This is a genomic window from Dehalobacter restrictus DSM 9455 (assembly GCF_000512895.1).
Classification (GTDB): Bacteria; Bacillota; Desulfitobacteriia; order Desulfitobacteriales; family Syntrophobotulaceae; genus Dehalobacter; species Dehalobacter restrictus.
On sequence record NZ_CP007033.1, the window covers coordinates 1,165,001 to 1,222,671 of the forward strand.

At 44.3% G+C, this 57,671-nt stretch carries 54 protein-coding genes and 2 rRNA genes (1 of these 56 cut by a window edge); 37 read left to right on the top strand and 19 right to left on the bottom strand.

Annotation, left to right across the window (positions count from 1 at the left end; all coding sequences use genetic code 11):
* The 3 genes from DEHRE_RS05595 to DEHRE_RS05605 all read left to right on the top strand — a co-directional run.
* A 23S ribosomal RNA gene (locus DEHRE_RS05595) occupies positions 1 to 1,627 on the top strand; it begins 1,704 nt to the left of the window's first position.
* 154 nt (positions 1,628 to 1,781) lie between these two features.
* Positions 1,782 to 1,886 (top strand): 5S ribosomal RNA (gene rrf, locus DEHRE_RS05600).
* 325 nt (positions 1,887 to 2,211) lie between these two features.
* Positions 2,212 to 3,501 carry a methyl-accepting chemotaxis protein gene (locus DEHRE_RS05605; RefSeq protein ID WP_019226776.1) on the top strand — a complete coding sequence of 430 codons (1,290 nt, stop codon included), beginning with the start codon at positions 2,212 to 2,214 and terminating at the stop codon, positions 3,499 to 3,501.
* A 115-nt stretch (positions 3,502 to 3,616) separates the two neighbouring features.
* Here the strand turns inward: DEHRE_RS05605 and DEHRE_RS05610 are convergent, their stop codons facing one another.
* From DEHRE_RS05610 to DEHRE_RS05655, 11 genes are all read right to left on the bottom strand, one after another.
* The gene (locus tag DEHRE_RS05610; protein WP_019226775.1) at positions 3,617 to 4,381 is read right to left on the bottom strand and encodes a hypothetical protein; all 765 of its coding nucleotides are present in this window, start codon (positions 4,379 to 4,381) and stop codon (positions 3,617 to 3,619) included.
* A 277-nt stretch (positions 4,382 to 4,658) separates the two neighbouring features.
* The gene (locus tag DEHRE_RS05615) at positions 4,659 to 5,009 is read right to left on the bottom strand and encodes a DUF192 domain-containing protein (protein ID WP_019226774.1); all 351 of its coding nucleotides are present in this window, start codon (positions 5,007 to 5,009) and stop codon (positions 4,659 to 4,661) included.
* Between the two features lie 74 nt (positions 5,010 to 5,083).
* Positions 5,084 to 5,422 (bottom strand): type II secretion system F family protein, encoded by a 339-nt coding sequence (locus DEHRE_RS15220; protein ID WP_345787670.1) that lies wholly within the window; start codon positions 5,420 to 5,422, stop codon positions 5,084 to 5,086.
* The gene (locus tag DEHRE_RS05620) at positions 5,353 to 6,024 is read right to left on the bottom strand and encodes a hypothetical protein (protein ID WP_242837047.1); all 672 of its coding nucleotides are present in this window, start codon (positions 6,022 to 6,024) and stop codon (positions 5,353 to 5,355) included. Before DEHRE_RS05620 ends, DEHRE_RS15220 begins: the two co-directional genes overlap by 70 nt.
* 11 nt (positions 6,025 to 6,035) lie before the next feature.
* Positions 6,036 to 6,983 (bottom strand): type II secretion system F family protein, encoded by a 948-nt coding sequence (locus tag DEHRE_RS05625; protein ID WP_025205431.1) that lies wholly within the window; start codon positions 6,981 to 6,983, stop codon positions 6,036 to 6,038.
* 31 nt (positions 6,984 to 7,014) lie between these two features.
* Positions 7,015 to 8,385 (bottom strand): TadA family conjugal transfer-associated ATPase, encoded by a 1,371-nt coding sequence (locus DEHRE_RS05630; protein ID WP_019226772.1) that lies wholly within the window; start codon positions 8,383 to 8,385, stop codon positions 7,015 to 7,017.
* Positions 8,386 to 8,389: 4 nt separating this feature from the next.
* The gene (locus DEHRE_RS05635) at positions 8,390 to 9,610 is read right to left on the bottom strand and encodes a CpaE/TadZ family protein (protein WP_019226771.1); all 1,221 of its coding nucleotides are present in this window, start codon (positions 9,608 to 9,610) and stop codon (positions 8,390 to 8,392) included.
* Between the two features lie 16 nt (positions 9,611 to 9,626).
* The gene (gene cpaB, locus DEHRE_RS05640; protein ID WP_019226770.1) at positions 9,627 to 10,373 is read right to left on the bottom strand and encodes a Flp pilus assembly protein CpaB; all 747 of its coding nucleotides are present in this window, start codon (positions 10,371 to 10,373) and stop codon (positions 9,627 to 9,629) included.
* A 10-nt stretch (positions 10,374 to 10,383) separates the two neighbouring features.
* The gene (locus DEHRE_RS05645) at positions 10,384 to 11,328 is read right to left on the bottom strand and encodes a pilus assembly protein TadG-related protein (protein ID WP_019226769.1); all 945 of its coding nucleotides are present in this window, start codon (positions 11,326 to 11,328) and stop codon (positions 10,384 to 10,386) included.
* A gap of 11 nt (positions 11,329 to 11,339) precedes the next feature.
* Positions 11,340 to 11,735 carry a TadE/TadG family type IV pilus assembly protein gene (locus tag DEHRE_RS05650; RefSeq protein ID WP_019226768.1) on the bottom strand — a complete coding sequence of 132 codons (396 nt, stop codon included), beginning with the start codon at positions 11,733 to 11,735 and terminating at the stop codon, positions 11,340 to 11,342.
* 188 nt (positions 11,736 to 11,923) lie between these two features.
* On the bottom strand, positions 11,924 to 12,109 hold the full coding sequence (locus DEHRE_RS05655) for a Flp family type IVb pilin (protein ID WP_019226767.1): 186 nt from the start codon (positions 12,107 to 12,109) through the stop codon (positions 11,924 to 11,926).
* Positions 12,110 to 12,455: 346 nt separating this feature from the next.
* Between DEHRE_RS05655 and DEHRE_RS05660 the strand changes: the two genes are divergently transcribed.
* The 17 genes from DEHRE_RS05660 (at position 12,456) to DEHRE_RS05740 (ending at position 31,777) form a co-directional block, all read left to right on the top strand.
* A complete protein-coding gene (locus DEHRE_RS05660) occupies positions 12,456 to 14,873 on the top strand; it encodes a DNA translocase FtsK (protein WP_051408095.1) in 2,418 nt (805 codons plus the stop codon).
* 87 nt (positions 14,874 to 14,960) lie between these two features.
* Entirely contained in the window at positions 14,961 to 16,004 is a 1,044-nt protein-coding gene (gene mnmH, locus DEHRE_RS05665) for a tRNA 2-selenouridine(34) synthase MnmH (RefSeq protein WP_019226766.1), read from the top strand.
* Positions 16,005 to 16,036: 32 nt separating this feature from the next.
* Positions 16,037 to 16,834 carry a helix-turn-helix domain-containing protein gene (locus tag DEHRE_RS05670; RefSeq protein ID WP_019226765.1) on the top strand — a complete coding sequence of 266 codons (798 nt, stop codon included), beginning with the start codon at positions 16,037 to 16,039 and terminating at the stop codon, positions 16,832 to 16,834.
* Positions 16,835 to 17,099: 265 nt separating this feature from the next.
* Positions 17,100 to 19,235 carry a YgiQ family radical SAM protein gene (locus DEHRE_RS05675; protein ID WP_345787671.1) on the top strand — a complete coding sequence of 712 codons (2,136 nt, stop codon included), beginning with the start codon at positions 17,100 to 17,102 and terminating at the stop codon, positions 19,233 to 19,235.
* Between the two features lie 60 nt (positions 19,236 to 19,295).
* Positions 19,296 to 20,621, top strand: coding sequence for a 30S ribosomal protein S12 methylthiotransferase RimO (rimO, locus tag DEHRE_RS05680; RefSeq protein WP_019226763.1), 1,326 nt, complete (start codon positions 19,296 to 19,298; stop codon positions 20,619 to 20,621).
* Positions 20,618 to 21,181, top strand: a complete 564-nt coding sequence (pgsA, locus tag DEHRE_RS05685) for a CDP-diacylglycerol--glycerol-3-phosphate 3-phosphatidyltransferase (protein ID WP_019226762.1) — start codon at positions 20,618 to 20,620, stop codon at positions 21,179 to 21,181. Before rimO ends, pgsA begins: the two co-directional genes overlap by 4 nt.
* 329 nt (positions 21,182 to 21,510) lie before the next feature.
* Positions 21,511 to 22,755, top strand: coding sequence for a competence/damage-inducible protein A (locus DEHRE_RS05690; protein WP_019226693.1), 1,245 nt, complete (start codon positions 21,511 to 21,513; stop codon positions 22,753 to 22,755).
* A 133-nt stretch (positions 22,756 to 22,888) separates the two neighbouring features.
* On the top strand, positions 22,889 to 23,929 hold the full coding sequence (gene recA, locus DEHRE_RS05695) for a recombinase RecA (protein WP_019226692.1): 1,041 nt from the start codon (positions 22,889 to 22,891) through the stop codon (positions 23,927 to 23,929).
* A complete protein-coding gene (locus DEHRE_RS05700; RefSeq protein WP_019226691.1) occupies positions 23,919 to 24,449 on the top strand; it encodes a regulatory protein RecX in 531 nt (176 codons plus the stop codon). Before recA ends, DEHRE_RS05700 begins: the two co-directional genes overlap by 11 nt.
* Positions 24,450 to 24,698: 249 nt before the next feature.
* On the top strand, positions 24,699 to 26,267 hold the full coding sequence (rny, locus tag DEHRE_RS05705) for a ribonuclease Y (RefSeq protein ID WP_176714405.1): 1,569 nt from the start codon (positions 24,699 to 24,701) through the stop codon (positions 26,265 to 26,267).
* Positions 26,268 to 26,553: 286 nt separating this feature from the next.
* Positions 26,554 to 27,066 carry a hypothetical protein gene (locus DEHRE_RS05710; protein WP_019226690.1) on the top strand — a complete coding sequence of 171 codons (513 nt, stop codon included), beginning with the start codon at positions 26,554 to 26,556 and terminating at the stop codon, positions 27,064 to 27,066.
* 33 nt (positions 27,067 to 27,099) lie between these two features.
* Complete coding sequence (locus tag DEHRE_RS05715) at positions 27,100 to 27,870, top strand: TIGR00282 family metallophosphoesterase (protein ID WP_019226689.1); 771 nt, start codon at positions 27,100 to 27,102, stop codon at positions 27,868 to 27,870.
* A gap of 152 nt (positions 27,871 to 28,022) precedes the next feature.
* Positions 28,023 to 28,283: a stage V sporulation protein S gene (locus tag DEHRE_RS05720; RefSeq protein ID WP_015042391.1), complete on the top strand. Its 261-nt coding sequence runs from the start codon at positions 28,023 to 28,025 to the stop codon at positions 28,281 to 28,283.
* Positions 28,284 to 28,473: 190 nt separating this feature from the next.
* Positions 28,474 to 29,427, top strand: coding sequence for a dipeptidase (locus tag DEHRE_RS05725; RefSeq protein ID WP_019226688.1), 954 nt, complete (start codon positions 28,474 to 28,476; stop codon positions 29,425 to 29,427).
* Positions 29,428 to 29,450: 23 nt separating this feature from the next.
* On the top strand, positions 29,451 to 30,293 hold the full coding sequence (locus DEHRE_RS05730) for a PHP domain-containing protein (RefSeq protein WP_019226687.1): 843 nt from the start codon (positions 29,451 to 29,453) through the stop codon (positions 30,291 to 30,293).
* Positions 30,290 to 31,459, top strand: a complete 1,170-nt coding sequence (locus DEHRE_RS05735) for an aminotransferase class I/II-fold pyridoxal phosphate-dependent enzyme (RefSeq protein ID WP_019226686.1) — start codon at positions 30,290 to 30,292, stop codon at positions 31,457 to 31,459. The genes DEHRE_RS05730 and DEHRE_RS05735 overlap by 4 nt, the downstream gene beginning before the upstream one ends.
* Before the next feature lie 63 nt (positions 31,460 to 31,522).
* Positions 31,523 to 31,777 (top strand): hypothetical protein, encoded by a 255-nt coding sequence (locus DEHRE_RS05740; protein WP_015042395.1) that lies wholly within the window; start codon positions 31,523 to 31,525, stop codon positions 31,775 to 31,777.
* A 132-nt stretch (positions 31,778 to 31,909) separates the two neighbouring features.
* On the opposite strand, the gene DEHRE_RS05745 is transcribed toward DEHRE_RS05740, so the two are convergent.
* Positions 31,910 to 32,425, bottom strand: coding sequence for an HDOD domain-containing protein (locus tag DEHRE_RS05745; RefSeq protein WP_242837048.1), 516 nt, complete (start codon positions 32,423 to 32,425; stop codon positions 31,910 to 31,912).
* 217 nt (positions 32,426 to 32,642) lie between these two features.
* On the opposite strand from DEHRE_RS05745, the gene phoU reads away from it, so the two are divergent.
* The 10 genes from phoU (at position 32,643) to DEHRE_RS05795 (ending at position 41,665) form a co-directional block, all read left to right on the top strand.
* Positions 32,643 to 33,296 (top strand): phosphate signaling complex protein PhoU, encoded by a 654-nt coding sequence (gene phoU / locus DEHRE_RS05750; RefSeq protein WP_019226684.1) that lies wholly within the window; start codon positions 32,643 to 32,645, stop codon positions 33,294 to 33,296.
* A gap of 168 nt (positions 33,297 to 33,464) precedes the next feature.
* Positions 33,465 to 34,688, top strand: coding sequence for a hypothetical protein (locus tag DEHRE_RS05755; protein WP_019226683.1), 1,224 nt, complete (start codon positions 33,465 to 33,467; stop codon positions 34,686 to 34,688).
* A 48-nt stretch (positions 34,689 to 34,736) separates the two neighbouring features.
* Positions 34,737 to 35,276 carry an RNA 2',3'-cyclic phosphodiesterase gene (gene thpR, locus DEHRE_RS05760; protein WP_019226682.1) on the top strand — a complete coding sequence of 180 codons (540 nt, stop codon included), beginning with the start codon at positions 34,737 to 34,739 and terminating at the stop codon, positions 35,274 to 35,276.
* Positions 35,277 to 35,322: 46 nt separating this feature from the next.
* Positions 35,323 to 35,781 carry an N-acetyltransferase gene (locus DEHRE_RS05765; RefSeq protein ID WP_019226681.1) on the top strand — a complete coding sequence of 153 codons (459 nt, stop codon included), beginning with the start codon at positions 35,323 to 35,325 and terminating at the stop codon, positions 35,779 to 35,781.
* 8 nt (positions 35,782 to 35,789) lie between these two features.
* Complete coding sequence (gene rnhA, locus DEHRE_RS05770; RefSeq protein WP_019226680.1) at positions 35,790 to 36,236, top strand: ribonuclease HI; 447 nt, start codon at positions 35,790 to 35,792, stop codon at positions 36,234 to 36,236.
* A gap of 239 nt (positions 36,237 to 36,475) precedes the next feature.
* Positions 36,476 to 37,750, top strand: a complete 1,275-nt coding sequence (locus DEHRE_RS05775; RefSeq protein WP_019226679.1) for an ATP-grasp domain-containing protein — start codon at positions 36,476 to 36,478, stop codon at positions 37,748 to 37,750.
* Positions 37,751 to 37,759: 9 nt separating this feature from the next.
* The gene (locus DEHRE_RS05780) at positions 37,760 to 38,050 is read left to right on the top strand and encodes a hypothetical protein (RefSeq protein WP_019226678.1); all 291 of its coding nucleotides are present in this window, start codon (positions 37,760 to 37,762) and stop codon (positions 38,048 to 38,050) included.
* Positions 38,051 to 38,155: 105 nt separating this feature from the next.
* Positions 38,156 to 39,052, top strand: coding sequence for a succinate--CoA ligase subunit alpha (locus DEHRE_RS05785; protein WP_019226677.1), 897 nt, complete (start codon positions 38,156 to 38,158; stop codon positions 39,050 to 39,052).
* A 128-nt stretch (positions 39,053 to 39,180) separates the two neighbouring features.
* Positions 39,181 to 40,062 (top strand): HpcH/HpaI aldolase/citrate lyase family protein, encoded by an 882-nt coding sequence (locus tag DEHRE_RS05790; RefSeq protein ID WP_019226676.1) that lies wholly within the window; start codon positions 39,181 to 39,183, stop codon positions 40,060 to 40,062.
* 346 nt (positions 40,063 to 40,408) lie between these two features.
* Complete coding sequence (locus tag DEHRE_RS05795; protein ID WP_019226675.1) at positions 40,409 to 41,665, top strand: NAD(P)-dependent malic enzyme; 1,257 nt, start codon at positions 40,409 to 40,411, stop codon at positions 41,663 to 41,665.
* A gap of 356 nt (positions 41,666 to 42,021) precedes the next feature.
* Here the strand turns inward: DEHRE_RS05795 and DEHRE_RS05800 are convergent, their stop codons facing one another.
* On the bottom strand, positions 42,022 to 43,578 hold the full coding sequence (locus DEHRE_RS05800; protein ID WP_019226674.1) for a PucR family transcriptional regulator: 1,557 nt from the start codon (positions 43,576 to 43,578) through the stop codon (positions 42,022 to 42,024).
* Positions 43,579 to 44,124: 546 nt separating this feature from the next.
* Here DEHRE_RS05800 and DEHRE_RS05805 point away from each other — a divergent pair.
* From DEHRE_RS05805 to DEHRE_RS05825, 5 genes are all read left to right on the top strand, one after another.
* Positions 44,125 to 44,409, top strand: a complete 285-nt coding sequence (locus tag DEHRE_RS05805) for a helix-turn-helix domain-containing protein (protein WP_025205444.1) — start codon at positions 44,125 to 44,127, stop codon at positions 44,407 to 44,409.
* 2 nt (positions 44,410 to 44,411) lie between these two features.
* On the top strand, positions 44,412 to 45,002 hold the full coding sequence (locus DEHRE_RS05810) for a LysR family transcriptional regulator substrate-binding protein (RefSeq protein ID WP_025205446.1): 591 nt from the start codon (positions 44,412 to 44,414) through the stop codon (positions 45,000 to 45,002).
* A 314-nt stretch (positions 45,003 to 45,316) separates the two neighbouring features.
* Positions 45,317 to 46,690, top strand: a complete 1,374-nt coding sequence (locus DEHRE_RS05815; protein ID WP_019226671.1) for an aminomethyltransferase family protein — start codon at positions 45,317 to 45,319, stop codon at positions 46,688 to 46,690.
* Positions 46,691 to 47,047: 357 nt separating this feature from the next.
* Positions 47,048 to 48,496 carry an aminomethyltransferase family protein gene (locus tag DEHRE_RS05820; protein WP_025205448.1) on the top strand — a complete coding sequence of 483 codons (1,449 nt, stop codon included), beginning with the start codon at positions 47,048 to 47,050 and terminating at the stop codon, positions 48,494 to 48,496.
* A gap of 597 nt (positions 48,497 to 49,093) precedes the next feature.
* A complete protein-coding gene (locus tag DEHRE_RS05825; RefSeq protein ID WP_144284041.1) occupies positions 49,094 to 50,014 on the top strand; it encodes a DUF3102 domain-containing protein in 921 nt (306 codons plus the stop codon).
* 52 nt (positions 50,015 to 50,066) lie between these two features.
* On the opposite strand, the gene DEHRE_RS05830 is transcribed toward DEHRE_RS05825, so the two are convergent.
* Both DEHRE_RS05830 and DEHRE_RS05835 read right to left on the bottom strand, forming a co-directional pair.
* The gene (locus DEHRE_RS05830) at positions 50,067 to 50,306 is read right to left on the bottom strand and encodes a DUF2922 domain-containing protein (protein ID WP_025205449.1); all 240 of its coding nucleotides are present in this window, start codon (positions 50,304 to 50,306) and stop codon (positions 50,067 to 50,069) included.
* 38 nt (positions 50,307 to 50,344) lie between these two features.
* Positions 50,345 to 50,569, bottom strand: coding sequence for a DUF1659 domain-containing protein (locus DEHRE_RS05835; protein WP_025205451.1), 225 nt, complete (start codon positions 50,567 to 50,569; stop codon positions 50,345 to 50,347).
* Between the two features lie 25 nt (positions 50,570 to 50,594).
* Between DEHRE_RS05835 and DEHRE_RS14775 the strand changes: the two genes are divergently transcribed.
* Together DEHRE_RS14775 and DEHRE_RS05845 are read left to right on the top strand one after the other, a co-directional pair.
* Complete coding sequence (locus DEHRE_RS14775; protein WP_158407239.1) at positions 50,595 to 50,762, top strand: hypothetical protein; 168 nt, start codon at positions 50,595 to 50,597, stop codon at positions 50,760 to 50,762.
* A 610-nt stretch (positions 50,763 to 51,372) separates the two neighbouring features.
* The gene (locus DEHRE_RS05845; protein ID WP_025205295.1) at positions 51,373 to 52,842 is read left to right on the top strand and encodes an IS1182 family transposase; all 1,470 of its coding nucleotides are present in this window, start codon (positions 51,373 to 51,375) and stop codon (positions 52,840 to 52,842) included.
* Between the two features lie 172 nt (positions 52,843 to 53,014).
* Here DEHRE_RS05845 and DEHRE_RS05850 read toward each other — a convergent pair whose 3' ends face one another.
* The 4 genes from DEHRE_RS05850 to DEHRE_RS05865 form a co-directional block, all read right to left on the bottom strand.
* Positions 53,015 to 55,270: a DEAD/DEAH box helicase gene (locus DEHRE_RS05850; protein WP_019225746.1), complete on the bottom strand. Its 2,256-nt coding sequence runs from the start codon at positions 55,268 to 55,270 to the stop codon at positions 53,015 to 53,017.
* 139 nt (positions 55,271 to 55,409) lie between these two features.
* Positions 55,410 to 55,697, bottom strand: a complete 288-nt coding sequence (locus DEHRE_RS05855; protein ID WP_019225747.1) for a late competence development ComFB family protein — start codon at positions 55,695 to 55,697, stop codon at positions 55,410 to 55,412.
* A gap of 128 nt (positions 55,698 to 55,825) precedes the next feature.
* Entirely contained in the window at positions 55,826 to 56,575 is a 750-nt protein-coding gene (locus tag DEHRE_RS05860; RefSeq protein WP_019225748.1) for an ABC transporter ATP-binding protein, read from the bottom strand.
* A gap of 15 nt (positions 56,576 to 56,590) precedes the next feature.
* On the bottom strand, positions 56,591 to 57,604 hold the full coding sequence (locus tag DEHRE_RS05865) for an ABC transporter substrate-binding protein (protein WP_019225749.1): 1,014 nt from the start codon (positions 57,602 to 57,604) through the stop codon (positions 56,591 to 56,593).
* Between the last annotated feature and the right edge of the window lie 67 nt (positions 57,605 to 57,671).

The window sequence follows — 57,671 nt, forward strand, 5'->3', positions numbered from 1 at the left end:
GAATGCCGGTATGAGTATGCGAAAAGGAAGGTGAGAATCCTTCCCGCCGAAAATCTAAGGTTTCCTGGGGAAGGCTCGTCCGCCCAGGGTAAGTCGGGACCTAAGCTGAGGCCGAAAGGCGTAGGCGATGGACAATTGGTTGAAATTCCAATACCACCATAAATCGTTTGAGCGATGGGGTGACACAGGAGGATGACCTGAGCGTGCTGTTGGTTATGCACGTCCAAACATCAAGTGGGTGCTGTAGGCAAATCCGCAGCGCTAAACCGTGAGATGTGATGGGGAGCGAAAATAAGTAGCGAAGCGGGATAGTTCATACTGTCAAGAAAAGCCTCTAGTGAGAAATGTGGTGCCCGTACCGCAAACCGACACAGGTAGATGAGGAGAGAATCCTAAGGCGCGCGAGAAAACCCTCGTTAAGGAACTCGGCAAAATGACCCCGTAACTTCGGGAGAAGGGGTGCTCTGGCAACAGAGCCGCAGAGAAATAGTCCAGGCGACTGTTTAACAAAAACACAGGTCCCTGCAAATCCGTAAGGAGAAGTATAGGGGCTGACGCCTGCCCGGTGCTGGAAGGTTAAGAGGAGAAGTTAGCGCAAGCGAAGCCTTGAATTGAAGCCCCAGTAAACGGCGGCCGTAACTATAACGGTCCTAAGGTAGCGAAATTCCTTGTCGGGTAAGTTCCGACCCGCACGAAAGGCGTAACGATCTGGACACTGTCTCAACGAGGGACTCGGCGAAATTGTAATACCCGTGAAGATGCGGGTTACCTGCGACAGGACAGAAAGACCCCATGGAGCTTTACTGCAGCTTGACATTGGATTTTGGTATAAAATGTACAGGATAGGTGGGAGGCTTGGAAGCCAGTACGCCAGTATTGGTGGAGCCGCCGGTGGGATACCACTCTTTTTGTACTGAAGTTCTAACCTAGGCCCCTGAATCGGGGTTGGGGACAGTGTCAGGCGGGCGGTTTGACTGGGGCGGTCGCCTCCTAAAGAGTAACGGAGGCGCCCAAAGGTTCCCTCAGCGCGGATGGAAATCGCGCGAAGAGTGTAAAGGCAAAAGGGAGCTTAACAGAGAGACAAACAAGTCGACCTGGTACGAAAGTAGGGCTTAGTGATCCGGTGGTTCCGAGTGGAAGGGCCATCGCTCAACGGATAAAAGCTACCCTGGGGATAACAGGCTTATCTCCCCCAAGAGTTCACATCGACGGGGAGGTTTGGCACCTCGATGTCGGCTCATCGCATCCTGGGGCTGTAGTAGGTCCCAAGGGTTGGGCTGTTCGCCCATTAAAGCGGTACGTGAGCTGGGTTCAGAACGTCGTGAGACAGTTCGGTCCCTATCCGTCGCAGGCGCAGGAAATTTGAGGAGATCTGACCCTAGTACGAGAGGACCGGGTTGGACGGATCACTGGTGTACCAGTTGTCTCGCCAGAGGCATAGCTGGGTAGCTATATCCGGAATGGATAAGCGCTGAAAGCATCTAAGTGCGAAACCAGCTTCAAGATGAGATTTCCCACAGAGTTAATCTGGTAAGACCCCTGAAAGATGATCAGGTTGATAGGCCGGGAGTGGAAGCATGGTGACATGTGGAGCGGACCGGTACTAATAGGTCGAGGTCTTGACCTTTAGATTCCTAGATTGATGATTGAATGCATGAAGCTGATTTGTTGTGCAGTTTTGAGAGAACGAGCTAGAAGCACGGGAAAGATTAAAGAAGGAATCGGTAAGCCGATTCCAACTAGATCGAACCTTGAGCTTCAAACCTCGAGCCTCGAAAAGATCTGGTGACTATACCGGAGGGGTACCACCCGTTCCCATCCCGAACACGGAAGTTAAGACCTCCTGGGGCGACGATACTGCAAGGGAAAATAGCACGTTGCCAGGTAATTAAGAACAGAGCATCTATTTTGGTGCTCTGTTTCTTATTTGCAAAGGGTGTTCAATTAGGAAGTTTGAGTATCCTTCTGGGGCACGATACTGCAAGAAGATAAGACGTTGCGACGGTAAACTAGAGACTACATCGTAGGATGTAGTCTCTTCATAATTAATTCAAAACATTACTTCAAAAAAAGTAATATTTACATTATAATGTAATTGATAGAAAATATAACTATCGCCTGCTCATTGAGATTGTTGCGAAATAACAATAAACGCAGCAAGATTTTCTAGTTTTGGCGACAAAGATTTTTGCTTAAGAGGAGCGCAGATTAATGAAAAAATCAAAGAACCATCAATTTAGCATTAGAAAGAAGATTTCCTTATTTGTTATTATTCTGGCAATTGTTACTTATTCTACAAGTGCATTTTTTATCTATTTTGTTCAACCCAATTTTGTTCCGAATATTAATGAGGTTATATTTACGATTGCGACTTTAGTACTAGGGGTTTTCTGGTCGGGTTTACTTTCCTTCTTTATGGCAAGTTTTATCATTAAACCTTTGCAGAAGTTAGAAAAAGCTGCAAATCAGGCATCTGAAGGGGATATCGGTTGTGATGTTGAAGTATCAAACACTGATGATGAGATTCGTTCATTAGGAATAGCTTTTAACAATATGCTTTATAATCTTAGGGAAATTGTCCAGAGTATTGAAACAAATTGTGCGAAGACCAATGAGAATATGTTTGAAATTTTAAAAGCGTCATCGGCTGCTTCTCACCAAGCCGACTCTATTGTACATACCATCACAGAAATATCTGCAGGTGCAGAAACTTCCTCGATTGCGATTCAATCAACTGCAGAATCAGTTGAAAAGGTCACTCTTATTGCCAAAGAAGTACAAAATTATGCCAAGTCTTCTGAAAAAGTCTCGGCAGAAATGTTAATGGAACTAACAGAAAGTAAAGAAGTAATTCGTTCTTTAGTTGAGGGAATTAATAATCTAGCCAAAGGAAACCAGCAATCACTTGAAATTGTTAAAAGTCTCGAAGATAATGCTAAGAAAGTTGGTCAGATCATCCAGTTAGTAGGAGACATTGGGGAACAAACAAATTTACTTGCATTGAATGCTTCCATTGAAGCTGCTCGAGCAGGACAACATGGCAGAGGATTTGCGGTCGTTGCCGAAGAGGTACGAAAATTAGCCGATGAAAGCGCAAATGCCGTTCAAGGAATTTCAAGTCTTATTGAGAATATCCAGGCTGAAGTGTTAAATGTTGTGAATCAAATTACAATACAAGTTCAAAATGCAGATATGGAAGCGCATAAAGGATCCAGGACGAATGAAGTAATAGAAAAAATGACAAAAACAATTCTTGAAGTGGCACGTAGCGTTGAACAAATATCAAAACTTGTCGATCATCAAATGGAGGGCATTGACAAAAGCGCACATCAGTCTCGCGAAGTAGCCCAGATTGCAGAAAAAACTTCAGAAAGTGCAATGGAACTTGCTATTGCTACAAAGCAACAAGCGGAAATCGTCGATCAGGTTGAAACCCTTGTAGATAATTTAAGAATACAGTCAGAAATTTTGACAACTGCAATTACCCGCTTTCGCAAATAATTGGTAGGTTCTACTAAATTTATAGAGAAATACTCTGTTCCAACTAATCATAGGCGTACATGTACGCCTATGATTATATTATCGTGAGCTTGTTGTTTGAAGAAAACGAGAAGTCCTATTGTATAAGTACGACTTTACCGGAATCAATAAAGTAAAGTTCGGAAATACCATCGATATAACTGATATCCGCTTTGGCTTTGACACTGTCGGTTTCCGCAGGCTGAGTACCTTGCTGTCCTTTATACGAAGGATCGTAGAAAAAGATTTTAAACTTGCGAAGATTGCTGTTTGAAAGCTGATCCCGCTGTTCTCTAATAATACCGGTCAGAACATTTTCATCAATAGAAGGTGGCTGGATATATAAGACCTGAGAGTTCGTTTCAGACTGCGTATACAGGATAGTGTAAGTAAGCTTTGCAGAAGAGTTTACTGTAAAGTCCCCGTCAATCGTAAAATCTGCACGATTTGCATTGGCCATGGCCAATGATGTCAAGCTGGTACTGGATCTCGGTAATAAGCTTTTTATTAAAAGGGTATCTGTACCTTGAATTTTGTTGCCGCTGTCCCGGTACGTAACATACACTTTTCCGGAGAATATATACTCTGAAGAGTTGGAAACAGATATGTTCACTTTTCTTTGATTTTTAGAATTTAAGTACTGAAAGTCTGCAGATGCTGAGATATCTTTGAGATTAGCTGATAATATCAGCTGCTGGCTGTTTTCATTATTGGGCGTTGATGGCTGAGTTTTTGAAGATAAGCTGGAACTACTGGCCACTGCTGAAGAATCAGTCTGTTGAGCAGTTGTTGTCGGCGCGTTTTTAGAACAACCAGATAATAAAAGTAGGAAAAGGCAGGCTAAAATTATCGTATTTTTCATTGAGAGCTCCTTTAGTACCAAGAATTGCTTTTATTAATTCTATTATATAGTAAAATTGATTTTGGAGCGAAATAACAAGTGAATAAATTGTAATTGCATATAGTTAGGACAGAGCATTACGCTGCTCTGTCCTTTTGCGGCAAGGCAAGTGAAACTGGAAAAGCTCTGAATACGAGCTATCATTAATAACACTAATAACACTTTTGCAGACACTTATTTCTTTTGATAAAGCGATATATTCCTAAAGACAATAAGACAAGAGAGAAATACGAGAGAATTAAAACTGCATTTCAAGCTTGTCACCTTCCATGCTTCCAGTGGAATCTGCCCAGTTATGTGGGAACTCTAACACAAAAGCGGCATTCTTGATGCATGGGGAGACCTTTTTCGGAGAGAGATCATCAATGATTTTGACAATTTTCAGATCCTTGCTGACAAACCAGACAGAGAGGGGATAGCGCATCCCGATCATGTGGACCTGGTTGCAGGGATTAATCAACATACCATGAAAATCATCCAATTGCCTGGTTCCCAGCAGACCTCTCAGTCTGGTGAAAAAGGTGTCAGCCACTAGAACCGTCCCAAGATTCTTTTGTGTTCTTTGGTTGATAACAGTTAACTCTTTCATTAGTCGATTTCCTCGTTTTTCTTAGAGAGAATCTTAGATTATTCTTTGAATATTCTTCGTCCACAGACAAAAAATTATTTACCCAAAATATCCATGATATTAATGATTGCCGGGCCAAGTATCACGATGAAAAGGCTTGGAAAAACAAAGAAAACAAGTGGAACCATCATCTTTACGGGGGCTTTTTGCGCAGCTTCTTGTATGCGTTGTTTTCTTCTCAGACGGATTTGTGCCGACTGATTCCTGAGGACATTTCCCATAGAGATACCGAGCTGGTCAGCTTGAACCAATGAGGCAATTACATTGCTTAAATCTTCTACGTCATTTTTTTTGGCCATGTCTCTCAAAGCTTCCCGGCGTGGTTTGCCGATTTTGATTTCCTGCAGAACCAGGTTGAACTCTTCAGCAAGAATGCCTTTTTGTTTTCTACGACTTTCATCATCGCTGCATCAAAGCCAAGTCCGGCTTCGACACTGACCATAACGAGATCTAGGATGTCAGGAAGCGTACGAAGAATCTCACTTTTACGTTGTTTGATCTTTGATTTAAGCCAGAAATTGGGAGCAATATTTCCAATAACAAAACAAAATAATGGAAATTCAATTTTTGTTAGGATTGGAAAGCTTAATATAAAGCTTAAAGCAGCAGCTGCTATTGCAAAGCATAGGCCAAGGATGAACCTAAGCGCTTTCCATTCAGCTGACGACCACCCTTTTAATCCGGCTGCAATTAATTCCTGGTCGTTCTGGTCCGTTTCTTTGTTATTCTTTGAGAAGACAGTAATTAATCTGCGAAAAAAACTGCTCTCGGATTTTTCTTGCTTGTTTTTATCTTGCTTGCTTTTGTCTTTTTTGGATTTTTCTTTTTGATTTTCTTCATTTTCTGTTGGCACTGAAGATCTTCCAAGGGAACGCATAATCCTGCTCTGGGAAAGAGAAGGCTGTTTCCTGGACAGAATCGCCAGAACTAAGAAGAAAATAAGGCAAAAACCACTGAAAATCAAGATTGACTCCATGACAATCTCCCCTAGAATTTAATATTAACAATCTTTCTGATGGCGATAAAACCGATGATTTCCAGAACAGCGCCACAGCATAATAACATAATTCCGAGTGGATCCTGGAACAGCGGCATCATAAATGAAGGCTGCATCATCGTGATAACCAGGCCAATTAAGATAGGCAAAGCACCAATAATATATCCCGACAATCTGCCTTGAGCAGTAAGTGTTTTGATCTCGCCTTGAATCTGTAAACGTTCCTGAATCGTATCGTGAATATTGATTAAAATTTCGGCTAGATTACCACCAATTTGCCGTTGAATCAGGATGGCAGTTACCATTAATTCCAGGTCTTTGCTTTCAACCCGCTGCGAGAGATTTAACAAAGCATTTTCGGTAGATTCCCCATAGGCCATTTCTTTCAGGGTGATTTTGATTTCGGAGGAGAGCGGATCTGGCATTTCTTGGGCTGCCATTTCCATGGCTTGAAATAAACTAAAACCGGCTTTTAAGGAATTAGCAAGGGTCAGAAGTATATCCGGCAGCTGGTTATTGAATTTTTTTATTTTTTTATTTTTAGCACTGCTGATATATAGCTTGGGAAAGATCAAACTTAACAGTGGCAGAACAATAAAAACAGCACTCAAAGGCAGGAGAATTAAGGCGATAAGGAAAGTAAGAATGAACAAGAAAATTTGCATTACGATGAATTCTCTGCCAGTTAACCCAATGTCACCGCTGTAAAGATCTTTATCAAGTTGTTTGCCCCATTTCCGAGGTGTATATTTGGACAGGGAAGTCAGATACTCTTTCCAGGAAGCAGCCTTTTTGGCTTTAACCGGGGTATCTTCTTTTTCTGCCACCAGTCGCTTAACTTTATCTTCAACGCTTTCATTTTTTGGTTTCAGGGCCATGATCAGTGAGTATATTAGGATAAATCCCATAATCGAGGCCACGACGATGACCTTTGTCATATAAATACCTCCGACGGCCATAGATGGCTAATCAACTAACAAAAATATTGTCCGGCAGGATTTGGCCCGTGGCAGCCAGCGTATCCATAAAGCGGGGGCGGACACCGGTAGCCTTAAAGCCACCGAGGACGTGGACATTGGAATCAACACCTTTTTGTTCAAATTTGTAGATATCCTGGGTGACAATGGTGTCTCCTTCCATACCAAGGACCTCAGTGATATGAGTAATTTTCCGGGTGCCGTCCCTGAGCCGGCTTTGCTGAACAACTAAGTCAATCGCACTGGAAATTTGCTCACGGATGGCCCGGATCGGCAAATCCATGCCTGCCATTAAAACCATGGTTTCGAGACGGGAGAGCATGTCCCTCGGGGTGTTAGCATGACCTGTGGTCAGGGAACCATCGTGTCCAGTATTCATGGCCTGCAACATATCCAAGGCTTCTCCGCCGCGGACTTCACCGACGATGATCCGGTCAGGCCTCATACGCAGCGTGTTTCTGACCAAGTCACGAATGGTGATGGCACCTTTTCCTTCTATGTTTGGCGGCCGGGTTTCAAGCGTTACCAAGTGGCTTTGATCAAGCTGCAGTTCAGCAGCATCTTCAATGGTAATGATCCGCTCGTGGTCCGGAATAAAGGAAGATAGGACGTTTAAGGTTGTGGTCTTACCTGACCCGGTACCGCCGGAAACGACAATATTCAGTCTGGCCTTGACGCAGGCTTCCAAGACAAGTGCCATATCTCTGGTCATTGTGCCAAAATTAATCAGATCTTCGACACGATAGGGGTCACGTGAAAATTTTCGGATCGTGATGGTGGGCCCTTTAAGCGCCAAAGGCGGGATAATTGCATTTACCCTGGAACCATCCGGCAGACGGGCATCTACCATTGGCTGACTTTCATCAATTCTTCGGCCAATCGGCGCGACAATTTTTTCAATAATATGCTGAACATGCTGGTCATCATTAAAAGTTACATTGGATAGTTCGACAATCCCATGACGTTCTACGTAGACCTGACTTGGTCCGTTGACCATAATCTCTGAAATACTGTCGTCATTTAATAGCGGGGAAATGGGGCCAAAACCAAGGATCTCATCTACCACTTCCTGAACGATTCTTTGCCTTTCATTCCGGGGCAGAAGGGCACCGTTGGCTTCAACATACTGGTCTATGACTTTTTGAACGATCGGCTCGACTTCTTGAGGATCAACATCATTGAGTTGAATATTTTTGATGGTTTCCTTATGGATAATGCTTTTGAGCTCCCTCCAGGGATCAACGGGCTGAGAGGAAGGAGAAGAGGTAAAGGCTTGTCTGATTTCAATCAGGCTTTGTTTCTCTGATCCGGTTCTTTCGCGTTCTTTACCTCTTTCCTGTTCTAAACGGCTAAGGAGCGACATGCGATCAACCTCCAAATCTTAAAAAGGAAAGACGGCTGGTTTCTTTGCTGTCCTGACCTTTTTTAGTAATTTCCGAATTAACACCTAGCGTACTCACCATTTTTTTAATTTCCAGAGCGGGAGCCGAACGGGCTAAAGCCTCAACAAACGGTACACCTTTATTAAGCACAGATGTGAGCTGCTCTTCATAAGGAATAAGATAGGTTACATTGAGGCCGAGACTGCTTTCAATATCCTTCATGCTGATACCGATTTTCTTTTCAAATTTATTTAGAATTAACTTGATTTTTGGGGAATACTCAAGCGTGTGCATGATTTCCAGCGCCAGCTTGGTATTTTTGATTGACGGAATGTCCATGCCGGCCACAACCCAGATCTCGTCTGCGGCCTCTAAGCCGGCAAGGCTGATATCATCAAAACGGCTGGTATTGTCAAGAATTACAAAATCATAATGGGGTTTAATTTCTTCCAGGATTTGCTCAATATGTTCTGTGGTTACTTTTTCTGCATATTCAGGGCGATTCGTAGCCGCCAGGATTTCCAGTCCGGAAGAATGGCTAAGGGTATGAAGCCGGATATCTTCTTCTTTGATCGAACCGGCCTGGACCAGATCGGTAATGGTTCTTTTCGGAACAAGATTTAAGAAGGAGGCGATGTCCCCAAATTGCAGGCTCAAGTCTAATAAAAGGACTTTGGATGACTTCGCCAATTCAACACCGAGGTTCACAGCGGTCGTCGTTTTGCCTACCCCTCCCTTGGCGCTGAAAATACTGATTACTTTTGCTGCAGTGTCGGATGTTTTTACAGCGGAATCGGGGGACAGAGGGGAATTGATCATTTCTCTTTTGCGGCTTTCCTTGTGATACACGTTCAGGATTGTACTGGTAAGTTCTTTGCCGGTAAACGGTTTGACGATATAAGATTTGGCTCCGGCCATCATGGCTTTGGTCATATGGTCGGGGTCGTTTTCAACGGACATCATAATAATGGAGGTATTTGGAATGCGGAAAGAAAGCAGTTCTGTTGTTTTTATCCCGTCAATGTCGGGCATGCTGATATCCATTAAAATAATTTCCGGTTTCAACAATTCTGCCAGACGGATTGCTTCAGAACCGCAGCCTGCTTCGCCGATGACTTCAAAGCCGGAATCAAGAGCAAGGATCCGGCGAATGTTTTCGCGGGTATTTCTGATATCATCAACAATGAGAATCCGTATACCTTGCATGCGCTATACCTCCTTTTTATTTATAATGACTGAAATAATCGGCGTTTGTATAGACATTAGGATCAATGGGTGCTTCGGTGTAAGTTTCTTTATTGGCGGGGTTTCTCAGCAGTAAGCGGATGGAACCTTTTTCACTGCCCAGTGTTACGGCCATAGACTGGGAAACACTCATAGCAAGGACATAAGAGCCAGGATTTTCGGCAGTTTCTCCTTCTTTGAGAATGGTATCACCCGTGTTTAAGACCAAAACATCCTGGGCAGCTAAAGAAGTAATTGTTCTTTGATTTCCCTGGCTATCCTTAATATCCATGGTAATCAGGATATCCACATGGTCACCGGGCTTTACCTTATAGCTGACACTGCCCACCAGATCGACAGGAATAGCAACGGCTCTTTTACCTGAAGGAACAGTCAGTGAAAAGCTGTCGGCTGAGGCACCTGAACTGCTGCCGGTTTGGTACGGATCTCCAAGCATAGGACTCAGCAGTACATCACCCTGACTGACGTCAACCAGGAGTACCCGGCCTGTCAATTCTTTCACGGTAGAGGCCCCCCCCTGAGGATAGGCTGAAAGCGGAACTTGTTTGATTTGGAGCTGATCAGCCTTTAGGATACTTCGGGAGGAAATATCCGCTGCTGCAACAACCAGTGGTTTTAAGTCTTGGCTTGATGCTCCCGAACCATAGTTTAGGTAGAAAAAGACAGCCAAGCTAAAAATCAGTCCTGAGATAATCGCCATAAAAACATAGAATTTTCTTTTCACTAGTCATCCCTCAATTCATTAGCAGTTTTATAGAATATAAACCGTAATCCTGTACGGGGTTATTTCCGTCATCAATAATTGAACTTGTTTCTTTGCCGAGTGTGGAACAGGTCTTTAAAAAACGCCCCGTGATAAAACAGTCATTGCCATTTCGGGTCACATTTTCAATAAAAAAGGCTGCAAATCCAAGAATCTTGACTTCCTGGATGGATTCACCTGATCGAGTGAGGACTTCTACGATAGGGATAAAGACAATCTCGGGAGCATTGCTGTCATGATCAGTAAAAGTATTCCCAGGGACACGCGTATCGGAAGCAAGCCGGGTATCAAGACCTTTTCGTGTCGGACCGCTCATATTACCGGTTTCTATCTGCAGGGTCTGGCCGACAGATAGCGGGGTATTATTTCCGTAGGCGAGTGCATCTTCGTAGGTGCTGGCACCTGATCCATCCAACCTGACAGGACCATACCAGCCGGTTTCACCTTCCGGAGGGGCATTTTTCAGTGTATATTCCTGGCCATAGACAAAGTCCTGTATCGTAACACTTAAAGGAGCGGCTCCGGCGATACTGCGGACAGGGTAAACACCTGCCTTGGAACGTGCACTGACTTTTCCTTTGGTAATACCCAGTGCTTTGGCCAAAAACATGGAATGTTCTTCAGAAGCAGATACCTCAATTTCCCGGTTATGATTGGATATCGAAATTGAGGGAAGGGAGACATCATTATTGGCAGCATATTCTGCAGCAGTTAGATAAGCGTCCTGCGGACTATCCGGTAATTTTTGAGCGCCTGCTAACGCTGCTGCATCTACCGCATTCTGTAACCTTGCTTTTTCCACATAGAGAACGGCCATATCTGTACATAGGGCACCAAAGCCCAGAAGAACAACTAAAAGTACTGCCGTAAGAACGGCAATACTGCCTTTTTCATTTTTGAAGGGATGATTCTTCATAGCAAATACTCCTATTCAATGCGCATGGACAGGCTCGCATGGATCACAACCGGATCCGGAAGAATATGATTTAATACCGGAGTCGTAAGAGATACAGGATAAGAGGCAGATACCGTAACATTTGAGCCGGAATGTCTGCTGGACTCAATTGGGGTGATCTGAATGGTCAGCAGGTTGCGGTCTAACAAGGGGGCGGAATCAGCCACTGAAGCCTGGATAGCGCTATCCAATCCGCTTAAGCTGGCTGTCCGGGCACCGCTTCGGACAGCGTTATTGAGAGTCACGTAGGAATAGCCGAGCCGCCCAAACTCAACCACGCCAAAGACAAGGAGCAGAAAGATGGGCAGGACCAGCGCAAATTCGACAAGAGACTGGCCATTGGAGGATTTTATTAATTTTTTTAGCATTTTTCAATACCCTCCCAATGCAGATTCTAATAAACGTTCGCCCCATCAACCCAAATATCACTGAGCAGATATGGGAAAATTAACAATTCAAAGACTGTTTGAATACCTGATAAGAGAGGTAACCTTTCTTAGTTTAAGAAAGCCCTACTGTTCTCTGACAGTAGAGCTTTCTCTGAGAACCCAAAAGATTATGATGCTGGTTTGAGAGCAGTGCCAATTGAATCCAAAATACTATCCAAGTTTGTACCGATAACGGTGACCGCGCCAATTACAACAATTGCAATTAAAGCGATAATAAGACCGTACTCTGTAAGTGCCTGACCCTTTTCATCTTTCTGGAATCTTTGAAGGAATTGAACAAGGTATAACATCATGATAATCTCTCCCTTTAATAATATATTTTCGTTTTTTAGTGTTCTGGTTTGTATTACAAATTTACAACAGTTTGACAATTGAAACAATTCACCGTAAGTCACGATGTGATAGGACTAAAGACTTATTAATATCCTGTGCTTTTTAAGAATCTTATCAAATAAGGGTTGATTGTCCTGAGAATTTCTTGTTTTTGGGTGATAAATACTTTACATTATATATACCATCATATAACCATCATATATAGGTAAAAATGATATCGAGGACTCAACAAGGAATTATTCAAAGGCCTTATATGTTGAATAATTAAAGGAATTAGCTTAGAATTGTGGAAATATTACTGTTGTAATGAAAAGCTGGGGGTTTGGAACGTTGGCGACGAAGACGACAAAAAAGAACCGACGGGGGTCACGTAAAAAAAGACAGTCCGTTCATGATACGATTCGAAATGAGATTATTGGAATCCTGGTGATGGGCTTGGCCTGTCTGGGATTCGTCATGCTCTATTCCAACAGTAAGGGTGCTATTGTCACGCTGATGATTAAAGCACTCAGGATTGCGGCAGGCGATGGCAGTGTCGGGATTTTTATCATCCTCGGAGTTATCGGGATCAGCCTGATGAGCAACAACCGGAGAAGTATGAAATCCAGGATAATCGGTGCGGTTTTATTATGGCTCGTAGCGGAAGGATTCCTGCATCTCGGGTCATCTGCTGCGTATGATACTGCAGGGCTGCTTGAGCTTGGCAAAGCAGGATTAGGAGGTGGCCTTCTTGGCGCGGTGATCAGTATCATGCTGGTCATGCTGGTCGGCGTGACAGGTGGTTATGTGATTCTGGCAGTGCTGGCCTTGATCGGCGCCATCCTGGTAATGAACCGCTCTCTGGTCGGGACGATCAAAGACCTGTTGTCCCTCACAGCAAGTTTCGCACAGATGGTCGATCGTCACATCAGGGATTTTCTGCAAGTACTGGCGGACGGACGCCAAGAAAGACAGAAGCGCAAAGAGGATGACCGGAACAGCATGTTTGCCGCAGCAAAGAAAGGTGAGCCTGTAAAGTCCCCAACCCCGGGTGATTATTTCGATTCAAAGCAGAGTAGCCCGGTGATCGAAATTTTTGGGGAAGAACGGAATCGAGGAGAAGAACGGAATAAAAAAAACAAGCAGGTTCCGCAGTCGGAAACGGATCATTACCTGATTAACACAAGGATGGACGATTCAGCCGAAAGAAGGACTGGAAATTTAGGGGATTCAGCAGGAGGCATGGAGACTGCAGCGGCACCGCCGGGCAAGCTTACCGGGACGCCTATTTCCAGACAGACCGAGAAGAACGAACATTACAGGCTGCCACCTTTGAATCTTGTCCATAAATCAATGAAAAAAGGCCAAAAAAGCGGCAAGGACATTGCCGATAATGTCCGTCTGCTGGAAGATACGCTGGCCAGTTTCGGGGTCAGGGTCAAAGTCACAAGAGTCACACAGGGGCCGACGATTACCCGCTATGAGGTTCAGCCTGCACCTGGTGTCAAAGTCAGTAAAATTACCAGCCTCTCAGATGATATTGCACTGAGCCTGGCAGCCTCCGATGTGCGGATGGAAGCGCCGATCCCGGGAAAGTCTGCAGTTGGGATAGAGGTCCCGAATAAGGAGATTGCCATTGTTCATTTCCGGGAAGTGCTGGAAACGGAAGATTTTCAGGACTCACCAAGCAAGCTTAGTTTGGCGCTCGGCAAAGATATCACTGGCACGCCAATTATCGGCGATCTGACGAGAATGCCACACCTACTGATTGCCGGAGCGACCGGAGCAGGAAAATCGGTTTGCATCAATACGATTATCGGAAGTATCGTTTATAAAGCAAAACCGGATGAAGTAAAACTGTTGCTGATTGATCCCAAAGTTGTTGAACTGGCCAATTACAATGGAATTCCGCATCTGATCTCTCCTGTGGTAACAGAGCCACAGAGAGCCGCCGGAGCTTTGAAGTGGATTGTTACCGAAATGGAGACAAGATATGAACTTTTTGCAGCTTCCGGAGTTCGCGATATCGTCAGATATAATTTCCTGGTTAGTGAAAAAAAGGATACTGAATCGAAGCCGCTGCCGTATGTTGTCGTCATCATCGACGAGTTAGCCGATTTGATGATGGTTGCTCCGGGAGAGGTTGAAGAGTCTATCTGCCGGCTGGCCCAGATGGCCAGGGCAGCAGGTATTCATCTGATTGTTGCGACGCAGAGACCCTCGGTTGATGTCATCACCGGTCTGATCAAAGCCAATATTCCTTCCAGAATCGCTTTTGCGGTTTCTTCCCAGATCGATTCCAGAACTATTTTGGATATGGGCGGTGCAGAAAAACTGCTCGGCCGCGGGGACATGCTCTATCATCCAATCGGGATCAGCAAGCCGATTCGGGTCCAGGGTTGTTTCCTGTCAGACAAGGAAGTCAAAAATATTGTGGATTATCTGCTGGAACAGGCCAAGCCGGAGTATTTTGAAATTCCGGAGGTGAGCTTGAGTTCCGGAAATTCTGAGGAGCCGGAAGATGAACTTTTCTACAAGGCTGCAAATATCTTTATGGAGAGCAATACGGCATCCGTGTCCTTGCTTCAGCGCAGACTAAAGATTGGCTATTCCAGGGCGGCTAGAATCGTTGATATGCTTGAGGAAAAAGGGGTCGTCGGCCAGCATGAAGGCTCGAAACCCAGGGAAGTTTTGATGACCAAAGGCCAATTTGAACAAAAATTCGGGAAAAACTTAAATTCTTAGCCATGATTACCAAATATTTGCGCTTTTTGGTTAATTTCAGGAAGGATTAGTTAAAATACTGTAGAATAAAAAAGATTGGGGAAGATTATGCTGCGTGAAATTTCCATCGATGAATGTTCTGAGCTATCAGATGCATTATATATAGATGTGAGGTCAAAAAACGAATTTGAGGAAGGAACGATTCCCGGAGCGGTAAACATACCAATCTTCAATAATGAAGAGAGAGCCGTCATTGGAACGATATATACCAAAGAGTCTCCCCAAAAAGCCAGAGATATCGGATTAGAGATTGTCAGCCGAAAACTGCCGGATTTATATAAGCAAGTTGAAGAAGCTGCCGGGAAAAGACCGATTCTGCTCTTTTGCTGGCGCGGAGGAATGAGAAGCAAGTCTTTGGCTGCAGTACTCGACCTGATGGGGTTGCCGGTATTTCGGCTGATTGGCGGATACAAGGCCTATAGGCATTCGATTGTTTCCTTTTTTGAGACTGGATTTCATCATCAGGTTGTCGTCCTGAAAGGGAATACCGGAACCGGAAAAACAGAGTTGCTGAAAAAACTCAAGGGAGAGGGTTATCCGGTCATTGATCTTGAGGGGCTATCCAATAATCGCGGTTCAGTTTTTGGCTGCATTGGTCTTGGTGCTCAGCCTACTCAAAAAACGTTTGAATCTTTGCTTTACGAGGAAATTCATCGCTATAATCAAGATCTGTATTTGGTGATGGAATGCGAAAGCCGGCGCATCGGCAAAATCACACTCCCTGACGCAGTTTTTAAGGCCATGCAGCAGGGAACTTCCGTTCTTGTTTATGATTCGCTGGACAACAGAGCCAAACGGTTGATGCTCGAGTATACGGATAACCCGGGAATAACTGAAGAACTTAAAACGGCTCTGGACAGACTGACGAAAAGACTGGGACGAAAGAAGATTGATCAGCTTTATGATTCTCTGCAGAAACAGGCTTACGAAGACTTTGCCCGGTATCTTATTATGGAATACTATGACCAGCTGTATGGTTATCCCAATCAGGAATCTGAAGACTATGCCTTATGTATTTCTCAGGAATCTATGTTATTATCACTGGAAATACTGAAACAATTTTTGAATGACCGGTTTGCTTATGGTAATTGATTTAAATTAAATATTAATAGGGTGGTGTAGAAATGGCTGGTGAAGGGGCCGTTCTTAAGAAGGCCAGAGAAGAAAAAGGTTTAAGTTATCAGGAGGTTGAAGACAGCATTAAGATTAGAGTGCGGTATCTGGAAGCTCTGGAGAATGAGAACTATGGCGTGCTACCCGGAACCACCTATACCAGAGGCTTTTTACGGACGTATGCTAAACATCTTGGCATTAATCCGCAGGAGATTATAGATAGCTATAATGCTTCTTTGGTCAAAGAAGTTGAGCCTGACATTGAGCCACGCTTAAGTCCGATTCCAAGCAATCAGGTATGGTTCAGACCTGTCGTCCTTGCAGGAATGGCCATCCTGGCTGTGATCATTGTCGGCGGGATTATCTTTGTGTCAAACTTGGGCAACAAATCCGGTACTTTTCATTATACACCCACCCCTTTGCCGGCTGCACCGAAGGCGAGCGATCAAAATACTGCCGATTCCGGTACGGGGCAGAATACGAATACTGCCGGGCAGGAACAAAATGCCGGGCAGCCGTCTCAGCAGCCTGAACAATATGAGGGCATTGTCGCCGAGCTTACGTTTACTGCTGATTGCTGGGTCGTGGTCAATGTGGACGGCAAGCAGGCTTTGAGCGGGACGATCCCTTCAGGAACAATACAAACGCTGCAGGCTGACAAGCAAATTGAATTTGTATCGATCGGCAACGCCGGCGGACTGTCACTCAAAGTGAACGGACATAACGTCCCGCCGCTCGGGAAGACCGGTGATGTCCTTCGAAGCTACATCATTGATGAGAATAAAGTGAAAGAGCTTGCAGGAAGTTAGTTTTACACCAAGCTGATAAGATAAGATTGTTAAGAGGGTATACCGGAAGACCAGGATACCCTCTTCCTATGTTTGCGAATCACGTCAAATCGATTTAGAATAAATACGGCTGCAAAGATTAGAATCCAATAGATTAAATGAAGGACAAAAGAATATTTGAATAATCAGTTTGATATTAGATAACTGCATGGCAGTAAGCTAATGCTGATATAGTTAGGAGCAAAATCAAGTGCCTGTAAATTATCTGCCAGTGAACAGAGAAGATATGGAATGCCGGGGATGGGACCAGGTGGACTTCGCCCTGGTCAGCGGGGATGCCTATGTCGATCATCCCAGTTTCGGTCCGGCTATCATTTCCAGGGTCCTTGAAGACGCAGGATACAAGGTTGGAATTATTCCTCAGCCGGACTGGAAAAAGACAGAAGATTTTCAGAGACTTGGGCGTCCCCGGCTCGGATTTTTGGTGTCAGCAGGCAATATGGATTCTATGGTCAATCATTATTCAGTCAATAAAAAAATACGCGAAAAAGACTCCTATTCACCCGGCTGCAAAATGGGTTTACGGCCGGACCGGGCGACGATTGTCTATTGCAATAAAATCCGGGAAGCCTATAAGAACGTTCCGATCATCATTGGCGGTGTAGAAGCCAGTTTGCGGAGATTTGCCCATTATGACTATTGGAGCGATACCGTCAGAAAATCAATTCTGATTGACAGCAGTGCGGACTTGTTGGTCTATGGCATGGCGGAAAAGCAGATTGTGGAGATTGCCGCGTATCTGAATGACGGTTTGGAAGTGAAATATATCCGCCATATCCCCGGAACCTGCTATATGGCGGATTCTCTGGAAGAGGTAAGCAACGGCTATATTGAGATACCTTCCTTCAAAAAGACGGCAGAAGACAAAACAAAGTATGCGGAAGCTTTCAAGATCCAATATCAGGAGCAGGACCCGGTCAGAGGGAAAACCATCGTCCAGCAGCACGGCATAAAATATCTGGTGCAGAATAAACCGGAGATGCCTTTGTCTCAGGCGGAGCTGGATAAAGTCTATGGTCTTTCCTATCTAAAAAACGCACATCCAATGTATGATAGAGACGGGGGAATACCCGCGCTGGAGGAAGTTAAATTCAGTATTGTCAGCTCCCGGGGATGTTTTGGAAGCTGTGCTTTCTGCTCGCTGACCTTTCATCAGGGCAGAATCGTTCAGAGCAGGAGCGAGGAATCGATCTTACACGAAGCTGTGGGAATCACCAATTTGGAAGACTTCAAAGGATATATTCATGACGTTGGCGGACCGACAGCAAACTTTCGTCAGCCAGCCTGTCTTAAGCAATTGAAAACTGGCGCATGTAAGGAAAAACAATGCCTGCATCCCTCGCCATGCAAAAGCCTGCATATCGACCATCAGGAATACCTCGGGATTTTACGGAAACTCAGAAAACTGCCTAAAGTCAAGAAAGTATTTGTGCGCTCGGGGATTCGCTATGACTATATCATGGCGGATAAAAGCGAGCATTTTCTTAAAGAATTGCTCGAACACCATGTCAGCGGTCAACTAAAGGTAGCTCCGGAGCATATCTCACCTAAGGTCCTGCACGATATGCGTAAACCGGCCGGGAAAACCTTTGAACAGTTTAGGGAAAAATTCTTTAAAATTAACGAGCGTCTTGGCAAGAAGCAGTTTATTGTTCCTTACTTTATGTCCAGCCACCCAGGGAGTACGCTGGAAGCAGCCGTTGAACTGGCCGAATACTTGCGGGACATTCATTATCAGCCGGAACAGGTCCAGGACTTTTATCCGACTCCGGGAACGCTGTCTACGGCAATGTTTTATACAGGGCTCGATCCGCTGACTATGCAGAAGGTTTATGTTCCAAAAAGCAAAACGGAAAAAGCAATGCAGAGAGCGTTGCTGCAATTCAGAGAACCAAAAAAATATGCACTGGTCCACGCTGCCCTTGTTGAAGCAGATAGGACGGATTTGATAGGGTTCGGTCCCAAATGTCTGATCAGGCCCAAAGGCAAAACCGCCTATTCCGATCAGAACAAGGAACAAGATTCCGGTTATAACCAAAATAAACAGAAAAATATTGTTAAAGGCAAGCTCAATAAAGAGCAAGTAAATAAAGACCTTTTATCTAAGGCACGAATAAATAAGGAACATAAAAAAAAGATTACAGAGGACAGCAGAAAATCTCGGCGAACCGTAAAAAACGAAAAGATGGAAAAAGAAAGACAACAAAGAAGCCTGGGGAATAAGAAAAGAAATCTCAAAGAAAATCAAAAAGAAAAGCACCAGGGAAGTCGCACAGAGGCGTCAGGCAAGGTGACAGGGAAAGTCAAAAGGATGTCTCCGGGGAAGCCATCAGGGAAGGTAAAGAGAAAGCATTCGTTTTGACAGCAGGTCGGAACCTGATATATACTAAAGTGATAAAAAACGATTTCAGAGGGTTGGAAATTGAAGAAAAAAGTTGCAGTGATTAACCTTGGGTGCCCGAAGAACCAGGTTGACAGTGAAGTAATAACCGGCATGCTGGCGAAAGGCTTCGAGATAACAGCCGAACCGTCTGAAGCCGATATGATTGTTGTAAATACCTGCGGTTTTATTGAAGATGCCAAAGCAGAATCGATTGACACCCTTTGTGAAATGATCAATTTGAAAAATAGCGGTGCTCAGAAGAAGGTCTATGCTGTGGGATGTCTGGCTCAGCGTTATGGTGAAGAGCTGTTTAAAGAACTTCCTGAGCTTGATGGTGTGCTCGGGGACGGGGATCTGGATAAAATCCCCGAGGTCCTGGAAAGCTCCGGCAGCGAGAGAGTATACAGGAAAAAAGAAAAGCAGGACTATCTTTATGACAATGAGATGCCGAGGGTCCGTTTCAGCCCTTCTTTTTTTGCCTATGTCAAAATAGCCGAAGGCTGTGATAACCGCTGCAGCTATTGTGTCATTCCGCAGATCAAAGGCAGCTACCGCAGCAGGACAATGGAGTCAATCGTACAAGAAGTAAGGAAGCTCGCCGGCGAGGGTGTGAAGGAAATTGCGCTGGTAGCCCAGGATACAACCCGTTACGGCATTGACCTGTATCACGCTTACCGGCTGCCGGATCTTCTGGGGGAACTAGTAGAAATAGACGGTATACAATGGATTCGGCTGATGTATTGTTACCCGGAGGCAGTATCTGATGAACTGATTGACCTGATTGCGACGGAACCCAAGATATGCAATTATATCGATTTGCCCCTTCAGCATGCCGATAACGCCATACTTTCAAAAATGAACCGCAGAAATACAGCCGAAGAAGCAGAAACGCTGATCGGAAAGCTCCGTGAGGCTGTACCGGGTATCTTTATTCGTTCAACGTTCATTACCGGATTCCCTGGGGAAACCGAAGAACAGTTCGAGCATTTACTGTTATTTGTTAATAAAATGAAATTAGACCGCATTGGGGTTTTTGCTTATTCTCAGGAGGAAAATACACCTGCTGCGAACATGGCGAGCCAGGTGCCGCCTGAGATCCGGGAAGCCCGCAAAAATGCTGTTATGGCAACCCAAACGGAAATTGCAGATCAGATCCAGCAGCAAAGGGTCGGGCAAATCATCCGGGTCATTCTCGAAGAACAGACTGCCCCCGATGAATGGGTCGGACGGAGCGCGGGGGATGCCCCGGAGATTGACGGTCAGATTTACCTCAAGGTTCAGAAGAAACATTTGGCTGGTGAAATCATACAGATCAGAATTACAGAAGCGGACAGCTATGATATGGGAGGGGAGGAGCTCGAGTGAATCTGCCTAACACGCTGACTCTGATTCGAATTGCCATGATACCTTTGTTTATGGCCTTTTTATTGGTAAAAATGCCTGACGGTACTGCTTATTTTCCTTATCAGGACTTTGTAGCCGCGGGGATATTTAGCCTGGCGTCTGCGACAGACGGTTTGGACGGTTATTTCGCACGCAAGCTGAAACAAGTGACCAATCTCGGTAAATTTCTGGATCCGCTTGCCGACAAGCTTCTGGTTTCAGCCGCGCTGATTGCCCTGGTCGAGTTAAACCTCGTTTCAGCCTGGATTGTCTGGATTATCCTGGCCCGGGAGTTTGCAGTCACAGGGTTAAGAGCGATTGCTGCCGCCGAAGGCGTAGTGATCAGTGCCAGCAAGCTTGGAAAACTGAAGACGGTCACTCAGATCATTGCCATAGCACTGTTGATTCTGAGAGATTGGCCATTATCAACCCTTAACATACATATTGCCCAGCCTATGATCTATCTTGCGCTGATCATGACCATCATCTCCGGCGTGGATTATATCATGAAATCAAAACAGCTGTTTGTGCGTTCCAAATAAAAAGAGTAGTTCTAACTGTTCCGGTTTTGAATTTACCTGTTTAGTTGCCGGCGTAACAGCTAAGGGTGTCAACGGCTGCGATGATCTAGTTAAGTATCTAGGGTTGGTCTGGGTGTCACAATTCCGCTTACGGCAGATAGCGCCCTCCCTGGCGCTAACAGCCGCGCTCCGCATCCATGCTCCGCTTGACGCTGGAACTTGTGGCACCCAGACCTAATATGGGGTAATCAGGCTTGAATGAAATTATTTGAGCCATGAATTGAGAGGTAACAAAGTTCGGGGATAAGATTCTCCCGCGGTGAGATAATGACTGAGGGAGTGTGAAAAAAATGAAGGCCGAAATTATTTCCACGGGAACAGAATTACTGCTCGGAAAAACGCTGAATACGAGTGCCCATTATCTTACAGGACAACTTTCGGATCTCGGGATAGAAGTCCTCTACCATACGACGGTAGGAGACAACAAAGAACGGCTGACCGAAACACTAAAGAATGCGCTGCAGCGTTCCGGACTTGTGCTTGTCAGCGGAGGGCTTGGACCAACGGTAGATGACCTATCCAAAGAAATTGCTGCTGAAGTCTTAGGCCTGAAAATGAGCTATGATCCTGAAAGCATGCAGTCGCTGACGCAGTTTTATATCAATGACCGGATGCCACCAAGTACGGAAAAACAGGCTTATTTTCCGGAAGGTTCGATCCTGCTGCCGAACGATAAAGGAACTGCACAGGGGGCCCTTATCTGCAAAAATGACCAGTTTTGCGCGATCCTTCCCGGACCTCCTTCCGAAATGGAGGTTATGTTCCAAAAATATTTGCTGCCCAAACTGGAGCAGATCATCCTTCAGGATTCCGGACGGATGCAGGTGCGTATTCTAAAAATATTTGGACTCGGGGAACCGGAACTGGAACGGGAACTAACCGTTCTGATGCAGCGTAAATCCCCGTCTCTCACTTTGCTGGACAGGCATACCTACATGGATGTCAGGCTTACGGTCCGAAGCGGGGATGTCAGTCAGGCTGTCCGGCTCCTGGATCAGACGGAAGCAGAGATCCGCAGCAGGCTTGGGGACGGGGTATTCGGAAGCGGTACGGATACCCAGGCCGGTATAGTTGGAAAACTGCTTCTGAAAAACAACCTGACGCTGGCAACAGCTGAATCCTGTACCGGCGGTCTTCTGGGCGGAAGAATCACCGCCGAAGCCGGAAGCTCGGCGTATTATCTTGGCGGCGTTGTGAGTTATGCGAATTCAGCCAAAGAGACTTTGCTCGGGGTGAAAAGCAGCAGTCTGCTGCAGGAAGGTGCGGTCAGTGAACTTGTAGCCGGGGAAATGGCTGAAGGGACGAGGAAGGCCCTCGGCGCAGATCTTGGGATTGCGACGACCGGAGTTGCGGGACCCGGAGGCGGAACTGCGGACAAACCCGTCGGTCTGGTCTATATCGCCCTGGCTCATCCGGAAGGTATCGAGATCACTAAAAACCAGTTTGTCGGGAGCAGGGAATCCGTCAGAAATATGATCGTAGAAACTGCCTTGAATATGCTGCGGCTGTATTTGCTTAGGAAATGTAAGCAGTAGATGCTTGCCAAACGAGACAAGACTAACCGCTATGTAAAAATTTTACTTTTAAACGGATTGACAATAGACAGTCAGAAAAAGTATAATAGAAACCGAACATATGTTTTGTATAATCAAGAGGAGGCACGAAAAAATGGCTACTCCAGATAAACTAAAAGCATTGGATATTGCGCTGAGCCAAATTGAAAAGCAGTTTGGCAAGGGAGCGATTATGAAACTCGGCGAAGCTTCGGACAGAATGGCTGTTGAGACGATTTCAACAGGTTCATTGGCACTGGATTTGGCTTTAGGCGTTGGCGGAGTTCCCAGAGGCCGGGTAATAGAGGTATATGGACCGGAGTCTTCGGGGAAAACCACCGTAACGCTGCATATTATTGCTGAAGCACAAAAAACAGGCGGCGTTGCAGCTTTTATTGATGCAGAGCATGCCCTTGACCCAGTATATGCCCGTGCGCTGGGTGTGAATGTCGACGATCTGCTGGTTTCTCAGCCCGACACCGGCGAGCAGGCGCTGGAAATCTGTGAAGCCCTTGTTCGCAGCGGCGCGGTTGATGTCATTGTTATTGACTCGGTGGCGGCACTCGTGCCACGGGCTGAAATCGAAGGGGAGATGGGCGATTCCCATATGGGGCTGCATGCCCGTCTGATGTCCCAGGCGTTGCGCAAACTTACCGGGTGCATCAGTAAAAGCCATACCTGTGTCATCTTTATTAATCAGATCAGGGAGAAAGTCGGCGTGATGTTCGGCAACCCGGAGACGACGACCGGGGGACGAGCGCTGAAATTTTATGCTTCAGTCCGGCTGGAAGTCAAAAAGCAGGATGTCATCAAGCAGGGGCAGGAAATCATCGGCAACCGGACCCGCGTAAAGGTCGTCAAAAACAAGGTTGCACCGCCGTTTAACTTTGCTGATTTCGACCTGGTTTATGGCGAAGGGATATCCAGGGAAGGCAGTATTGTCGATATGGGATCGGAAACAGGTGTCCTTATGAAATCGGGCGCCTGGTATTCCTACAATGGCGAAAGGCTTGGACAGGGAAGAGAGAATGTCAAGGACTTTCTGCGTCAGCATCCAGATATTGCTGCAGAGATTGAGAGCAAAGTGCGCAATCTGGTTCTGGTCTCGAAAGACAAGACCAAGGGCGCTCAGGACGACAGCATGAATGATGAGTAGAAAGCAGGCCTCATCGAAAAAAAGTGTGCTAGGTGCTGCGCTGGATTTCTTGAGCCGCAGGCGGCTGTCTGCCAGCCAGCTTGCCGGCAGACTGGAGGCTAAAGGCTATTCCGCAGAGGAAAATGCTGAAGCTCTCCGAAAGCTAGAAGAATGGAAATATATTGATGACCGGCAATATGCCTTGTCTTATATTAAAAGTAAGGAAACAAGGTTTTCCCGGACCAGAATATGTATTGAACTGCAAAAAGCTGGTCTGGACGATCGGATGATCTCTTGCGTCATGGATGAATACTTTCCCGAGCAGCAGGAGGTTGAAAACTGCCTGCTGCTTGGCCGTAAAATGTTTGAGCAGGAGTATAGGAAATACCAGAAAAAATCCCTAAACGATCAAAACAGAAGTATCCCTCCAAAAGAGTTATACTTAAGGAAAAAGGTCGGGGACAAGCTTTTAGCGAAGGGCTATCAATTGGATATAGTCAAAAAAGTACTTGGAGAGATTATTATTTTCGATAATCTGTAAGTATTTAGTATACTTTGTTATCCCACCAACTTGACATTATTTGCACATTTCATTAAACTAATATTAAATGGATCTGTTTCTAGTAAATTTTTAACCTTTCAAGGTTTTCTCTTATATTAAACTGAACATCTCAGCTGCACCGGGTATCGGTGTAGCTATATTTAAGGGAAAAATAATCGAACGAGGGTTATAGATTTTACGGAACTGGTCTGACCAGTTTTTTGTTATTTTTACGAAATATTTAATACTATAATTAAAGGAGGTGAAGCTTTGGAAATATCAGGCTTAATTGCAGTTGTTATTGTACTCGCCGGATTGGCGATTGGCAGTCTGATCGGCTGGTTCATACGCAAATCATCTGCGGAAAAAATGATTGGATCTGCTGAAATAGAAGCAAAAAGGCTTTTAAAGAATGCTGAGGCAGAAGCTGAAGCCAAAAAAAGGGAAAAAATCGTTGCAGCTAAAGAAGAGGTTATGCAGCTTCGCAATGATATTGAAAAAGAGACCAGAGAAAGACGTAGCGAGATCCAACGTATGGAAAGACGCAATCTTCAGAAGGAAGAAACCCTTGAAAGAAAAACCGAAGCTCTGGAACGTAAGGAAGAAAATTTACATCGCAGAGAATCAGACGTTGAAAAACAAAAACTTGATTTAAATGAACTCCTGGCTAAACAGGTAGCTGAGCTGGAGAGGCTTTCCGGTCTGACTCCTGAAGAAGCCAAACAATTGCTGCTAAAAAGTGTCGAGGAAGAAGTACGTTACGAATCGGCAATCATGATTAAGGAATATGAGACCCGGACAAAAGAAGAAGCTGAAAAACGCGCTAAAGATATTATTTCTTTGGCTATACATCGTTGTGCGGCAGACCATGTCGTTGAAAGCACAGTTTCAGTGGTTGCCCTGCCGAACGATGAAATGAAAGGCCGTATCATTGGCCGAGAGGGCCGGAATATCAGAGCTCTTGAGACTTTAACGGGCATTGATTTGATTATTGACGATACGCCTGAGGCCGTTATTCTGTCAGGATTTGATCCGATCAGAAGAGAAGTTGCCAGAGTCGCTCTGGAAAAACTGATTTTGGACGGACGTATTCATCCGGCCAGAATTGAAGAGATGGTTGAAAAGGCGCAGAAGGAAGTTGACCAGAAAATCAGGGAAGAAGGGGAACAGGCAACCTTCGAAACCGGGGTTCACGGTATACATCCAGAACTGATTAGACTGCTTGGCCGGCTGCGTTTCAGAACCAGTTACGGACAAAATGTTTTGAGACACTCTATCGAGGTATCCCATCTGGCCGGGTTAATGGCTTCCGAACTTGGTGTTGATGTCCAGACCGCAAAACGCGCCGGACTTTTGCATGACATCGGCAAAGCCGTTGACCATGATACCGAAGGCACGCATGTCGAGATTGGCGTTGATCTCTGCAAAAAGTACAAGGAATCATGGGATATCATTCACGCGATTGAGGCCCATCACGGCGACACTGAACCCAAGACAATTGTCGCAGTACTTGTTGCCGCTGCAGATGCGGTATCAGCTGCCAGACCTGGTGCCAGACGCGAAACTTTGGAATCCTACATTAAAAGGCTTCAGAAGCTTGAGGAAATTGCCGAGACATTTGAAGGCGTTGAAAAATCCTACGCGATTCAGGCCGGCAGAGAGATTCGCATTATTGTGAATCCGGAGAAGATTGATGATGCACTTGCACCAAGGTTCGCGCATGATATTGCAAAGAGAATTGAAGAAGAACTGGAATACCCCGGACAGATCAAGGTTGTCGTAATGCGGGAGACCCGCGCAGTAGATTACGCGAAGTAATCTGTCGCAACGTCGGTGCCACAGAGATACCATGCGTATAAGATGATGATGATGTTAAGATTTTGATACGTTACGTATAACAAAGCAGGTGTTAGGCCTGCTTTGTTTATGTATCAGAAAGTTAAGTACTCTCTGAACCAGCCAAATTTTCTTTATATTGGTATGTTGGGACAAAATAGGTTATAATTGCTAGGGCACACCGGGAAGGACTTCGCGTCTCCTTGAAGAATTACTATATGTTTTGGAGAAAGCTCTACTATTTCACATTCGGGAAAGGATTATCAAGATGGCCGCTTCAGAAGTCATAACTGCTGAATCAAATTATCTGAATTACAGTACGGGATTACTTGTTTCTATTTTGCTGTGCTATCCGGAAGTTGTAACGATCAGCTGCAATCAGGAGCAGCAGACCATGATACTTAAATTCCTGGTCGTCAAGGAGTGCGGCTTTGAAGCGCTTCAGAATAAACTTCGGCAGGCCTTGGAATTGTTTCATCAGATTGAAGGTCGGAAAATTCAGCTTTTAAGTATTGAAAAATTTGAACAGGAACTGAACCTGATTGTGATCAGCAGAGATTTAAGCAGTATTACCCACACCGAAATCAACCTCATAGTAGAAATCATGAAAAGCGAGCTTGGCGCTAAGCTGATTACTGATGAATGCAGCCTGCCTGAAGAAGAGATCATACTGCAGGAAGAAATCATTAATCATATGATGGCAGCTGTACGTTCTAACGGAACAGAAAAAAACATTACAGCGGTACGGGAAGACGGCAGAGTACTTGTTTTCAATGGTTGAACCAAGGGGTTAGTGCAAGTAAAGGAGTACCTTATGCAGATTCTTTTTATCGGTGATATCGTCGGCAGACCGGGAAGAGAAGCGGTGGCTGCTTTTCTTCCCGAACTCCAGAAAGAGCATAAACTTGATCTGGTGATTGCCAATGCTGAAAATGCCTCAGGCGGGCGGGGACTTACCAAAGAAGTCGCCTATGAGTTATATGATTACGGAATCCACTTTTTGACGATGGGCAACCATGTCTGGGACCAAAAGGAAATTATAAAGTTTATTGATGATGAAACCAAGCTGATCCGGCCTGCCAATTACCCGAAAGGGGCACCGGGAAAAGGCTATGGTTTTGTTATTCGCAACGGAATAAAGACGGGGATTATCAATTTATCAGGCAGAATCTTCCTGCCTCCGTTGGAAAACCCTTTTACGATGGTCAATCAAATTATCAATATGATGGCTGTGGAGACCCCGGTGATCATTGTCGATTTTCATGCCGAGGCGACCTCGGAAAAAGTTGCGCTTGGCTGGTTTCTTAACGGCAAAGTAAGTGCAGTTCTTGGTACACATACCCATATCCAGACTGCGGATGCCAGGGTACTGGACCAGGGCACGGCATATATTACAGATGTTGGAATGACCGGCCCGCGTGATTCGGTCTTGGGAGTCAAAAAAGAGATCATTATTAATAATTTTCTGACGCAGATGCCGGCGAGATTTGAAGTGGCCGACGGGGTGAACCAGCTGAATGCTGTGGTGCTTCAAATAGATGAAAAAACCGGCAAAACACAGCGTATTATTCCTATCCAAAAATAGACATCCTGCACCAAATAAGGTGCAGGATTTTTCACACAGAAAATACCAAATCAGACATTTCTAAAAAGAGGATTTTTTTACTATTACGCGAATAGTATATAGCATCAAAGTGGAAATACATGTAAAAAGGATCGATTGGGAGGTATTAGATAATGGATGTGTTAAAAGTCTCAGCAAAATCAAGTCCTAATTCAGTAGCTGGAGCGTTAGCAGGAGTACTTAGGGAAAAAGGCGGAGCTGAATTGCAGGCAATTGGCGCAGGCGCATTAAACCAGGCAGTAAAGGCAGTTGCTATTGCCAGAGGTTTCGTTGCTCCGAGTGGTCTTGACCTGGTTTGTATTCCGGCTTTCACCGATATCCTGATTGAAGGAGAAGAGAGGACTGCGATCAAACTGATTGTCGAACCCAGATAAACCCAATGATTCTAAACCTGCCTGCTTGGGGGCGGGTTTTTTTAATATATCAGAAAGTATTTGTACTTTCTGATTTAGCTAAGTGCAACTAAGGCAGTCGCTAAAGGATTGGTATCAGTCAAGCTTTCCAAATAAGTAGCCTTCTGCCCGATTATCCTTTAGAATACAAATAAAGGAGCAAAATTTGACCATGAAAAATATATGGATTGCCGACGGTCATTGCGACAGCATTGGAGATTATGCTGCCGGAAAAAGAAATTTGAAAGAAACAGCAAAATTTGGACACTGGGATTTGACTAGGGCAAAACAGGCCAATCTCGGTCTGCAGTTTCTGGCTGCCTATATTGAAAGTGAATACAAACCGTTTCAGGCGGCCTGGAGGGGACTGGAATTACTCGAAGCCGCACTTAGGTTCATTGATCATAATTCCAGTGAGGTATTTTTAGTAAGAACCCAAGAAGACGCAGCCCAGTTAGGCCGGACCAATAAGCTGGGCCTGCTTATCAATATTGAGGGCGGAGAAATTCTTGGCGAAAACATTTTTATGCTTGATCTGATTTTCAGGCTCGGAGTCAGAAGCATTGGCCTTACCTGGAATGAAAGGAATGCGATCGGCAACGGCGTCGGGGAAAGCGAAGGAAGCGGCGGTTTATCTAGTTTTGGCTTTCAGGTAATCGAAAGAATGAATCAGCTTGGGATGGTAATCGACGTCTCCCACCTAAATGAGGCAGGTTTTTGGGATGTGCTGCGGCATTCTGAACGTCCGGTCATCGCTTCCCATTCCTGTGCCAAAGCGTTATGCGGCCATCGCCGGAACTTGACTGACCACCAGCTGCGTGCGCTAGGAGACAAGAAAGGTCTGGTTGGGGTCAATTTCTGTGAGGATTTCCTGAGTGATACCGGAAAAGCAACTATAGATGATGTTGTCCGGCACATTTGCCACATCGCAGAAGTAGCGGGAGTCGATGCCGTTGGCTTCGGATCGGATTTTGACGGAATTGAGACGACGCCGGAAGGGCTGGAAAATGTCGGTACATTCCCGTATCTAGTGGAAAAATTGTCTCAGTGTGGTTTTAATCAGAACGAAATAGCCAGAATATGTTATGGGAATTATGTCAGGTTTTTGAGCGATGTCTTAATGTGAAAATTCTTAGAGGTAAACATATCATGAAATACCAGACAAGATTTGAGGCCGACCTGCATTGTCATACGACTGCTTCAGACGGGATCCTTACACCGGAAGAAGTCGTTAAGTCTGCGGCAGAAGTCGGATTGAAAGCTTTGGCCATCACGGACCATGATAGCATCAATGGCTGGGCGGAGGCAGAACAGGCTGCAGCTGAGACGGGGATCTGTCTGGTTAAAGGCATAGAGATCAACACCGACTGGGTGGGCAAGGAAGTCCATATCCTCGGGTATGAGTTACAAGAGGGCAATGAGGTTCTTCATACCAGGTTGCAGGAACTGCGGGAAAAAAGAGTGCAAAGAATAAGAAAGATCCTTCAGAAGCTGGAACAGCTCGGAATCACCCTGACCTTTGAGGAAGTAAGTCAGTTTGTCAATGGGGATTCTGTCGGCCGGCCCCATGTGGCTCAGGCCATGATCAGGCATGGGGATGCCGCCAATCTGAAAGACGCTTTCGAGAGATTTTTAAAGATAGGAAGGCCGGCTTACGTTCCCAGGTATAAGCTTGACCCTGTGGAAGCTATTGCAATTATAAGAGAAGCCGGAGGCGTAGCCGTGCTTGCGCATCCGGGCAGCCAATGTACGGAACCCGAGATTGCCGCATGGGTCGACTCCGGGCTGCAGGGGATTGAAGTCTATCATCCCGACCACGGTGTGGAGGAACGAAATTACTTTAAAGCATTGGCAGAAAGAAAGAGCCTTCTGATTACAGGCGGATCTGATTTTCATGGTCATGCGATTAAGCCTGGCATAAAATTAGGCTCTTGGGGAGTTGGTATGGAGGCCATTCAACAAATTGAGCAGCTGAGGAGGAAGATGACATGAAGCTCGCAGTAAGAATGGGAAGTCTGCAAACATCCATTTTTTCACAATTGGCGTCGTTGAAAGAAGAGCTTAAACGTGAAGGCAAAGCGCTCGTTGATCTAAGTGTAGGAAGCCCTGATTTGCCTCCGTCTCTGGAGATCAGAAAAATAATTAGTGAGCAGAGCCTCGATGAAAAGGCGTATGGGTATACACTGACCAGAGGAATTCCGGAGTTCCGGGAAGCTTGCTCATTATGGTATAAAAGAAGATTTAACGTCGATATTGATCCTGCGACGGAAGTGCTTCCGGTCATGGGCTCCCAGGACGGTCTAACGCATATTTTCTGGGCGTTTATTGATAAAGGCGACGCTGCTTTCATCCCTGATCCTGGTTATCCGATTTATTCAGACGGATTGGCGCTGGTCGAAGGTGAAAAGGTTGTACTGCCGTTATTGGAAACGAACGATTTTCTGCCGGACCTCAATCGGATCCCCCCCCAGACCGCTGACCGGGCTAAACTGATGGTCCTTAACTATCCTAATAATCCAACCGCTGCTGTTGCACAGGAGACTTTCTTTAATGAAGTCGTCAGGTTTGCCTCCAAACATGAAATTGTGGTTTGTCATGATGCTGCCTATACAGAACTGGCTTTTGACGGCTACAGGCCATCAAGCTTTCTACAGGCCAAAGGAGCAAAGGACGTAGGGGTAGAGTTTCATTCCCTTTCCAAGTCGTATAATATGGCCGGAGTGAGACTTGGCTTTGTGGTAGGCAATAAAGAAGTCATCAGAGCACTGGAAACTATCAAATCCAATATTGACTATGGGAGTTTTCAGCCTGTATTGAAGGCCGGAGTTGCTGTCTTAAGCGGCGGTGATCAGACCATCCTCGCCAATCAGCAGACTTATAAAAACAGAAGGGATATCTGGGTCGACGGATGTGCCAGAGCCGGCTGGAAGATGAACAGGCCCAAAGGATCCATGTTCGTCTGGGCCCCGGTGCCCACGAAGCAGGATTCGTTATCCTTTGCGTTTGAATTGGCCAGCGAGGCTGGCGTTCTTGTCGTGCCGGGCATTGCCTTTGGCCGGTATGGCGAGGGATATGTCAGGGTTGGGCTGGTTCAGGATGAGACGAAGCTTCAGGAAGCGGTTCAGCGGGTTGGAACTTTTTTAGCCGGGAAGGATTAAAAACAATCTGAAGCGTATAGAATAGCTGTATAAGAATATAATTCTGTTCCGGGAGATGAAAGTTTGAGCACGAATGAGGAAACCGTCCTGTTGACTCATAGAATTATGGAACTGGAAAAACAGCTTGATAATCTGCGTTTAAGCAGGAGAGTCCTCATGGACCTGCTTGAGCAGATTGAAAAGGAAAATAAGATCCTTACGCAAAAGCTTGATCAAAAAAGCAGACATCTTCAGAAATACAAAAAGATAAACCAGCATAAATCGGTTTATTCGCAGGATTTTGAATTATATGAATTTAAGGATTATTTGAAAGAATAAGCAGTATAAAGTCTTTGCTCGGGTTAGTCTCCGTAATGGATGGCCACTTTCGGTAAGTTGCATCTGTAGTTTGTGAAAGCTTGTTTTAATCGTACAAGTTGCTTTGGAATTGCTGTACAGGTAACTTGGAAACTAGTGCCTGTTATCAGCCGAGTGAAGGATTTCTTCCATAGAATTTTGTGGGGTATGGTGGTTATGGATTAAGCGCTGGATTTCGGGAGAGAGTCCTGCCCGGGCAGCCAGTCGTTTCCCCCAAGCAGGATGCTGTGTGTAAATCACCAGCGTCTTGCCGAAAACTGATTTGCTTTGGCGAATGATGTTTTTGATCCGCTCCGGTAAATAATCAAAGACAACAATAAATATTCTCTGCCACAGAAGCAGATGGATCACTGATTTTCCGCAGTCATGGAGAAGCGCACCACTTAATAGGTTATGGTAAACTTCTTTTCCATAACCATTTTCAATAAGACTGCTCTGTTCCTGGATATCCCGAGCGACATCGAGTGCATGCCTTTGCTCTGTAAGGGTCTGCTTCAGAAACAGCTGTCTTTCCCGCTCCGACAGTACGGCATTTAGCCAGGAGTATTCATTCTCATTTACAACCGGGTGCAGCGCACTGCGTAATTGTTTGATCCGATAGAACATCATTCAGTTCCTTTTTATTTTGACTTTAATCTCATTCTTATTCTATTATACCCTTACGATTTATAATTTCTAGTGTCTTAATAAGCTTAGGCATAATCATGGATCGTCCTAGATAGCTTTCTTTATTAAGTAAATTCTATTGTTATCATTTGTACATTAGGTTATGCTATTTTGTATTACATTACACATTTTGCAGAGGAAGTCACACCGGGGGGATACGATGCGCCATAAATTTGAAGCCCAGCTTCAGGAGCTGAAGAAAAAAATAGTAGAGATGAGCGTGTTAGTTGAGAAGGCGCTAGAACAGGCCATGGAAAGCTTGAAGAACAGGGATATGGCTCTGGCGGAAAAGGTCATCCGTGATGACGGCCAGATCAATGATTCTGAGCAGGATATCGAGCTGCTCTGTACCCACCTTGTTGCAACCCAGCAGCCGTTTGCCTCGGATCTCCGCAATATTGTTGCAAGCTATAAAATCATTTCCTCTCTGGAAAGAATGGGCGATCTCTCTGTCGATATTGCCAAAGTATCCTTGCGGATCGGACCAGATCCACTGATCAAGCCGTTGATTGACATGCCGAAAATGGCTGAGATAGCAGTCCAAATGATGCGTACGGCCGTCCAGGCTTTTATCTGTGAAGATGTTGAACTTGCACGGTCTCTGGCTGAGACCGACCACAAAGTGGATCATTACTATAAACTGATTTTTAACGAACTGAATGAGATGATGGCGAAAGACTCGGCAATATCAGGCCAGGCGGTCTACCTGCTTCTAGCGACCCGCTATATCGAAAGAATCGGCGATTACTGTACAAATATCGGGGAAGAAGTTATTTATATGCAATTAGGCGTTAGGGAAAATTTAAACAAATAGACAGAAATATACATGGAATTCTATATTCTATTTTGACCATCTGCTAAAGAACCCGGGCGTTGCCGGGTTAATTTTTTTTATAATTTTATGATTGGAAAGATACCTTGTCATTTCCTGCCTTTATCAAGCGTAATAATAAAAAAACAGCTTGTAAAGGGAGGATTTGACTTGAACATAAAATGGAAGGAATTATGGGATGCTAATCCGGACATTTTCAGTGTATCCGGATGGGAAGAATGTCCAGAAGAAGTCAGGAAAGGTTGGCATCTGCCTTCCCAATTTGATTATTTCAGTGCCGGGGATATCAGCTTCAGAGTTGGAATCATCGCTGCGCAGGGAGTCTACCGGGAGGAAGACTTTCTTTTGGGCGGGATTCTGTGGGGAAGGCATCTAGGAAATGGCAGCAGGACTTTGATTTATTATGTGGCAAAAGAATTTTCTCCTGTATTTTTAGGTGCGGTTTCTCAAATAGGAGGCATGCTGTTTGCCAGGACGGTATTTTGGCGGGAAAAATTAACCCCAAATTTATATGTCCTGGCAGAAAAAGATTACGATAAAGGCTTTTTTCGGTTGGATACAGGAGAGTTGCACCCCGGTTGGGAACACTGGCAAAGAGAATTAAATCCGGTGGCCTGGAATCACCTGACGGTGATCAACCGCTATTTTCAAAGCCTGGCCAAGAGAAGAGTCCGGGCAGTATCCGAAAAGAATAAAATCACCTATTGCTGGGGAAATATTCAAATTGCCGAGTTTAAAAAGAAAGGGAACAAGTTTGAACTGTCTACTAAAGTAAAATGGACCAGGAATAAAAATATTGCTTCCAAATTTCTAAAGTTGGGGTGGGTCGATTTCTCCGGAAATCTTAATGATGAATTTTGCAGAGCCATTAATGGGATACTGGAACTGCTGGAGAATATGGAGATCAATGGCAGCCTTGATTCCAGGGAATTATTAGATCTTAAGATCATCTATGACAGGGAATTTATCCCCCAATATTTTGGAAAGTACCTGGAGGTTCCCTGGTATCCAAAAGACTTCAGTGATTTGATTGAAAGCCGGCAACTGTATTTTTTCCAACGGGATCAATCTATTAGGATGATTAAACCTGTTTTGGAGAAACCATCGCTAAAAGTTGTACAAACGTTGCTGGCATTTTCAGCTTTTGAAAACTATACGAAGCATCACCAAGGTTTCCCGGGATATCCGCAACTGGAGTGGAACCACAAAATATTCCTTTTTTGCGAAGCCGATTACATGGAAGAATTGCGTCTGTGCCAATCCTGGCTGAAGCAGCCCGACAACTATCCATTGATCATTATGCCCAAAGAATGGCGGACGGAGGGCTTTAAAGGAGTAAAAGATAACTTCATTGCATTCGGCATCGATGCATAGTAAGATTGTGGTAAGGAAAAAATGCCACATACGATGGAGCCGTGCTGCATGCGATTATTTATCAGCCTGAATTTTAGTGAACACAGTCTTGACCAATTCGAAAAATGGCAGGATGAACTTAAGGTTAAAGGTCTCCGCGGCTATTGGCGCAGACGTGATAACTTGCACCTGACGCTGCGTTTTTTAGAAGAAGTGGAAGAAAAGGATCTTGATGCTTTGCAACAGACCCTGACGGGTGTTTCGGGACGTATCGGTGAATTTGCGGTTGCTTTTGATTCCCTTGGTGTCTTCCCGAATATCATACAGCCTCGGATACTATGGGCCGGGATAAGAAAAGAACCGAAGCTGATTCAGCTGCAAAAGCAGATCCAGCACGCGACGAGCCAATTTGGAGCACCGCCTGATACCAGGCCTTTTAAACCTCATCTTACTTTAGCGAGCGGCGGCATCAAGGGTATCGACCAAAATATCCTAAATTGGGGCAGTACGCTTGATCTTAAAGAGACTGCCGTCCATTATGCTTTAATGCAAAGCAAAGTGGAGAAAGGCATTCGGCAATACCTGACAGTTGCCCGGTACCGGATCTGATCATTCCATCATTTGTCGGGAAACATGGACAGATAAAGGAGAAAAGATGGTAACCTATAGACATGCAAAGCTAAGCGATGTGGAAGATATTATTAGCCTGATCAATTATTATGCAGAACAGGGACTCATGCTGCCCAGAACCCGAAGTGCGCTGTATGAAGGAATCAGGGAGGTCATTGTAGCGGTAGAGGATGACCGGATCGTCGGAACCGGCGCTTTACATATTACCTGGGACGATCTCGCTGAGATCAGGGCACTGGCGGTTGAGGAAAGCTACAGAGGGAAGGGGTTAGGCCGCAAGATTGTTGAGCTACTTTTGGAAGAGGCCAAGGAGCTCCATTGCCCCAAGGTATTTACCCTGACGTATCAGGTAGATTTCTTCAAACATATGGGATTCGAAATCACCGAAAAGGATTCAATGCCCCATAAGGTCTGGAAAGAATGCATCAATTGTGTTAAGTTTCCTAATTGTGATGAAAATGCCTTGATTCTTTACTTAAAATAGGGGGTTCAATGACTGTAAAAAGTGTAAAAATTTATACGGACGGAGCCTGTTCAGGCAATCCCGGGCCGGGAGGTTGGGCGGCAATCCTGAAGTATGGTGAACATGAAAGAGAGATCAGCGGCTTTGAGGGCAATACAACCAATCAGCGCATGGAGCTGACAGCGGCAGTCCAAGGACTTGCTGCCCTGAAAGAAAGCTGCAGTGTCCAGGTCCACAGTGACAGTGCCTATTTAATTAATGCATTTGAACAAAACTGGCTTTCTCGCTGGCAAAAGAATGGCTGGCAGAGTTCGCAAAAGAAACCGGTTGAGAACCGTGATCTCTGGGTATCGCTTGTGGAACTCACGGCAAAGCATGACGTTGTCTGGGTTAAAGTCAAAGGTCATTCCGGACATCCCGAGAACGAACGATGTGACGAACTTGCCCGCAAAGCGATTGCCGAAGCTTTGGCCTAAATCAAGTTCTAAAAGATTGGTTTTTCCCTAATAAATCATGCAATTCGGCTTATTTAGTCTTGTTTTTGCAAATAATTTCGTTATAATAATTCATAAGGCAAGTTAATAGCGATACATAAGATTACTTTAATAATGAACAAAAATTAAAGGAATAACCATATATTCCTTTAATTTTTTGAGTTTTCTTTCAGTATATACAAGGTACTAGAATCAATATGACGATATGGAAGGGATTATGGATGGCAAAATTTCTAGAGTATCAAGGTAAGGAATGGCTTGCCAAGGCGGGAATACCCGTACCGAAGGGCAGGTCGGCATCTTCTCCGGAAGAAGCACAGCAAGCGGCAGAATGGATTGGCAAGTCCGTAGCTGTCAAAGGTCAGGTCCAGGCAGGAGGACGAGGAAAAGCCGGGATTGTAAAACTGGTCGAAACTCCGTCCGAAGCTTCGGCGGCAGCTGCTGAAATACTGGTAAAGACAGTCAAAGGACTCCCTGTCAGACAGGTTTTAATTGAGGAGAAACTGGCGATCAAAAAAGAATACTATTGTTCATTTGTCATTAACAATGCGAGAGACGCCCGCTGCCCGATGCTGATGTTCAGCTCAGAAGGCGGCATGGATATTGAAAGTGTTCCTGAAGAACTTATTTTTAAGATGAATATTGACCCTATTTTTGGTCTGCAGATTTACGATGCGATCGATTTTTGTGTCCGAGCTGGCATTCCAAATAAAGAATTGAGTAAGTTTGCTTCTTTCCTGACGAAGCTGTCCCAAGTCTACAAAAAGTATGACTGCCAGACACTGGAGATCAATCCGTTTGTCATGACGGAGGATGGAAGCCTGATTTGCGCAGACTGCAAAATGGAGATTGATAACAGTTCTGTGGGCCGACATCCGGAATTCGGCATTAAAATTGCCCGCGATTTGCCTGGTGAAGTCACCGAACTCGATATGATCGGCTGGAGCATTGAAGAAACAGATGCCCGTGGAACCGGCTTTCTGATGAATATGGGTTATGACGAAGTAAGCCCCGGCTATATTGGCTATCATCCGATCGGCGGCGGTTCGGCGATGATGGGACTTGATGCGCTGAATCAGGTAGGACTCAAACCTGCCAACTATGCCGACACGAGCGGCAATCCTGTTGGATCCAAAATCTATCGCGTTGCCAAGAGCGTACTGTCGCAGCCCAATATTGACGGTTATCTTCTTGGTGGTTTTATGATGGCGAATCAGGAGCAATGGCACCATGCCAATGCGATTGTCAAAGTACTGTGGGAAGAGCTTCCGAAGAAGCCCGGCCTGCCTTGCGTTCTGTTACTCTGCGGCAACCGCGAGGATGAATCCATGGAGATTCTGCGCAAGGGTCTGGCAGAGCTTATGACTTCGGACGGAATTGGCAAAAGAATTGAAATATACGGAAAAGAGCATGTCACGGATACGAAGTTTATCGGTCAAAGACTTCTGGCTCTGGCCAAAGAATACAGAGCGGAAAAAGATGCTCAGGGAAAGTAGGAAAATGCCATGCTGGAAATCAAAGAAAAAAGTATTACCATAGGCATCGATACCAACAAGTGTGACACATGTGAAACCAAAGCGTGCGCAGCAGCTTGTAAAAAATATGCCAGAGGGTTACTTCAAATTGTTGACGGGAAACCATCCGTCGAGCATCTGAGCGCAGAGGAAGTTCTCCGGCTTGGAACAGAATGTCTGGCTTGTGAGATCGCCTGCAAGTTCGAAGGGAATAAGGCTTTGACCATCAATATTCCGATTGCGGGTCTTGATGTCTATCTAACCAAACGCGGTTTACAATAGTTCATTTGCATATCAGAAAGTATAAATTACTTTCTGATATATCTAAGTGCAGCTAAGGCTGTCACCAGCCAATTTTCTTTTACAAAATTAAAATGAGGGATAAGAATGGGTATTTTAATCAGTGACCGGTCTAAAGTCATTATCCAGGGAATTACCGGCCGTGAAGGATCTGTAAGAACCAAATACATGAAAGAATATGGCACCAAAGTCATCGGCGGAACCAGCCCAGGGAAAAAAGGGGACGAGGTTCATGGCATCCCCGTCTATAATACGGTTAAGGAAATTGCCAAAGAACACGATGAAATTGACTTTAGCGTCATCTTTGTGCCGGGCAGTGTTCTGAAAACCGCTGTTTTTGAAGCTGCCGACGCGGGTGTCAAAAATGTTATTCCGTGCGTTGAAGGAACACCCATCCATGATATTATGGAAATGGTCGCTTATTGCAAGTTGAGAGGAACCCGCTTAATCGGCCCCGGATCCATTGGCATTCTGACACCGGGAGAAGCAGTTGTTGGCTGGCTTGGTGGCAATGTCGAGTGGGCTAACAAGTTCTTTAAGAAAGGTAATATCGGTGTCTTTTCGCGCAGTGGCGGACAATCAGGGACCATTCCTTGGGTATTAAGAGAAGGTGGTTTCGGCGTAAGTACGGTTGTGCATACCGGAACCGAGCCTATACTTGGAACATCTATGGCTGATTTGCTGCCCTTATTCGAAGCAGATCCTGAAACAAAAGGTGTAGCCGTCTATGCTGAGATCGGCAGCTCTCAGGAAGAGGAATGTGCCGATGTTATTGCGGAAGGCAAATTCACAAAACCTTTCGTAATCTACGTAGCCGGAGCCTGGGCTCCCGAAGGCCAACGTTTTTCCCATGCTTCCAATATTGTCGAACGCGGCCGCGGGTCAGCGAAGAGTAAAATTGAAGCTGTCCTTAAAGCGGGCGGTTTTATCGCTGAAACGCCAATAGATATCCCCATTATTTTGAAGGATAAAATTAAGGAATAATGATTGATTCTTGGTATCGTCCGGTCAGACGAAAATTCCCTCAGTGATTTAATGCATTTTAGAGTTGACAAAGTACTTAGCATTGTTACCCAAAAATCTTAAAGGTAAAAATAGGAGGCATATTCAAAATGGCTGTTATGAGATCGATTCTTTATGTACCGGGAAATAACCCGAAGATGGTTGAGAAAGCGCCAAGCTTTCCTGCTGATATCATCACGCTGGATCTGGAAGATTCCGTACCGCCGGCAGAAAAGGAAAATGCACGCAAAATTATTGCCGAGAATCTGAAATACGCCGGTTCCAATGGTTCCCAGGTTTATGTCAGAATTAACAACTGGGAAACAGAATTAACCAACGATGACCTTGAGGCTGTCGTTTGGGAAGGTCTTCATGGCGTAACGCTTGCCAAGACTGGACATCCAGATGATGTCAAGCGTCTGGACTGGAAGCTCGAAGAGCTGGAGCGCCGACGTGGTCTGGAAGTGGGTTCCGTCAAAATTTCTATGCTACTGGAAACAGCAAAAGGAATCATGAATGCATATGAGTGCTGTATGGCCAGCAAACGTAACGTGAATGCTATTTTTGGCGCTGTAGATTATTGCCGCGACATGCGGATTAAACTAACCTCTGAAGCGAATGAGCAGCTGTGGGGACGCGCCAAAGTCGGTGTTGCCTGCCGTGCAGCCGGTATCGTAGCAATTGACGCACCGTTTGTTGCTTACCAGGATATTCCCGCTTTCGAGAAGAACGTTGCCGATGGCAAACAGATGGGCTATGAAGGTCGTATGATTATTCATCCGGGCCAGGTCGAACCGTCCAACCGTCTGTATGCTCCGGACCCGGCCGATGTAGAATGGGCTAACGGCGTTGTCAAAGTGTTTGAAGAAGAGGGTATTGCCAAAGGAAAAGCAGCCGTATCCTACAACGGAAAAATGGTGGATACTCCCGTATACCTGAATGCCAAAGATATTCTGGCTGCTCAGGCTGAGATTGAAGCGAAAGAAGCTTGAGCTAAGGTTGCTCTAAAGTTTTATATGACTCGCGTGACACAATGTCTGGCTGCCCCTGTAGGGGCGGCCAGACATTGTGAGCTATTTAATCCGCTTCAAATCAATATAACGTATTGATCCCAACATCCGAGGACAATTTCACCGATTCTGATACTTACTTTCAAAAACAAAATGGTTGATTTTTTGTTTTCATTCATGAGATAATTTAACGAAACGCCTTTATAATTTGTTTACATAAGTAATGTGTCAAATAACGACAATGTATTACTTAAAAAAGCATACTGAATAAAAAAGACTTAAGCCAAAAATAAAACGAAAAAAACCACAAAGTGAGAGGAAGATGTGAATGTCCCGGATTAAAAACCTGCGTGAAGAGGCTTTGGCGTTTCACGCTGTAAGGCCTGGTAAACTTGAAGTAAAAGTAACGGTTCCTGCCAATGACAGGGACGATTTGACGCTGGCCTATTCCCCCGGAGTGGCTGATCCTGTGAAAGAAATTGCAAAAGATTTAGCGAATCTCGATGTTTACACCAACCATGCCAACTATGTCTGTATCGTTTCCGATGGAACAGCCATTCTCGGGCTTGGCAACCTCGGTCCAGCAGCGGCTATGCCTGTCATGGAAGGAAAAGCCCTTCTGTTTAAAGCCTTTGCCGACGTTGACGCCTTCCCGATTTGTGTAAATACAAATGATATTGATAAAATTGTTGAGCTTGTCGAGTTAATGGCCCCGACTTTTGGCGGTGTTAACCTTGAGGACATCAAAGCTCCCGAATGTTTTGAAATTGAAGGAAAGTTAAAAGCCCGTAATATTTTCAAAGGACCGATCTTCCATGATGATCAGCATGGAACGGCTGTTGTTACCTTGGCGGGTCTTTTTAATGCGCTGAAAGTCGTCGGCAAGCGTATAGATAAAATCAAAGTCGTAACGAACGGCGCCGGAGCCGCCGGGATTGCAATCATCAAGCTGATGATGAGTATGGGACTGAAAAACGTCATTATGTGCGATACCAAAGGTGCGATCTATAAAGGACGCCCTGAAGGTATGAATAAATATAAGGACGAAATCGCTGAAAAGACAAATTATGAAATGTGCACAGGCAGCCTCAGAGACGCGATCAAGGGTGCGGACGTCTTTATCGGCGTATCAGCTCCAGATTCTATTGACGAAGAGATGATTAAATCCATGGCCAAAGATCCGATCGTCTTTGCTCAGGCCAATCCGATTCCAGAAATCTGGCCGATTGAAAGAGCCATCAATGCCGGCGCTGCTGTCATCTCGACCGGACGTTCCGACGTTATCAATCAGATCAACAACGTTCTGGCTTTCCCGGGCATGTTTCGCGGTGCGATTGATGTCCGCGCAACCGATATCAACGATGCAATGAAAATTGCTGCCGCTCAAGCAATTGCCAACTGCGTTAAACCGGAAGAATTGTGTGCCGACTACATCATCCCAAGTGCTTTTAATCCTGAAGTTGCCGCTGCTGTCGCTGCTGCAACAGCCAAAGCTGCAATGGAATCCGGTATTGCCAGGAATCCGATTGATCCTGCCTTAGTGGCAGAAAATCTGAAGAAGAGACTGGCGAACCAGTATAAATAAGATTGCGGTTTGACGCTTACACCGCATGATATGTTGTCAAGCCTCTCGGCGTTAATCTTCGATATCAAATAATTTCTGGATTTGAAGAGGCTCTATCATAACTTGAGCGGTGCAGCCATGCACAGATCACAGCTCTCCCGTTCCCGCAGCTAAAAAACTCTGCAACAACAGATAAAATTCTATATGGATGTTATATCGGGGAATTTGCATAGTCCTTCTTGTATGCTTCTGATTCCTTACAATTTATTCATAGGCAGAGAGATCTATTATGTTTCTGTCCATATCCTTTAGCCGTAAGGCTTGATGCTGATACCGAATACATAATTGGAAAATTTATTATATGTATGCGCATACTCTTAGTTTTTATTTGTTAATATCAAACAAGTTATATATAAAATCAAGAATTGTTCTTCATTTATCTCTCTTAAATCAGTTTCCAAAATATCTTCGATTCTGTTAATTCTATACATCAATGTATTTCTGTGAATGTATAGATTTTTAGCAGTTTGTGAAATGTTGCATCCACTTAAAAGATAGCTTCGTAAGGTTGTTAAGAGCATGTCGCCATTTTTTTTATCATAGGCAGAAATTTTGAGGATTTGCTGATTGCATAAACTTTTTAACCCAGTAGATTCATTCAGTGAACTAATGATGTGTTTACTATAACATTCTTCAAAAAAACAATATCTTTTATGGGAAAAAGGCGCTCCTTCTTTTAATGCGGCTTTACTTTGTTTATAAGCATATTTTATACTCATAAAGTCGTAAAATTCCATGCTTATACCAGCGTTTACGTTCATTTCTGATAATAGTTTTTCAAATTCCTTAAAATCAGCTTCTCCTTCGCCTTCATAAACTAATTTATTTTCTTTTGTTTTTACGATTACAACAATTCCGTTTTCATATCTAAATAAAATACAGTTTTTAAAAATTACTTTCAGACGAAACATAATAAAGTAAAGTTCCTGATGAGACTTGGAAAGATCTTGTCCGCTTACATAAAAAAGCTTGAATGTATCATTCATTTTCCAACCTTGCTTCTTTAAGTAATACTCCACGATGCCCTCTTCAACAGAATACCCACTTAGTATTCGATCAATAAAATAAGGGATATCTCTATCGGGGATAGTAGTTTCTACGATATTTTCAAAATATATCCCCATCATCTTCGCAAAATAGGTAACAATTGAGCACTCTCCTTTTGTAAAATCACAATTTATGTCAGTTGCCCCTAAAAATCCATTCAGATGGTTTTGACTAAAAACAGGACCTAACAACCAGCAATTGTCTTGAAATTCTTTAGGAGGGCGAATAAGAAAACTGGAATCAGATCCTTCCAGTTTTTCATAAAACATGTTTCTATAAGTATCGGGAAAAATATCTACAGGAGCATATCCCTTCGTAAAGGCGGTTTTCCATATACTTCCTTCAATTGTTTTAGAATTCAAGACTCCACCTTGACCAATAAATTTAAATGAAATATCGAAAAGCGCAATCGGATTGGATAAAGGCTCTGCCCCTTTATCAAGGATGATCTGGAGAGATTTGCGCTGTAAAATATATTCCATCATAGTTTCTCCCCAACAATTATACTTGTCAAAAATGTCCTGGATTTGTTGAAAAACGAGCTCTGAATTAATATTTCCGTCTATGATAATTGCCTGATAACCGTAAGCCAGTATGGTACTTTTATCAATCTTACCTAATACAACAATGTTAAGTTTTTTTGGATTAACATCTAGAGACGGGATTTCTTCAGGAAACAACAGATATAAATAATCCGTGGTGATGTTCTTTTGATCCAGAGGTAAACGTCGAACTCCGCATAAATTTAACGGGAATTCATCATCTGCGATTATTTGAGGATGATACCGTTTTAATTCATCATAAAGAATAAAAATATTGATTTTCATAATCTTATCCTACCGTTCAACATTCTGGTAAATTTTATCTGCCTTTTCAAGCCCAATTATTTCCAGCTCGCTTAACTGGCTTTCATATAAATCCTCCCTAACTAAATAAAAATAACAAGAAGCAGTATTATTCATTGATTTCTTTTGGCTCCTAGTGACTTTCAATTAGCCTTATTACTCAAAATGTTAATTCTTGTTTTAACTCCTTTATTGTGCTAAAGTATATGCATTCTAACAAAGAATGCATCATAATGGAAATAATCGTTTTATCGTTGGTTATGCAAAAATTTTATAAAAGACAAGTATAAAACTGTTAAGCGCTCTCCGCATAATATCCAATTATTACTCAGTACTGGTAAACCGTGGTATGTACTGGACGTTCATGCAGACGGCATGAGCCCGACACGCCGATTTTACTCCACAAATTCTGAAAGGAGGCTAGTACATGATAATTGCAAGAAAAATTATAGCGTTGTATTATGGTAAATTTGGCATTTAAGCATACATCAGTATAATGAGAACGAATAAAAATTGTGAGGTGATATTTTGAAGATTAGCTATATGCATGAATTTATCGCACTGGCTGAAAATCTGAACTATTCACACACCGCAGAGGAATTATTCATATCACAACCAGCACTAAGCAGGCACATAACTGCGATTGAAACAGATATAGGGATTCAGCTACTTAAACGAACAAAACATAGCGTTGAGCTTACTCCAATGGGTATGATTGTAGTTAGTGAATTTAAAAAATTATTGAACAATATGAAAATTTACTTACTAAGGCTACGCTATTATCTTCCGGTTTTACAGGTAAACTCAAGGTAGGGATGTTATACTACGCCAGTGATGAATATATAACTCCAATAATGAGATTTTTCAAAGAAAAATATCCTAATATTGAACTTTTAATATCATCCTATCAGCCAATGCAACTTATACAAGATTTATTAAATGATAAAATAGACGTTGGTCTTACTCTTCATGAGTACTTTCCACATGCTGACCGCCTAATTTTTCATGATATCCGCAGCGAAAAATTAGCTGTGATAGTTTCTGACAAACATCCCTTTTTCTCAAAGGAATCTGTTGACGTAGCTGATCTTGATGAACAACTATTTATTTTCTTAGGTGACCAAGAGTGGCACAGATTTTGTGTTGAAAGATTATTAACAAACCACGGCATAGGCTTAAAGCATTTCACATTTACTGATCAGATCGACACCGTTTCATTTACTATTAAAGAGACAAATGGAATATTTGTGGTACCTCACCATTTAAAAAGTATGTCCATCAGTAATACAGCATTCCTTGAAATAAACGATAGTGAATTCTTTATCGATATGGCACTTGCCTATAAGGTAACTAACAATAATGCTGCAATACCATTATTCATTAATAATGTAAATAAAATTTTCTAACTATTAAATCAACTTTCACAAGTGGGAAAGTAACGGTATTAATTTATAAAAGTCTAAGAAACAAAGGCCTATGATTGACAATCAGATAACGAGATGTCAAACATAGGGATTTTTTTTTGAATTTCAAAATTTTTTTTTAACATTTTATTACAGGTTATTCAATATTCAATATATGCATAACCGGAAATAAAGAATAGTATTTCCATTATTAATACGCATCACCTACAATAAAACTAAATCCGGATTTATAAATCGATTTCACTTTTTCATAAGAAAAAATACTAAGCTATGCCGTAAAAAGGAGGATCAATAATATGATAAAAGAAGACAGTGCAAATATGATAGAAAAGAGTTTTGATCACCACCCACTAATTCCTTATGATCCATCTGTCATGATCTACATCTCTGCAGGTGATGTCGTTCTGCCATATGAATACACCAACTGGATGGATGAGGTCGAGTCATGGAAAGATGGAGCTTATATCTCACACTCTCTTAATCCACAGCCTACATGGCGTATCAAAGGCCCTGATGCGATCAAATACCTCTCTAGTGTGCTTGTTAACAACTTTGAAAAATTCCCCGTAGGCACGGCCAAACATGCCATCATGTGCAACGAAAAAGGTTTGAACATGGGTGATGGTGTGATGCTACGACTCGATGAAGATGAATTTCTCTTTTATGAAATGGGAGCACTATATATCGCCCACGTTTTCGAACAGGGCAACTGGAATGCGGTGGGTGAAGACCTGACCGGTACAAAGTTTATGTATCAAATTGCCGGCCCTCGCTCACTTGAGATCATCGAGGCGGCAGCCGGTAAAGACCTCCACGATATTCGCTTCTTGCACCACCGTAAAAGCAGTATAGCTGGGGTTGAAGTAAACGTCATACGAGTGGGTATGGCCGGTTCGCTAGCCTACGAGTTACATGGCGATGCTCAGTATGGCCGTGTTGTTTACAATCGTGTACTGGAAGCGGGGAAACCACTAGGGCTGAAGCGTATTGGTTTTCGCTCATATCTCATGAATCACACTGAGGACGGATTTCCACAGTTTGTTATACATTTTACTCACCCCTGGATAGTAGAGGATGAAAACTTCGTTGCCAAGCTCAAGAAGCGTGGCGACGTAATTAGGTGTAACACTGCCTGTAGAGGGAGCATGGGGCCTGATATCCGGCTTCGCTTCTGTAACCCTGTCGAGCTTGGATGGGCCAACCGTATCAGCTTTAATCATGACTTTGTCGGCCGTGCGGCACTCGAAAAAGAAGTCGCAAATCCCCGCCGCAAGATGGTCACGTTGGTTTGGAATGCAGAGGACATTCTTGATATCTATGCCTCCAAATTTAAGCCCGGCGAACCGTATGCCAACATTAACACTCCAATTCATAATCTCTATGACGGCAATGGGATGACCTTATTTGCCGATCAGGTACTTAAGAATGGAAAACTGATCGGAATAAGCTCAGGGCGGTTATACAGCTACCATTTCCGACAGATGCTATCTCTCTGCACGATCGATGTGGAACACAGTGACATTGGCAACGAAGTAATCGTTCTATGGGGAGATCCTGGTACTAAACAGAAGGAAATACGAGCAACGGTATCTCGCTTCCCTTATTTTAATGAGAATCGTAATGAAAACATCGACGTAAACACAATCCCGAGATTGGCGAAGTACAAATAGATAAACCTACAATTAGCTGATCTTGGGGCGATAAGATTGCACCACCATCATACCGCCAGAAATCTTCAGGTGGTATGACGGTGGCTAACTTATTATTTTGGCGAATCCAATCATAGTACTCCTTGCCGTTCCGTAAGAGCGTAATTATCGCAGGAATCAGTAGTATCTGTGTTAATGAAATTTTCTGAGCTCTTATTGTACAATAGTGCTGAAATTTCTTGGTTATTATTCTCCATTTATTTACGATGAAATGGAGAGTCTCTATCATTATAATCTACATAAGCAAGTATTTAAAACGATGCTGTGATTGCAAAGTTAATTTGCTAAAAAAATTAAAATTAAAGGGAGGAATACAAAATGTACGAAAACTACAAAAATCAGCATCCCATCGATACCACCGCACTTGATGCAGAGCACGATGTCAGTTATAGCAGTGGACCGTTTGCACTATCTACACCCGGAGGCGGCCTTTATAAGATGGGAGTATTTCCATATCTCATGCCTGTCTGGCATACGGATTGGAGGGATGAAGCATTATCCTGGCACTTGACGTGTTCATTGCACGCAGGTTTGAATCCTTCAGTGGTAACGATCCTTCGAGGCCCGGAAGCGAAAAAGTTCATGAGCGAAAACTTTGTCAATAATGTGGAGGATTTCCCCATCGGTATTATAAAGCATGGAATTTTGTGCCTCGAGAACGGGCTTATCGCGACACATGGCGTTATTATGCGTACCGGCGAGGAAGAATATGAGTTATGGTGGCACGCTCCGTACCTCAACTATCTATTCGGCCTTAAGGATTACAATGCAGAACTGATAGATATGACAATGAAAGTCTTTATTTTACAGCTTCAGGGCCCAAACTGCCTGTCAATTCTTGAGGAAGCTACCGGCGAAGATTTGAAGGACATTGACTATCGCCATTACCGCAATAGTACGATTAATGGTCATAAAGTACGTATTCTCCGTTTTGGCATGGCGGGTACACTTTCCTATGAGGTTCATGGGGAGGCCCAATACTCTAAAGAAATCCAAAAGAAATTAATCGAGATCGGCAACCCTTATGGTATTCGACAACTTGGATTCTCCAACTATTTATTGAATCATAGCGAAGGCGGAAACTTCCAAGCCAATCTCAGCTTCATGTCTGCTTTGTTCCTGGATGAAGGGTTCCAGAAGTGGTCTAAGCAGGGCTCAGACGAAGGAGAAGGAGAAGGAGAAGGAGAAGGAGAACTCAACTATTCTTCATTCGGCTTTGACTTTAAAGGCAGCGCCGGCGGCGATCCCATGAAAGTGGTGTTCAATCCAATCGAATGTGGACTTGGCAAGTGTATTAACTGGAACCATGATTTCCGCGGGAAAGCAGCTTTACTGGAATACAAAAAAAATCAGAAGCGTGACATTGTGACGCTTGAATGGAACGCCGAGGATATCATCGATGTTTATGCTTCAAACTTCCGACCGGGTGAAGAGAACTACAGCCCGATGGATTTCCCTGGACCTGAATCAATGCTCAACGGCTCTGCCAATTGGGTATTATCGACAGACTACGTTTACAATAAAGACGGAAAAGAAATCGGGCTTTCAACAAGCCGTACGCAGAGTCATTACTATCGGACAGTAATTTCAATGGCACTGCTTGATCTGGAGTATCGGGATTTTGGCACAGAGGTTTATGTACTCTGGGGCGAGGTTGGATCACGGCAGAAGAAAATACGCGCTAAAGTTTCATACTACCCGTACAACCGGGACAATAAGGACCGCACGGGGGATCAGGTCGATGTAAGAAGCCTTTCATCACGTTAAACAGAAGCTAAAGTTCTTCGGAGATCCAGAAATACGTCAGATGGGAGAGAGCAACGGATGCAAAATATCCATATAACAATGTCGGGTGTAGTAAGGATGTTGATTTAAATAATATTCCAAGATCCTAAAAGCAAAGCAAACTTTCTGTAACCTATACATTTGAATAGATATTAATATCAGTCTTTGTATAACTAATGCTCTCGAAGTCCGATGTCAAATTCAGGGGAGCTGGAAACGGTCAAAGGTAGGATTGAAATTTTTGAGTCTAAGAGCAAACTAATTATCCAGCTCCTCTATGCATCAATAATTATCACTCTAAATAGGAAGAAATACTATGGCATCTATATTCATCTAACTTGCCATAAATTGTCTAAAAGCCCGTTGTTCATGCGGGCTTGCTCTTTTAAGCAGGAATTTTTCCTGCTTTTTTTAGCGGCGTTTTATGGTCATGATATAATTGGCGATTATACATAAGTCAAAACAATTGAATACATATTCAATTGTTTTGACTTATAAAAGTTAAGCATTACGAAATTTCACCGGGAAAGTTTTGATACCATATGATACAGAATATATACAACCGAAAGGAATGTAAAAATGGAGAGCACGCCAACTGAAAGAACGCCGGCTGTCGTCGCCGGGGAAATCGCTGCCATCAAAGCACAAACAAGAAAGATATTGCTTGTCAGCGCGGTTGAAGTCGGACGGCGCTTGATGGAAGCCAAGGAAATGATCCCTTATGGGGAATTTTGCAAATGGCTGGAGGAAGCCGTTGATTACTCAGAGCGTGTAGCATATAAACTGATGCGCATCGCCGAAGAGTATGGACCGGGGCTGTCCGTACTATCCGAAGCCGATGTGAGTAATGTGCCTTTTGCCAGACTTGGTTACAGCCAGGCATTCGCCCTTTTGGGGATCCCCGCGGAGGAACGGGCGGAGTTTATCGCGCAGCTAGATATTGAGCATATGTCGGTGAGCGCACTGCAGCAGGTGATCAAGGACAGGAACGAGGCTCTTGAAGAGAAAACAGCGCTGGCCAAAAAACTGAAGATCCATCAAGACAAAGTTTCCGGCTTAGCTGAGGAGCGCGATCAGGCGAAAAAAGAGGCGGAGGCTAAAGAACAGGCATTATGGAGTGAGCAGAGCAGGGTAACGCAGCTGCAGCGGGAGCTGACAGTGCTTCAGAACGACAGTGTGGCCGCCCGGCGTATGAAAGAGATCGAACGGGAGCGCGATATAGCCAAGATCAACCATGCCATGGCACAGGCCGACGCCCGCTACGATCTAATCGTCAAAGGATTCGACGACCTGTTCAGCACGATCAGGGAGATGGCTGGAGCAGATCCTAATGCTTACAAGCTGTTTGTTAATCAAACAAGTGAGTTTATCGCAAAGACGGCGCGTAAGTTAAAACGTATCAAAAAAAATGACACAAACGGCACCGACAGAACAGGCGGTTCCCGAGGCTCCTGCTCCCGAAACACCATGATTTTAAGGAAGAACCTCCCAGCCGGCTAAGTCGGCGGAGGTTCTTCCAACGGGGCTTCCCCCAGGTTGCTGCGGTTATCGCTTACGCTTCCGGAGGATCGTAAAGATCATCCGTTTCCGTATTGATAACTTTAATATCCCGTTTAGCGGCCAAAGCGCCGCTCGCAGTGATGAATACGTCCTTCGTGATGAGTATATCCATCACGGCTTCAGCCTCAGCCTTCGTCAAGCCTGTTTTCGGATTGGTCAGGGTGATTGCGAATGTCTTGCCCCCGCTGGTTAAGAACGTTAAGCGCACGACTTTATTTGTGGTAACCGCCATTGCGTCTCACCTCCTTGTCTATCCGCTTTGGCTGCCGGTTATTCATCCGCCAGCTCCGAATTGCTGCTCAAGACCACTTCCAATACCTGATCCTGCACTAGGCTGAATAAGGCTGTTGCCACGTCATAGGCATCTTGGATCGTGGCATCGGCTCTTACGCCGCTGAAACTTTTCTTTCTGGTCACCGGGTCACCGGCAGGCGTTACCCCGGACTCGCATGTTACGACCAGCGTAGAAGTTAATGGTGTAGCAGTAACCGCCATCTCCATCATCTCCTTTCCGGTTTATATGACAGGCCGGCTTGTCCAGCTTATCGGTTTATTTTATGCCGGTGTTTGTCCGATGGTGACAGCCGGATTATGTCATAAGCGGTTTACCGGAAACAGCAGGAGCAGGGCATATCTTATTGGCCACTTTACCTTAGGCGGTATATTTACGGTTCTTTTCTTATGCTAAAGTGTATGCAATTACAACAAATGCGCATATCTCAGGTTATTTGTCAATAGTAAGATGCCCTTTCCGTTTCGACAAACTTAGAAACAATATGAAACTATTTGACCAAGGAATTCAAAGCAATACAGAGAATATCTTTAACGTTAGCGTAAAGCCTTTTTCTGAATGACGTATGGCAATGCGTTGTCATGGCTGGCGACCAGATCGCCTGGAACAGAAAAAAGGCCCAAGTCAGGACAGGAAGATTGAAAGGAGGTATGTCAGGCGGTCAGGAAGTGCTTAAGCGGCCGGGAGTCATCGATAGCAGCAAACGAGCAATTTCTTGCAGGAGTGGTATTTGGCTGAATACTGCTGGTCGTAAGAGCCTGAGTGTCGGGCAGTCAATCTTCAGAATTGGTTTGGTTAGGAAAAATTCAAAATTAAAAAAGTCTGCCTGAGGTTAATCCGGTCGGAAATGGCAGACTCAACAAAAGGAGCCCTAAAACGGCGAGGCCACTGAAAAAGTGGTACCTGAACCTCAAAAGCAAAAGAGCTGGAATTACGAAGAAAGAAGTAATTCCAGCTCTTTTTTGATACAATTAAATAGAGAAAAAACTTCAGCGCAGGTAATCATATGATAAAGAAACAAACAAGCCTGGCCTTAAGTCCCTATATGGGCATATACGATTTGATCATACCCAAAGATAATTTATTGCGACAGATGAACGAATTAGTGGATTTTAATTTTATCTACGACGAGTTGGTTAATGTCTATTGTCAAAATAATGGACGAGGTGCAATAGATCCAGTTCGGATGTTCAAATACCTTTTACTAAAAAGCATTTTCGACATATCAGATGTTGATGTGGTGGAGCGATCAAAATACGATATGTCATTTAAATATTTTCTTGATATGACACCGGAAGAAGAAGTCATTGACCCCAGTTCACTGACCAAGTTCAGAAAGCTACGGCTCAAAGATACAAACCTGCTGGATCTATTGATCCAAAAAACAGTTGGAATCGCTTTGGAAAAAGGTATTATAAAAAGCAAAGCCATCATAGTAGATTCTACCCATACCCAGGCAAGATACAATCAAAAATCACCTCGGGAGCATTTAATAGAATGTTCTAAGAGGCTACGCAAAGCCGTCTATGCCATAGATGATAAGATGAAAGAGCAATTCCCGGCAAAAGTTAATAATGGCTTACTGGAAGATGAACTAGCGTATTGCCAAAAACTAATAACGGTCATTGAAAACGCAGAACACATTTCCGGTTACCCTGCTGTAAGAGAAAAACTAAATATGCTAAAAGAAGTGGTTGAGGATGACCATGAACAATTAGCCTTAATGTCAAAGGATGCCGATGCCAAAATGGGTCATAAAACAGCGGATACAGCCTTTTTCGGATATAAAACTCATCTAGCCATGACGGAAGAACGGATCATAACTGCCGCAGTTGTTACATCAGGAGAAAAACATGACGGGAAACAACTTCAGGCCCTGGTAGAAAAAAGTGAACAAGCAGGAATTGAAGTTACAGATATCATTGGTGATGCAGCCTATTCCGAAAAAGATAACATCGTATATACGAAAGAAAATAACATCAATCTGGTTTCTAAGCTGAGTAAAACAGTGACACATCAACAATCGAACCGAATAAATCCCAATATATTTGAATTTAATAAAGATTGTCAGATGTATGTTTGTCAGGCTGGACATATGAGCTTTAAAAAGACAAGCACCCGGCCTAAAAAACATGCTAAAGACGGTACAGGAACGGTAGAATCCTACTTATTCGACGTGGAAAAATGCAAAATCTGCCCCTATAAAGCAGGCTGCTATAAAGACGGGGCAAAAACCAAAACATATTCTGTAACGATAAAACACCACACGCATGAAGAACAGGCCATATTTCAGGATAGCGAATATTTCAAAGAAAAGTCAAAGGAACGTTACAAAATTGAGGCAAAAAACAGCGAGCTAAAACATAGACATGGGTATGGTGTTGCATCTGCTTCAGGCATATTTGGTATGCAGCTACAAGCGGCGACCACAATATTTGCTGTTAATTTAAAAAGAATTATAACTTTAATGGGTTAAAAAGAGAGTGATAAACTAAGCCATTACATATAAGAATTGAAAAACCAGGAGAATGAGTCAATATATCTCATCTTCTGGTTTTTTGGTTGTGTGGTTTAAGCGAAAAACAAAGTGTTTTTCAGTGGCCTCTAAAACGGCTCCTCTTTTTGATGGCTACAGAGGGCAAGGCAGCTTAATTTAACTCTTGGATCGAAGCCTCATCTCTGTCCAGTTTCTTGATGCAGATGCTGAAGCGTTCTCTTAACGACTGGTCTGTTACGGCTTCCCGCATCTGGCGCAGTAAATCGATGGTTCGCCTTAAGACCGCGATAATGTCTCCTTCATCGAGGGTGCAGAGCTGCTGAAGCTCGATTAATGTGGCGCCTTTGCTCCAATGATACGCAAGGACGGCCGCCTTGGATTCAAAGCGCACAGCGTCAGGCCCGCAGATGCTCTGAATATAATTCAGGATTTCCCTGACAGGCTTAAAATCAATCTGGTCAAACTTTTGGAAATACTCATTACGTTTGCTTTCATAATCAATACAGGAAATCAGCGCAGTCAGCTGGTCATCATCCAGCTGTTCGATGATTCCTGAGTAAATCAACTCGGTTACCAGGATTTCCTGCACATAAATATATCTGGCGAGCTCCCCCCGCGGCAAAAGCTTGTCATTTCCGATATAGCCTATTTGCTGCAGTAGGGCTTTTTTTCTTTCAAATTCGGAATTAAATGTGTTGTAATCCGGCATTGAGAACAATTGATTCTTGAGGTCCGTGATTTCTTTTTCGAGGTTCATCCACTTTCCGGCGAAGGATTTACAGCTGTCGTTTTGTTTTCTGGTACATTTCTGGGGAACAGTCTTAAGGATCTTCTCCCATTTCATGATTTTTCGGTGCATCTGACGCCCGAAAATCTTATTGCGGCGTCGCGGGTCCAATTTATCATAGGCTTTATGAAGCCTGTCCAATTCTTTCTTTTTCGGGTAGTAATTCAGCGGACACCGATAGGTCCCGACATGCTCACAAAGGTTCTCTTTGGCTTGGGCTGATTGCTCGGACAGAAGACGAATCTCTTCTTCCGTTTTTTGTGCGGTCAAGATATAGGAATGAGCAGCAAAACTTTTTTTGAAATAGGTTTCGATTTGCTCCGGCGATAATGTTGCCAGGAGATTCAAAACTGTATTATAGGAAAGCCGAAACTGACTGGTCAGAGGTTCTAACTTGGCAATATCAAATTTTACCGGCGGTTCTTTTTCAAAGTAATTCAAATCAACAATCGCAAAGGAATAACCGATCTCGTCAATGCCGCGTCGGCCGGCCCTGCCGGACATCTGAAAAAATTCGTGGTTTGCCAGAGCCCTGAAACTGCGTCCGTCGTATTTGTTTAGGGAATCAAAGCAGACGGCCTTGACAGGATAGTTGATCCCGACACTGAAGGTCTCGGTACAGTACAGAACTGAGATCATCTTGGCCAGGAAAAGATCCTCTACGACGGATTTCTGCAAAGGCAGCAGCCCGGCATGGTGATAGGCAATACCTTTCCGGCAGACCCTGAATAACTTGCGCGTGGAAGAGGACCAAGTATCTTCAGCACCAAAATGCTCCAAAAAAATGTTTTTCACTTCTTTGCTTTGTTCCGACGACAGATAGTTTTTGATATTGGCCAGTTCATGCGCTTTATCGGCGCATTGCTTTCTGCTGAATACAAAATAGAGGGTAGGAAGATATTGTTTATCAACAGTTTTGATCAGGTCAAGATGTGACGTCGGTTTAAACAGCGGGGAATTATCGGTTCTGTCCGTGGATTTAAGCTTCTGATAATAGAACCTGATCAGGTCATCATAGCCGATGATGCCGGTGTCCTGACAAAAATAATAATATTCCAGAGGAACGATCCTTTGCTGTTCCTCGATCAACACAACGGTGTCTTTGCGGATGGCCTCGATCCAGCCCTTCAGTTCCACGGCATTGGCAATTGTGGCACTTAAGCCCAGAATCTTAATATTTGGCGGAGCGAGAATGATGGATTCTTCCCAGACTGTACCTCTGTCCTCATCATTAAGCCAGTGAATCTCATCAAAGATGATATAGGAAACGTGCTCCAGTTCCGGGTCATTGGTGATGACCTGGTTGCGGAAGATCTCTGTCGTCATGATCAGCAGCGGAGCGCCAGGATTGATCACAACATCCCCGGTCATGATCCCGACGGTCTCGCTGCCAAATTGGTGGGAAAAATCTTTGAATTTCTGGTTGCTTAACGCTTTTATCGGTGCTGTATAAATAATCCGTTTGCTTTCCCGAATTGATTTTTCGACCAGATAATCTGCTACCATTGTTTTTCCTGTCCCGGTAGGGGCTGAGACAATGACGGAATGCCCGTGATTGATTGCTTCAATCGCATCCATTTGGAATTGGTCGAGTTTTAGTCCCTGATACTCGGAAATCACGCTGATCACCTGCTTTTATTTTGAAGTCGCAATCATTGTAACAGAGTAAATAGCGATAATCAAATCCAGGATTGGAAAAAGTAAAGACGCCTCATATCATTTGAAGCGCCTTTGCAACTGTCATTAATCCCATGCGGGTTTATTCTTCTTTCTGGTCAAGCGGATGGGACGGGAAAGCAGCAACTATCTGGGCAGCACCAACGACTTCTGCCAAAACTCGGGCTTTGTCCGGAAACATTTGTGATTCAAAGTGTGTCATGACTTCGCCTTTTAAGGAAACATAATATCTTGGAGGGAAGCGGTTCAGTACAAAAGCCATTATGTCGGCCTGACACCGTTCGCATTTGCAAGGGATATTGGCGACGGGCAGATAATCTTCCAGTGTTTTCTTCACGATGACTTCACTAAAATTTTTTAGTTCATACATTAGTCTTATCCTCCCTGGGAAAAAATGCTTACCCTATTTTAACATATCGCGCCAAAGGGTAAAAGAACCCAGCGGGATTTCGAAAAAGTTTTTCAGGTATTGAAACATCTTCAAACGTTCTTTGGATATCAAGTTCCCAGCAAGTGAAACAGTTTTGTCTTCAAAGGCAATATCCCGGAAGAAAAAATCAGTTCCGGATCACGCGGCCGGGGAAACGGAACGTCGATGATCTCGACAACTTCTGCCGGGTATTTGCTGAGTACAAAAATTTTATCCGACAGCAGAATTGCTTCTTCAATATCATGGGTAATAAAGAGCACGGTATGCTTCGTTTCAATCCAGATTGACAGCAGCCAAAGCTGCATTTCTCTGCGGGTCAGGGCATCAAGCGCCCCGAAAGGCTCATCCAAAAGCAGCGTGGGCTGTCCGAATAGGATGGTTCGGAGCAGGGCGCCACGCTGTTTCATGCCGCCGGAAAGCTGATGAGGATAGTAATCGGCAAAATCGAGCAGCCCGAAATGTTCCAGACCCTTGATGGCCTCGACTGAAGAGATTTTTTTATCCTGGCGTCTGAGATCGCAGCCCAGCGTTACATTTTCCCGAAGAGTCCGCCACGGAAGAAGCAGGTCTTTTTGAAACATGTAGCCGACATGTCCTGGCATTCCGGTGATTTCTTGGTCATCGAGAAGGATTTGCCCCTGGTCGGGCTTTTCAATACCGGCGATAAGATTGCACAGCGTACTCTTGCCGGAACCGGAAGGCCCGATCAGGGAGACGAAAGAACCGCTCTCGATGGTCAGATTCAAATCCCGGAAAATCTCCATGGATTGACCGTTTTCGATATAGGTTTTCGAAAGGTTTTTTAAGGCAAGTGTCAAGGCGTCTGACCTCCGTTATCTGGTCGGAAGAAAATCATTGGTAAAAGCTTTGGATGAATCCATCATTTTGGTGACGAGCTTATTGTCATAGAGCCACTTGCTGTAGTTTTCCCAGACAGTTGCTTTCTGGACACCCCATTGTTTCGCATCGGCTTTGTACTGCGGGCTCAGCCAGGCCTGACTGCGTTTGATCATTTCCGGATCGGATTCAGGAGCGTATTTGATCAAGATTTCAGCTGATTCTTCCGGATTCCCAATTGCATATTCGTAGCCGGCACCGATTGCCTGCATCATTTTGCGGACAGTATCGGGGTTACTCTGAATCATTTCCTCGTTCGAGACAATGACCGGTGTGTAATAATCGAGGGCAGGGTCGATATCTTTCAGCCAGATCATATTAAGTTCCTGTCCTCTGATTTCAGCCTGGATACCTGTCCAACCATAGAAAATCCAGGTCAGATCAATATTGCTATTCAAAGAGGCCAACTGATCGGTTTCCCCGATATTGACCATGTTGATTTTGCTGAAGTCGGCATTTTCTTTTTGCATCAGCGCTGTAAGGATCGCGGTTTCCGAAGGCAACCCCCAGCCGCCGTATGTTTTTCCTTCAAAATCCTTGGCTGTCAGGATATTCTTGCTTCTCAGCGAGACAAAACCAGAGGTGTTGTGTTGAATGATAGTTGCCAGAGAGACAAGTGGCAAGTCACTGAGGCGGGCAGATGTAACCTGTTCCTGTGCACTGATACCAAAATCTACCTTTCCGGTTGCAACAAGCTGCTCGAGTGTTCCTTGGCTCGATGGGTTGACAATGTTGACTTCGAGTCCCTGGTCTTTGAAATAGCCTTTATCCTGAGCAACAAATAGCCCGGTATGATTCGTATTCGGTGTCCAGTCCAGCATAAGCGTTAGTTTAACCGGCTGGTTATTCTGGACGGAGTTCTGTTCAGCCTGTTTGCTGCAACCCGAAAGAGTCACAGTGAGAATCAGAAGGAGCACAATAAACGTAACCAATATCTTTTTCGTTTTCATTTCTATACCTCACTTGTATTTTTTGGGGGGCGAAGGAACGTATCTTTTCTCCTTGTTTACGGGGACG

Bases quoted from the DNA above. Each gene is read 5' to 3' on its own strand.
- DEHRE_RS05605 (WP_019226776.1), top strand. From the start codon at position 2,212: ATGAAAAAATCAAAGAACCATCAATTTAGCATTAGAAAGAAGATTTCC.
- DEHRE_RS05610 (WP_019226775.1), bottom strand. From the start codon at position 4,381: ATGAAAAATACGATAATTTTAGCCTGCCTTTTCCTACTTTTATTATCT.
- DEHRE_RS05615 (WP_019226774.1), bottom strand. From the start codon at position 5,009: ATGAAAGAGTTAACTGTTATCAACCAAAGAACACAAAAGAATCTTGGG.
- DEHRE_RS05620 (WP_242837047.1), bottom strand. From the start codon at position 6,024: ATGGAGTCAATCTTGATTTTCAGTGGTTTTTGCCTTATTTTCTTCTTA.
- DEHRE_RS05625 (WP_025205431.1), bottom strand. From the start codon at position 6,983: ATGACAAAGGTCATCGTCGTGGCCTCGATTATGGGATTTATCCTAATA.
- DEHRE_RS05630 (WP_019226772.1), bottom strand. From the start codon at position 8,385: ATGTCGCTCCTTAGCCGTTTAGAACAGGAAAGAGGTAAAGAACGCGAA.
- DEHRE_RS05635 (WP_019226771.1), bottom strand. From the start codon at position 9,610: ATGCAAGGTATACGGATTCTCATTGTTGATGATATCAGAAATACCCGC.
- DEHRE_RS05645 (WP_019226769.1), bottom strand. From the start codon at position 11,328: ATGAAGAATCATCCCTTCAAAAATGAAAAAGGCAGTATTGCCGTTCTT.
- DEHRE_RS05650 (WP_019226768.1), bottom strand. From the start codon at position 11,735: ATGCTAAAAAAATTAATAAAATCCTCCAATGGCCAGTCTCTTGTCGAA.
- DEHRE_RS05655 (WP_019226767.1), bottom strand. From the start codon at position 12,109: ATGATGTTATACCTTGTTCAATTCCTTCAAAGATTCCAGAAAGATGAA.
- DEHRE_RS05660 (WP_051408095.1), top strand. From the start codon at position 12,456: ATGAAAAGCTGGGGGTTTGGAACGTTGGCGACGAAGACGACAAAAAAG.
- mnmH (WP_019226766.1), top strand. From the start codon at position 14,961: ATGCTGCGTGAAATTTCCATCGATGAATGTTCTGAGCTATCAGATGCA.
- DEHRE_RS05670 (WP_019226765.1), top strand. From the start codon at position 16,037: ATGGCTGGTGAAGGGGCCGTTCTTAAGAAGGCCAGAGAAGAAAAAGGT.
- DEHRE_RS05675 (WP_345787671.1), top strand. From the start codon at position 17,100: ATGGAATGCCGGGGATGGGACCAGGTGGACTTCGCCCTGGTCAGCGGG.
- DEHRE_RS05690 (WP_019226693.1), top strand. From the start codon at position 21,511: ATGAAGGCCGAAATTATTTCCACGGGAACAGAATTACTGCTCGGAAAA.
- recA (WP_019226692.1), top strand. From the start codon at position 22,889: ATGGCTACTCCAGATAAACTAAAAGCATTGGATATTGCGCTGAGCCAA.
- DEHRE_RS05700 (WP_019226691.1), top strand. From the start codon at position 23,919: ATGATGAGTAGAAAGCAGGCCTCATCGAAAAAAAGTGTGCTAGGTGCT.
- DEHRE_RS05710 (WP_019226690.1), top strand. From the start codon at position 26,554: ATGGCCGCTTCAGAAGTCATAACTGCTGAATCAAATTATCTGAATTAC.
- DEHRE_RS05715 (WP_019226689.1), top strand. From the start codon at position 27,100: ATGCAGATTCTTTTTATCGGTGATATCGTCGGCAGACCGGGAAGAGAA.
- DEHRE_RS05720 (WP_015042391.1), top strand. From the start codon at position 28,023: ATGGATGTGTTAAAAGTCTCAGCAAAATCAAGTCCTAATTCAGTAGCT.
- DEHRE_RS05725 (WP_019226688.1), top strand. From the start codon at position 28,474: ATGAAAAATATATGGATTGCCGACGGTCATTGCGACAGCATTGGAGAT.
- DEHRE_RS05730 (WP_019226687.1), top strand. From the start codon at position 29,451: ATGAAATACCAGACAAGATTTGAGGCCGACCTGCATTGTCATACGACT.
- DEHRE_RS05735 (WP_019226686.1), top strand. From the start codon at position 30,290: ATGAAGCTCGCAGTAAGAATGGGAAGTCTGCAAACATCCATTTTTTCA.
- DEHRE_RS05745 (WP_242837048.1), bottom strand. From the start codon at position 32,425: ATGATGTTCTATCGGATCAAACAATTACGCAGTGCGCTGCACCCGGTT.
- phoU (WP_019226684.1), top strand. From the start codon at position 32,643: ATGCGCCATAAATTTGAAGCCCAGCTTCAGGAGCTGAAGAAAAAAATA.
- thpR (WP_019226682.1), top strand. From the start codon at position 34,737: ATGCGATTATTTATCAGCCTGAATTTTAGTGAACACAGTCTTGACCAA.
- DEHRE_RS05765 (WP_019226681.1), top strand. From the start codon at position 35,323: ATGGTAACCTATAGACATGCAAAGCTAAGCGATGTGGAAGATATTATT.
- rnhA (WP_019226680.1), top strand. From the start codon at position 35,790: ATGACTGTAAAAAGTGTAAAAATTTATACGGACGGAGCCTGTTCAGGC.
- DEHRE_RS05775 (WP_019226679.1), top strand. From the start codon at position 36,476: ATGGCAAAATTTCTAGAGTATCAAGGTAAGGAATGGCTTGCCAAGGCG.
- DEHRE_RS05780 (WP_019226678.1), top strand. From the start codon at position 37,760: ATGCTGGAAATCAAAGAAAAAAGTATTACCATAGGCATCGATACCAAC.
- DEHRE_RS05785 (WP_019226677.1), top strand. From the start codon at position 38,156: ATGGGTATTTTAATCAGTGACCGGTCTAAAGTCATTATCCAGGGAATT.
- DEHRE_RS05790 (WP_019226676.1), top strand. From the start codon at position 39,181: ATGGCTGTTATGAGATCGATTCTTTATGTACCGGGAAATAACCCGAAG.
- DEHRE_RS05795 (WP_019226675.1), top strand. From the start codon at position 40,409: ATGTCCCGGATTAAAAACCTGCGTGAAGAGGCTTTGGCGTTTCACGCT.
- DEHRE_RS05800 (WP_019226674.1), bottom strand. From the start codon at position 43,578: ATGAAAATCAATATTTTTATTCTTTATGATGAATTAAAACGGTATCAT.
- DEHRE_RS05810 (WP_025205446.1), top strand. From the start codon at position 44,412: ATGTTATACTACGCCAGTGATGAATATATAACTCCAATAATGAGATTT.
- DEHRE_RS05815 (WP_019226671.1), top strand. From the start codon at position 45,317: ATGATAAAAGAAGACAGTGCAAATATGATAGAAAAGAGTTTTGATCAC.
- DEHRE_RS05820 (WP_025205448.1), top strand. From the start codon at position 47,048: ATGTACGAAAACTACAAAAATCAGCATCCCATCGATACCACCGCACTT.
- DEHRE_RS05825 (WP_144284041.1), top strand. From the start codon at position 49,094: ATGGAGAGCACGCCAACTGAAAGAACGCCGGCTGTCGTCGCCGGGGAA.
- DEHRE_RS05830 (WP_025205449.1), bottom strand. From the start codon at position 50,306: ATGGCGGTTACCACAAATAAAGTCGTGCGCTTAACGTTCTTAACCAGC.
- DEHRE_RS05835 (WP_025205451.1), bottom strand. From the start codon at position 50,569: ATGGCGGTTACTGCTACACCATTAACTTCTACGCTGGTCGTAACATGC.
- DEHRE_RS14775 (WP_158407239.1), top strand. From the start codon at position 50,595: ATGACAGGCCGGCTTGTCCAGCTTATCGGTTTATTTTATGCCGGTGTT.
- DEHRE_RS05845 (WP_025205295.1), top strand. From the start codon at position 51,373: ATGATAAAGAAACAAACAAGCCTGGCCTTAAGTCCCTATATGGGCATA.
- DEHRE_RS05855 (WP_019225747.1), bottom strand. From the start codon at position 55,697: ATGTATGAACTAAAAAATTTTAGTGAAGTCATCGTGAAGAAAACACTG.
- DEHRE_RS05865 (WP_019225749.1), bottom strand. From the start codon at position 57,604: ATGAAAACGAAAAAGATATTGGTTACGTTTATTGTGCTCCTTCTGATT.